This is a genomic window from Enterococcus sp. 1001283B150225_161107_E12, from assembly GCF_015556925.1.
GTDB lineage: Bacteria > Bacillota > Bacilli > Lactobacillales > Enterococcaceae > Enterococcus_B > Enterococcus_B mundtii.
In genome coordinates this window covers 1-57,671 of record NZ_JADNNI010000007.1, presented here as the reverse complement: position 1 = coordinate 57,671, position 57,671 = coordinate 1, and the positions used below count along the sequence as shown (strand labels likewise).

The 57,671-nt window shown below is 38.0% G+C and carries 51 protein-coding genes (1 of these 51 running past the window's edge); 9 read left to right on the top strand and 42 right to left on the bottom strand.

The window, feature by feature from the left end; all coding sequences use genetic code 11:
- A protein-coding gene (locus I2F89_RS07295; RefSeq protein ID WP_195514001.1) for an NADH:flavin oxidoreductase/NADH oxidase family protein crosses the window boundary here: on the top strand, positions 1–762 show its 3' portion. Its footprint begins 441 nt before the window's first position; 762 of the gene's 1,203 nt are visible here — the last part of the coding sequence; the start codon falls outside the window, past its left edge; the stop codon is at positions 760–762.
- A gap of 145 nt (positions 763–907) precedes the next feature.
- Here the strand turns inward: I2F89_RS07295 and I2F89_RS15750 are convergent, their stop codons facing one another.
- From I2F89_RS15750 to pfkB, 17 genes are all read right to left on the bottom strand, one after another.
- Positions 908–1,030, bottom strand: coding sequence for a hypothetical protein (locus I2F89_RS15750; protein WP_177187700.1), 123 nt, complete (start codon positions 1,028–1,030; stop codon positions 908–910).
- A gap of 57 nt (positions 1,031–1,087) precedes the next feature.
- The gene (locus I2F89_RS07285; protein WP_195513999.1) at positions 1,088–1,690 is read right to left on the bottom strand and encodes a hypothetical protein; all 603 of its coding nucleotides are present in this window, start codon (positions 1,688–1,690) and stop codon (positions 1,088–1,090) included.
- 618 nt (positions 1,691–2,308) lie between these two features.
- Positions 2,309–3,070, bottom strand: coding sequence for a tyrosine-protein phosphatase (locus tag I2F89_RS07280; protein ID WP_229078062.1), 762 nt, complete (start codon positions 3,068–3,070; stop codon positions 2,309–2,311).
- 45 nt (positions 3,071–3,115) lie between these two features.
- On the bottom strand, positions 3,116–4,084 hold the full coding sequence (locus I2F89_RS07275) for a dimethylarginine dimethylaminohydrolase family protein (protein ID WP_086334300.1): 969 nt from the start codon (positions 4,082–4,084) through the stop codon (positions 3,116–3,118).
- Positions 4,085–4,116: 32 nt separating this feature from the next.
- Positions 4,117–4,401, bottom strand: coding sequence for a hypothetical protein (locus I2F89_RS07270; protein WP_074801671.1), 285 nt, complete (start codon positions 4,399–4,401; stop codon positions 4,117–4,119).
- 281 nt (positions 4,402–4,682) lie between these two features.
- A complete protein-coding gene (locus I2F89_RS07265) occupies positions 4,683–6,113 on the bottom strand; it encodes a glycoside hydrolase family 1 protein (RefSeq protein WP_195513995.1) in 1,431 nt (476 codons plus the stop codon).
- Positions 6,114–6,288: 175 nt separating this feature from the next.
- Positions 6,289–6,690, bottom strand: coding sequence for a PTS sugar transporter subunit IIA (locus tag I2F89_RS07260; RefSeq protein ID WP_074801677.1), 402 nt, complete (start codon positions 6,688–6,690; stop codon positions 6,289–6,291).
- 13 nt (positions 6,691–6,703) lie between these two features.
- Entirely contained in the window at positions 6,704–7,513 is an 810-nt protein-coding gene (locus I2F89_RS07255; RefSeq protein ID WP_195513993.1) for a PTS system mannose/fructose/sorbose family transporter subunit IID, read from the bottom strand.
- Complete coding sequence (locus I2F89_RS07250; RefSeq protein ID WP_195513991.1) at positions 7,500–8,390, bottom strand: PTS mannose/fructose/sorbose/N-acetylgalactosamine transporter subunit IIC; 891 nt, start codon at positions 8,388–8,390, stop codon at positions 7,500–7,502. The genes I2F89_RS07255 and I2F89_RS07250 overlap by 14 nt, the downstream gene beginning before the upstream one ends.
- 13 nt (positions 8,391–8,403) lie before the next feature.
- Complete coding sequence (locus tag I2F89_RS07245) at positions 8,404–8,883, bottom strand: PTS system mannose/fructose/N-acetylgalactosamine-transporter subunit IIB (RefSeq protein WP_195513989.1); 480 nt, start codon at positions 8,881–8,883, stop codon at positions 8,404–8,406.
- A gap of 57 nt (positions 8,884–8,940) precedes the next feature.
- Positions 8,941–9,918: a tagatose-bisphosphate aldolase gene (lacD, locus tag I2F89_RS07240; protein ID WP_086334295.1), complete on the bottom strand. Its 978-nt coding sequence runs from the start codon at positions 9,916–9,918 to the stop codon at positions 8,941–8,943.
- Positions 9,919–9,938: 20 nt separating this feature from the next.
- Positions 9,939–11,117 carry an SIS domain-containing protein gene (locus I2F89_RS07235; RefSeq protein WP_195513987.1) on the bottom strand — a complete coding sequence of 393 codons (1,179 nt, stop codon included), beginning with the start codon at positions 11,115–11,117 and terminating at the stop codon, positions 9,939–9,941.
- A 1-nt stretch (position 11,118) separates the two neighbouring features.
- Positions 11,119–11,862, bottom strand: coding sequence for a GntR family transcriptional regulator (locus tag I2F89_RS07230; protein WP_195513978.1), 744 nt, complete (start codon positions 11,860–11,862; stop codon positions 11,119–11,121).
- Positions 11,863–12,238: 376 nt separating this feature from the next.
- Positions 12,239–13,222 carry a tagatose-bisphosphate aldolase gene (gene lacD / locus I2F89_RS07225; RefSeq protein ID WP_115357274.1) on the bottom strand — a complete coding sequence of 328 codons (984 nt, stop codon included), beginning with the start codon at positions 13,220–13,222 and terminating at the stop codon, positions 12,239–12,241.
- Positions 13,219–13,674 (bottom strand): fructose PTS transporter subunit IIA, encoded by a 456-nt coding sequence (locus tag I2F89_RS07220; protein ID WP_115357273.1) that lies wholly within the window; start codon positions 13,672–13,674, stop codon positions 13,219–13,221. The genes lacD (I2F89_RS07225) and I2F89_RS07220 overlap by 4 nt, the downstream gene beginning before the upstream one ends.
- A 19-nt stretch (positions 13,675–13,693) precedes the next feature.
- A complete protein-coding gene (locus I2F89_RS07215) occupies positions 13,694–15,085 on the bottom strand; it encodes a PTS fructose transporter subunit IIC (protein ID WP_195513976.1) in 1,392 nt (463 codons plus the stop codon).
- Positions 15,085–16,017, bottom strand: a complete 933-nt coding sequence (gene pfkB, locus I2F89_RS07210; RefSeq protein ID WP_115357271.1) for a 1-phosphofructokinase — start codon at positions 16,015–16,017, stop codon at positions 15,085–15,087. The genes I2F89_RS07215 and pfkB overlap by 1 nt, the downstream gene beginning before the upstream one ends.
- A 155-nt stretch (positions 16,018–16,172) precedes the next feature.
- Here pfkB and I2F89_RS07205 point away from each other — a divergent pair, with 155 nt between their 5' ends.
- Both I2F89_RS07205 and I2F89_RS07200 read left to right on the top strand, forming a co-directional pair.
- Positions 16,173–16,925, top strand: coding sequence for a MurR/RpiR family transcriptional regulator (locus tag I2F89_RS07205; RefSeq protein WP_108145938.1), 753 nt, complete (start codon positions 16,173–16,175; stop codon positions 16,923–16,925).
- Positions 16,926–17,331: 406 nt separating this feature from the next.
- The gene (locus tag I2F89_RS07200; protein ID WP_195513974.1) at positions 17,332–17,709 is read left to right on the top strand and encodes a DUF7006 family protein; all 378 of its coding nucleotides are present in this window, start codon (positions 17,332–17,334) and stop codon (positions 17,707–17,709) included.
- 95 nt (positions 17,710–17,804) lie between these two features.
- Here the strand turns inward: I2F89_RS07200 and I2F89_RS07195 are convergent, their stop codons facing one another.
- From I2F89_RS07195 to I2F89_RS07170, 6 genes are all read right to left on the bottom strand, one after another.
- On the bottom strand, positions 17,805–19,259 hold the full coding sequence (locus tag I2F89_RS07195; protein WP_115357269.1) for a helix-turn-helix domain-containing protein: 1,455 nt from the start codon (positions 19,257–19,259) through the stop codon (positions 17,805–17,807).
- Positions 19,260–19,896: 637 nt separating this feature from the next.
- Entirely contained in the window at positions 19,897–20,922 is a 1,026-nt protein-coding gene (locus I2F89_RS07190; RefSeq protein ID WP_229078061.1) for a DUF916 and DUF3324 domain-containing protein, read from the bottom strand.
- A gap of 420 nt (positions 20,923–21,342) precedes the next feature.
- The gene (locus I2F89_RS07185) at positions 21,343–22,662 is read right to left on the bottom strand and encodes a WxL domain-containing protein (RefSeq protein WP_195513972.1); all 1,320 of its coding nucleotides are present in this window, start codon (positions 22,660–22,662) and stop codon (positions 21,343–21,345) included.
- Between the two features lie 145 nt (positions 22,663–22,807).
- Positions 22,808–23,560, bottom strand: a complete 753-nt coding sequence (locus I2F89_RS07180) for a WxL domain-containing protein (protein WP_195513962.1) — start codon at positions 23,558–23,560, stop codon at positions 22,808–22,810.
- A gap of 581 nt (positions 23,561–24,141) precedes the next feature.
- Positions 24,142–25,656, bottom strand: coding sequence for a peptidoglycan DD-metalloendopeptidase family protein (locus tag I2F89_RS07175; RefSeq protein WP_195513954.1), 1,515 nt, complete (start codon positions 25,654–25,656; stop codon positions 24,142–24,144).
- A 169-nt stretch (positions 25,657–25,825) separates the two neighbouring features.
- Positions 25,826–28,567, bottom strand: coding sequence for a BspA family leucine-rich repeat surface protein (locus I2F89_RS07170; protein ID WP_195513952.1), 2,742 nt, complete (start codon positions 28,565–28,567; stop codon positions 25,826–25,828).
- 538 nt (positions 28,568–29,105) lie between these two features.
- On the opposite strand from I2F89_RS07170, the gene I2F89_RS07165 reads away from it, so the two are divergent.
- Positions 29,106–29,516, top strand: a complete 411-nt coding sequence (locus I2F89_RS07165; RefSeq protein ID WP_229078060.1) for a hypothetical protein — start codon at positions 29,106–29,108, stop codon at positions 29,514–29,516.
- Between the two features lie 300 nt (positions 29,517–29,816).
- On the opposite strand, the gene I2F89_RS07160 is transcribed toward I2F89_RS07165, so the two are convergent.
- From I2F89_RS07160 to I2F89_RS07075, 18 genes are all read right to left on the bottom strand, one after another.
- Complete coding sequence (locus tag I2F89_RS07160; RefSeq protein WP_195513948.1) at positions 29,817–30,452, bottom strand: RICIN domain-containing protein; 636 nt, start codon at positions 30,450–30,452, stop codon at positions 29,817–29,819.
- 481 nt (positions 30,453–30,933) lie between these two features.
- Positions 30,934–31,200, bottom strand: a complete 267-nt coding sequence (locus tag I2F89_RS07155; RefSeq protein ID WP_195513940.1) for a hypothetical protein — start codon at positions 31,198–31,200, stop codon at positions 30,934–30,936.
- A gap of 239 nt (positions 31,201–31,439) precedes the next feature.
- Entirely contained in the window at positions 31,440–31,721 is a 282-nt protein-coding gene (locus tag I2F89_RS07150) for a hypothetical protein (protein WP_074801715.1), read from the bottom strand.
- Between the two features lie 289 nt (positions 31,722–32,010).
- Positions 32,011–33,390 carry an FAD-dependent oxidoreductase gene (locus I2F89_RS07145; protein ID WP_195513938.1) on the bottom strand — a complete coding sequence of 460 codons (1,380 nt, stop codon included), beginning with the start codon at positions 33,388–33,390 and terminating at the stop codon, positions 32,011–32,013.
- Positions 33,391–33,510: 120 nt separating this feature from the next.
- Positions 33,511–34,683 carry a pyridoxal phosphate-dependent aminotransferase gene (locus tag I2F89_RS07140; RefSeq protein ID WP_142433651.1) on the bottom strand — a complete coding sequence of 391 codons (1,173 nt, stop codon included), beginning with the start codon at positions 34,681–34,683 and terminating at the stop codon, positions 33,511–33,513.
- Positions 34,684–34,718: 35 nt separating this feature from the next.
- A complete protein-coding gene (locus I2F89_RS07135; RefSeq protein WP_074801721.1) occupies positions 34,719–35,813 on the bottom strand; it encodes an amidohydrolase in 1,095 nt (364 codons plus the stop codon).
- Complete coding sequence (locus I2F89_RS07130) at positions 35,773–37,122, bottom strand: aspartate kinase (RefSeq protein WP_195513936.1); 1,350 nt, start codon at positions 37,120–37,122, stop codon at positions 35,773–35,775. The genes I2F89_RS07135 and I2F89_RS07130 overlap by 41 nt, the downstream gene beginning before the upstream one ends.
- Positions 37,119–38,114: an aspartate-semialdehyde dehydrogenase gene (locus tag I2F89_RS07125; protein ID WP_195513934.1), complete on the bottom strand. Its 996-nt coding sequence runs from the start codon at positions 38,112–38,114 to the stop codon at positions 37,119–37,121. Before I2F89_RS07125 ends, I2F89_RS07130 begins: the two co-directional genes overlap by 4 nt.
- Before the next feature lie 20 nt (positions 38,115–38,134).
- Positions 38,135–38,830 (bottom strand): 2,3,4,5-tetrahydropyridine-2,6-dicarboxylate N-acetyltransferase, encoded by a 696-nt coding sequence (dapD, locus tag I2F89_RS07120; protein WP_066026499.1) that lies wholly within the window; start codon positions 38,828–38,830, stop codon positions 38,135–38,137.
- 1 nt (position 38,831) lies between these two features.
- The gene (gene dapB, locus I2F89_RS07115; RefSeq protein WP_195513926.1) at positions 38,832–39,551 is read right to left on the bottom strand and encodes a 4-hydroxy-tetrahydrodipicolinate reductase; all 720 of its coding nucleotides are present in this window, start codon (positions 39,549–39,551) and stop codon (positions 38,832–38,834) included.
- On the bottom strand, positions 39,548–40,429 hold the full coding sequence (gene dapA, locus I2F89_RS07110; RefSeq protein WP_074801737.1) for a 4-hydroxy-tetrahydrodipicolinate synthase: 882 nt from the start codon (positions 40,427–40,429) through the stop codon (positions 39,548–39,550). Before dapA ends, dapB begins: the two co-directional genes overlap by 4 nt.
- Positions 40,426–41,232 carry a diaminopimelate epimerase gene (gene dapF, locus I2F89_RS07105; RefSeq protein WP_074801740.1) on the bottom strand — a complete coding sequence of 269 codons (807 nt, stop codon included), beginning with the start codon at positions 41,230–41,232 and terminating at the stop codon, positions 40,426–40,428. Before dapF ends, dapA begins: the two co-directional genes overlap by 4 nt.
- Positions 41,219–42,475: a diaminopimelate decarboxylase gene (gene lysA, locus I2F89_RS07100; RefSeq protein ID WP_074801743.1), complete on the bottom strand. Its 1,257-nt coding sequence runs from the start codon at positions 42,473–42,475 to the stop codon at positions 41,219–41,221. Before lysA ends, dapF begins: the two co-directional genes overlap by 14 nt.
- Positions 42,476–42,749: 274 nt before the next feature.
- Positions 42,750–43,391, bottom strand: coding sequence for a PAQR family membrane homeostasis protein TrhA (trhA, locus tag I2F89_RS07095; protein ID WP_010736330.1), 642 nt, complete (start codon positions 43,389–43,391; stop codon positions 42,750–42,752).
- Between the two features lie 91 nt (positions 43,392–43,482).
- Complete coding sequence (locus I2F89_RS07090) at positions 43,483–44,328, bottom strand: class C sortase (protein ID WP_195513924.1); 846 nt, start codon at positions 44,326–44,328, stop codon at positions 43,483–43,485.
- Positions 44,329–44,367: 39 nt separating this feature from the next.
- Positions 44,368–46,236: a SpaH/EbpB family LPXTG-anchored major pilin gene (locus tag I2F89_RS07085; protein ID WP_195513923.1), complete on the bottom strand. Its 1,869-nt coding sequence runs from the start codon at positions 46,234–46,236 to the stop codon at positions 44,368–44,370.
- Positions 46,233–47,585 (bottom strand): isopeptide-forming domain-containing fimbrial protein, encoded by a 1,353-nt coding sequence (locus tag I2F89_RS07080; protein ID WP_074801748.1) that lies wholly within the window; start codon positions 47,583–47,585, stop codon positions 46,233–46,235. Before I2F89_RS07080 ends, I2F89_RS07085 begins: the two co-directional genes overlap by 4 nt.
- Positions 47,582–51,028: a vWA domain-containing protein gene (locus I2F89_RS07075; protein WP_195513921.1), complete on the bottom strand. Its 3,447-nt coding sequence runs from the start codon at positions 51,026–51,028 to the stop codon at positions 47,582–47,584. The genes I2F89_RS07080 and I2F89_RS07075 overlap by 4 nt, the downstream gene beginning before the upstream one ends.
- 353 nt (positions 51,029–51,381) lie before the next feature.
- On the opposite strand from I2F89_RS07075, the gene I2F89_RS07070 reads away from it, so the two are divergent.
- A complete protein-coding gene (locus tag I2F89_RS07070; RefSeq protein WP_074801753.1) occupies positions 51,382–52,878 on the top strand; it encodes a helix-turn-helix domain-containing protein in 1,497 nt (498 codons plus the stop codon).
- Between the two features lie 62 nt (positions 52,879–52,940).
- On the opposite strand, the gene efp is transcribed toward I2F89_RS07070, so the two are convergent.
- Entirely contained in the window at positions 52,941–53,501 is a 561-nt protein-coding gene (gene efp / locus I2F89_RS07065) for an elongation factor P (RefSeq protein WP_074802096.1), read from the bottom strand.
- 376 nt (positions 53,502–53,877) lie between these two features.
- On the opposite strand from efp, the gene I2F89_RS07060 reads away from it, so the two are divergent.
- From I2F89_RS07060 to I2F89_RS07045, 4 genes are all read left to right on the top strand, one after another.
- Positions 53,878–54,795: a PLP-dependent cysteine synthase family protein gene (locus I2F89_RS07060; protein WP_161642613.1), complete on the top strand. Its 918-nt coding sequence runs from the start codon at positions 53,878–53,880 to the stop codon at positions 54,793–54,795.
- 47 nt (positions 54,796–54,842) lie between these two features.
- Complete coding sequence (locus tag I2F89_RS07055; protein WP_086334276.1) at positions 54,843–55,991, top strand: cystathionine gamma-synthase; 1,149 nt, start codon at positions 54,843–54,845, stop codon at positions 55,989–55,991.
- A gap of 152 nt (positions 55,992–56,143) precedes the next feature.
- Positions 56,144–56,602, top strand: a complete 459-nt coding sequence (locus I2F89_RS07050; RefSeq protein ID WP_010736339.1) for an S-ribosylhomocysteine lyase — start codon at positions 56,144–56,146, stop codon at positions 56,600–56,602.
- Positions 56,603–56,900: 298 nt separating this feature from the next.
- Positions 56,901–57,371, top strand: coding sequence for a glutathione peroxidase (locus I2F89_RS07045; RefSeq protein WP_074802092.1), 471 nt, complete (start codon positions 56,901–56,903; stop codon positions 57,369–57,371).
- The last annotated feature ends 300 nt before the right edge of the window (positions 57,372–57,671 follow it).

The following is a 57,671-nucleotide window of genomic DNA, read 5'->3' as shown; positions in this document are numbered from 1 at the left end:
CAATTTGTCACAGTTGGTAAAATAGCGGAAGAATCTGGTTTTTCTGGGGTACAGATCCATGGTGCACACGGCTATCTCATCAACCAATTTCTTTCTCCATCAGATAATCAGCGAACCGACCAATACGGTGGTTCTTTGGAAAATCGGATGTGTTTCCTTCTTGAGATCTACCAAGGGCTAAGAGAAGCCACTACACCGGAATTTATTGTTGGTTTAAAACTTAATTCCACAGATTTTACTGCTCAAGGGTTTAGTGAAGAAGACTCGCGTCAAGTTATTTTAAGAATGGCGGAACTAGGGATCGATTTTGTTGAGATTTCTGGTGGTAATTACGAAAAAACAAAATTCATGGAGGTTGAGAAAGGGGCATTTTTCCTTGATTTTGCTAAAGATATCCAACAACAAGTGACAACCCCAATCATTCTAACTGGTGGACTGACACAACCAGAAACAATGGAAGAAGTAATCACTAAAGAAAAAATTGCGATGGTTGGACTAGCACGAGCACTAGCAATGAATCCAGAGTTGCCAAATCAACTAGCAGAAGGACATGCTCAAGCCATTCAGTTACCACGTCTAACGACACATCTGAAAAATCTCGACAAAAAAGCTGGGAGCATTATTAGTCTTTCTTATTATGAACAACAAATGAATCGCTTAGCGACTGGTAAAGAAGCTAAATTTACAACCAACGCTTGGTCACCGCTTCTTGATGCAATGTTTAGACATGGTCTAAACAGTCTAAAACCAAGACGCAGATGATAGTTGCTAGTCAATTAACAAAAAGAAAATCCGTTCGACTTTCTGTTTCTTAGTCGAACGGATCTTTTTTTGATGTAACACAGAAGAGCTTGTTAGTTACCTCATAAACAGACTATCTGATCAATAAGAAGATGATATTTTTCAGCTATTCTTTTTGACCAGATAACATGAAAGAGCAAACCGATGAGATTCGATAAAACAGACTGTTCATATTCGTTACATTTCTTGTATCAAAATGACTCACATCTATTTCTCTTAAATTGCGCATCTGGGTAAACATACCTTCATATTTGTTACTTGACTCGTATCTAAATACTCCATTCCTTCAATTGTTTGGACATTTCGTAAATTTTCCAAAAAATCCTTGGTTATGTTCCCCCTGCTCAGCATTCGATAAGACACTATTTCTTGTTCCAATCAAACTTCCCCGTAATTCGATCCTGCCCGTGATAACGATGCTGTTGATCATTTCTTGATTCGCGGACGTATGATTAAAATAATCCATCGCTCCATATCGACCACCAACATTATTTTCCTCATCGAAGATGCCAGAACCTAGAGTCAGTGTCCCAGAAGCATCGACTGTCCATGGAATCGTTCCTAGTTGACCAGATTCAACGGCTGCAGGATCAAACCTTTCAGTCTCATTAACAAACGCTTCTACATCGCTTTGTTCAATAGTCCACTCAGGCGCTTCTATAAGTTCAGTACTTATCTCCGCTCCCTCATAGAGCCTATCATTTTCAATTTCTTCAAATTGAGAAAACTCTTCTGTCCCGTTTTCTTGCGGAATATTATTAAAATGGAACACATCGTCTTTTAAAACCAATTCGTCATTGCTATGTGCTTCTGGTGATTCCTTCGATTCTACGTGAATCGCAATTACTTGCCCAACTGGCAAAAGCATCATCACAACATTGAAAATCAAAAGTTGTTTTTTTCACAAACCTTTCTTTCTCATGTAGCCACCCACCCTAACTCTATATAAGTGAAAGAATTTGTCATTAATAGCTTATAGCCTACTCAAAAAAACAATATATCTTAATCATGTATCTAATCTCTCAGCTATTAATAAAAAAGCTCTCTTTTTTTCAACAATATATCACCTCATTTAATCTTAATTCATTTATTGTTTTTTTCTAATGTAGAAAAATTACTGTACTAACGCTTACTTCCCTAATATAAAAGAATGATTAAGTAAAAATAAAATAACATTCGAAAGAAAATATAAAAACAGCTCAAATCCTTACTTAGAATAAACTAAAAGCAAAAATTACATTATACTAAAAATCACATCTTTATAACCCTTAAGACAATGTGATGCACAACCTGAGATCCACTTCAATTCCCCTAAAAAAAAGATATTTATTCCTCAAAATAAACCGAATCCCTTTTCAACTGTTCTTTTGATTATCGGAAAACAAAAAAACTGACCTAATTTCTTAGATCAGCAAGTCTATCAATACAGTTGATTATAGATGATTGGTTTCTTACATTTTTTTGAAAAATCAATGTTTTAACTTTCGGAGTAATGAAAAATAGCAACTCAACCTTTAAGAAATTGATTATTCATTGCCTGTAAACTTAATTGGTCGATAGCCAGGGCTTGTTTCAAATAGGTTTGGATCGACCCGTATTCCTGTTCTACCACTTGATAAAAACGGTCCAAGTAACTGCTGTCCACATTCAACGCAACATCTAAAGCAGCTAGATTCCCCTCATTCAAGTGGACTTTTTTTGCTTGCGCCAAAATCATCGCATTTTCTTTTTTACGTAGTTCATTCGTACGTAGATAATCGACATAGATTGCCTTGCGAGGAACATCCAATGATTCTAATAATAGCAAGGCTGCGATTCCCGTTCGATCTTTCCCAGCAAAACAATGAAATAAAAGACTTTCCTCTTGATCCAAAGTGAGTACTTCTTGGAAGAAACGAGCATACCCTTTCTGCGAAGTCGGATTCAAGGCGATATCTTCATATATTTTTGTCATATAGTTCGCGGCATTTTCAGGTGAGCCGATTTTCACAAAATCTTCCAGCCCAGCGCCTTCGTCTGCCACATCTTTCATGATGTCGATATGGATATATTTCGTCTGTGGAACCGTTTTGTCTGGTCGAGCTTGGATTTCATCTTCGCCACGTAGATCAACGATTTTACTTAAACGATAGGTGGTTTCTAAATGTCTAGCATCTGCTTCTGTCAAACTAGATAGTTCACCTGAACGCAAGAAAACATTTGTTAAAACTTCTTTGCCATTTCTATTTTTGATGCCACCGATATCGCGAAAATTTGTGATTTTTACCATTTCTGCAATGACCTTCCTTTTCCCATATTTTAGGATCGTTTCCACTTAGTTTCTCAGAAGCGGTTGCGTACTGCATCTGAAAGAACCACCAAAAATCCTTGTCAGTTTATAGTCAATATACTCGACTGTGATTCCTCGTTTCTCTAATTCTTCACCAATAAAAGTAAATTCTGGATCTGTGATATACGTTGTCTCGTTGATCGGCAGTCCGTTCGTCGCCAATCGAGAGGCTTGTGCTAAAGACACCTCTACCCGATCCCAATGGCTTAACTGTTCTGGGATACCATTTAGGAACGCTTCTTCACACACGATCATCAATCCATCTTTGACAAGGCTTAATGCGCAGTCTAAATGCAAGATCGTCGGATGAAGTGGCACTTCGATCACTTTGTAGCCAAATCGTTTGACTAGATTTCTTAACCATTCAATACCATGAGTATTGGATGCTAACCCTGAGTTACCTGCAAAAATCGTTTTTCCTAATACTAAAACATCTCCACCTTCTAAGAAAGGCCCTTGTTCTGAATCGATACCTTGCGAAATATCTGGCTTAGGAATAGAAAAATACAAGCAGTCATTCTCATTCGATTCATTCATGAGTATCTCACGAATCGGTAGAATCTCATTTCTGCGGTGTGGGAGCTTTAATGAACCTTCAATCAATAGATCCCCAATCGTAAAAAAGGGGTCTCTGGTGAAAAAGTTACTGTAGCCATACTCTAGCCCTAGTTCTTTTTCAAAAGAGGTCAACTTTCTTGGTAAAAGGACTTCTACCCCATATTTTTCTAGTACTTTTTGTAAATTCTTCCGTTCGACTTCCCAAGCTTTTTGTTGTTCTGGGAAAACTTCACTAAAGTCTTTGCCTATCACTTCAGGCCCACTAAATAACTCATGGTTTTCTTCTGTCAAGAAATCGACACCGGTTAATTCTTTCGTAGGAAAGCCAAATTCAGACTGTGCTAAAACAACCCGCTTTAGTGGTGCAAACTCGCTTTTCACAAAAATATGATCCATCGTTTCTGCTCCTCCTCGATTTGTTCGAATTTTTATAGGAAATAACAGGCAAGACCAACCAAAAATACTAAAACAATCAAAGCAACCATTGGTTCGACCCATGTTTTTTTCGAAGAAAGAAAGACATTTTCCTTATTTTTAACAAATCCCCAACCATACTTTCTAGGGAGTTGCACTTCTAATATCGTCCCGCCTGATAAAGGTAAGAGTGCCACTTTATATCTGGATTTTGCAAATAAAAACAACGACATAAAATAAAGACCGAACTGGATGATTTTGATCAATCGAATGATTTGGATATTTTTGATTTTTCTCACTATTTCTCTCCTTCTATCCTAGCGGTTATCGTCTAACAATAACACCCTTTCTCTTTTTCTTAGGATATTTTTTAATTATTTGGTTAAAAGAGCGTCCTATTCCGTTACCTCTGCTCCCCAACCCCCACTATCTGCCAGAAGCAACTTTTTTTACTATAACATGAGTTGACTTCGTCTAGATCAAACCGATCATAATCGTTGGTTTTGGACTCATAACCTACAAAATCTCTCACTAAATAGCCCACATCCAGTCGATTGGAGGTGGGCTATTTTCTACCGAATTATTTCATTTCTACGCTTTCACCATTTGTCGCAATCACTTTTTGATACCAGTAAAATGATTTTTTAGGCGAGCGAGCCAACGTTCCGTTACCCTCGTCATCTCGGTCGACATAGATAAAGCCGTATCGTTTACTCATTTCACCAGTTCCTGCACTGATCAAATCAATACAGCCCCAAGAAGTATAACCAATCAAGTTCACGCCATCATCGATTGCTTTCCCCATTTCTTGGACATGTTGGGCGAGATAATCGATCCGGTAGTCATCATGGATCGAGCCATCTGGTTCAATTTTATCGACAGCCCCAAGTCCATTTTCTACGACCATCAATGGGATTTCGTAGCGCGAATAAATCTGATTCAACGTGTACCTTAGACCAACTGCATCAACTTGCCAGCCCCATTCGCTTGTTTCAAGATACTCATTAGCCACCCCACCAAATAAATTGCCGCCACTTTTATCTGACCGAGTATTTAGATCATCTGCAATACACGTACTCATGTAATAACTAAACGTATAATAATCGACAACGCCTTCCTTCAAGAGTGCCAAATCCTCTTCTGTGATGTCAACTTCGATTTTTTCTTTTTCAAAGTAGCGTTTCATGTAATAAGGATAGGCTCCTTTGACTTGGACATCGCCACAGAAATAATTTAACCGGTCATTCATTTGTTGCGTCTTCAATACATCTAATGGATGACATGTTTTAGGATACATCGTGATATACGCCAACATACAGCCGATCTGAAAATCAGGATTGATTTTATGTCCAGCAATCACCGCTCGAGCAGAAGCAAGGAAGACATTGTGTAAAGCTTGATATTTTTCTGTTTCCGTATAAGTTCGATTGAATAATCCATTGATTTGTTTGCCATGTTCTAAGACACCAAAATTGATTTCATTGAAGGTCAACCAGTATTTCACTTTGTTTTTGTAACGTTCAAAAAGTGTCGTTGCATAGCGTTCGTAACAGTCGATCGTTCGTTTGTCTAAAAATCCGTCATATGTTTTTCCCAAATGAAACGGCAACTCAAAATGTGAGATCGTCACGATCGGTTCGATCCCATATTTATGTAGCTCATCAAACACTGCATCATAAAATTTCAAGCCTTCTTCATTTGGCTGTGCCTCATCCCCATTAGGAAAAATCCGTGTCCACGCAATCGATAAACGATAAGCTTTAAAGCCCATTTCCGCAAATAATGCGATATCTTCTTTGTAGTGATGATAAAAATCAATCGCTGTATGGCTCGGATAGTAATACTTGGTTTCATCGATCACCAAATCAAATGTGCGCCGTTCCCCCATCTCCCGATTTCCTGCACGATTGTGATCGCTGATCGAATCTCCTTTACCATTGACATCCCATGCTCCTTCACATTGATTCGCCGCTGTTGCGCCACCCCATAAAAAATTCTTTGGAAAACTCATCAGTCATTGCCCCTTTTCAGTTTGGTATGATAGTCTTACAGTTATTTTATTATTGAGTATAAAAAAAGACCCAATCAACCACCTAAAAAGGCCGTTGATCAGGTCTAGCTTAACTGAATAATCACTATCCTATCTAAAAAGATACTATTTTTTGTAAACGTTGTCAAACATTGATTTATTCGTCCTCTTCAGCCAATGCAGCAATTACTTGGTTCACATTCAGAATATTCTCTGCACCAGAACGAACATATTCCGGCGATGTTCCGACCATTTGACTATTGATAAACTCGATGACCATTGGCATATTCATGCCCGCATATAATTCGATCGCTTCGCCTTCCATGATCAATTGGACAATAGTATTGGCTGGAGTACCACCCATCAAGTCACAAAAAACAACATAGTCTTCCAACGAAGAAACCACCGCAAGAAATTTTTCTTTGAAATCCTCTGTTCCTTCTTCCGGCAATAAAGGCACTGTATGAATATGAGCTTGCGGTCCCATGATCATTTCGGTACTTGCCTTTAGTCCTTCACAAAGTTGTCCATGACTGACAAGAACTAACTGTTTGCTCATTTTCAACACTCTCCTATTTTGAGATCACACCTAAAGCGGATAAAACGACACAGATGATCAAGACGATAAAAATTGCTCTGGTGGAGGTCATATTCTTTTTGCCTAATAACCAATAGACACCGCCAACGATCGCGGCTGGTAATAATTTAGGTAGGATCATATCAATATTATTTTGCATGTTCATCGTCACATCACCAATGCTCGGCGCCCAGGAAACTTTCACATTCACCATTGTAGCAACTAATGCACCGACCATAAACACCCCTAACAAGGTTGCGGCATCTGTGAGCGCTGTTAATCGTGATTGCATCGTGGTCACTAAAGAAATCCCTTCTTTGTAAGCAAATTGCAATTGTTTCCAACGAAAAACCATGACTACGATTTGGGCAACGATCCAGATAAAAATACCTGCGGGGTTCCCATTGATCGCCATATTGGCGGCTAATGCCCCAAAAATGGTCGGAATCAATGCGGCGAAAATGGAATCGCCAATCGCGGCGAAAGGTCCCATCAATCCAGCTTTCATCCCAGAGACAGTTTCTTTTGAGGCAATACCTTCTTTTTCTTCAATCGCTAAATCGATCCCAGTAATGATCGTGTTGAAAAAGTTAGAGGTATTAAAAAATTGTGTATGAGTCTTCATTATTTCTTTTAATTCCGGCGTATCATCTCCGTAGATTTTTCGCAATTGTGGCAGGATCGTATAGAGATAGCCTGAACCTTGCATCCGCTCATAATTCCAGCCTAATTGGAAGGTCAACAAGCTTCGGCGGTTGATTTGTGTAAAGTCTTCTTTCGTTAACTTGTAATTAGATTTCGTCATCTTCGATTTCTCCTTCCTCAGAGGTTGTATGGGGACTTGCTACTTGCTGGTTTTCTGTTCGTTGATTGTTTTTATAGCTGATCGCTGCTAAAGAGAAACCGATCATTGCTACTGCCAGCATCGGTAATGAATTGAAGGTTGCCGGCAACTCTTTGACGACACTTGCGACACTCGTGCCAAGCAACTGGACATTTGAGAACAACGTTGCTAATAAGGCAGTGATCGTAAAACCTAAAATCAGATAAGGAAAATGTTTCTTGACTGGTAAATAGCGTAGTAAAATAGCAAAACCGACTGCTGGTAATACCGCTCCTGCGACAGATAAGCCATCTCCTAACCATTTCAAATCGCCATTTAGCACAGCGACGACGTTTTCGACTAATCCGCCACCAAATGCTAAGGCTAAAAAGACGGGGATCAAACGTGACAAGGACCAAGGAAGAGCACCTAATAAATAATTGCGTTCAATTGCTTTATAATTCATTGTTTCAACATGTTGGTCGATACGATGAGCGAAGTACGTATTCGCAAATCGAGCTAAAATATCCAATTGGATCATTAAACTAGCGACAGGAACTGCAATAGCCGCAATTGCCTGTTCTGGATTCATCCCTAATGAGATGGAAAAAGCAGTTGCTAGTATCGTTCCGGAGTTTGCATCGATCCTTGAAGCACCGCCAAATGTCCCAACACCTAGAACGGTCAATTGCATACTACCACCGATAATTAAACCAGCTTGTAAATCCCCCATGACTAATCCGGTGAACAAACCGGCAAAAACGGGGGCACTCATTGAGGAATAAATTTGTAGTTCATCTAAAATCTGATAACCTGCATATAAAGATAATAATAAGATTTGCCACCATTGAATGGACATTTACTTAACCCCCTTATTTATTCAAAAGACTCATAAAATCTTCTGACTTATCACTTGGTACCATTTGTGCGTTCAAATGGACCCCACGCGCATTTAACTGTTTGAAATCCTCAATATCCTTTTCCACCACATTGATCGATTTGGTGATTGATCTGGTTTCATTTGTCTGAGACATATTCCCTACATTGACTTCCTTGATCGGCACGCCTCGTTCAACAAGTCTCAACAATCGATCAGGTTTTTTTGCGACGATCAGTAAACGTTGGGAATCGTACTTGCCAGCAAGAATATTCTCTGCGGCTTTTTCAATCGTTAAGACACTTAACTTTACTCCTGCTGGTGTGGCTAATTTCAAGCCACTTTTTTCTACTGTATTCATTGCGACCTCATCATCTACAACTAATATCCGAGTAATCGACAACTTCGTTACCCAAAGATTCGCGACTTGTCCATGGATCAAACGTCCATCGATTCTTACACCAATAATTGCCATTGTTCATTCTCCTTTACAAATAAATTGTTCATTCTAAAAATAAAGGTAACGCTTACATTATTCGCCTGTTTTTTGATACCAAGGTGTCGCTGTCTGATTGATTACTTGATTCAAGTTCTCAATATTCTGTCTACCTTGTGTCCGTAACCATTTGACGGCTCCTTCTTTCCCAGCATCTACATAAGCTTTGACGCCATCTTTCCAAGTCGCTCTTCCGCACAAGACCCCATTGAAGGTGGAACCTGACGCATGAGCAAAGACTAGCGTTTGTTGGAATAATTCAGAAGATACACCCGCACTCAAGAAAATGAATGGCAAGTGAGTCGCCTCGCTTTGCGCCTTGAAAAAGTCAGCTGCTTCTTTTTGGCTATAGACGATTTCCTTGTCACCAAAACCTTCGACAAAGTTCATATTGACTGGTACTTCGACTTTCAAAACATCTACTTGGTAACGAGGCTTTGAAAATTCTCTCATCATTTCAATCACTTTATGGGGTTTAACCTTTGCATACTCCTGTGAAGCGCTATCATTGGATTTGGCATCATAAGAGAGCAGTTCTAAATAAAACGGCCGATCCTCTCCTGCACATTCACTTCCTAGACGTTCAATAAAGACGTGTTTCAAATGATTGATTTTTGGATCTTCATCCACATCATAATAAAGTAAAAATTTCACTGCATCTGCTTGTTCTTCTTTTAATCTCAAGGAAGACCAGTCTCCTAATAGATCCGGTAACCGTCCAGGAGTCGATACGTCATATCCCGTTTTTTCATACGCCAAGAGCAAACCAGCGGATTGATCACGTACTTTGGCAGCGGGCAAACCATATTCAGGATCTAATAAAATAGCTGAAGCATAGGGCGTCAACTCACTAGAAACCAACGCTTTGAACTCAATCAATTGTTCATCTGTGGGTGTTTCTCCTAAAGCCGACAGCATTTTCTTCAATGCCCCCCGCTGATCGATTGCTAATGCACTGATGATGCCGTCTTTTGTTGCTAATTGTTCCATCGCTTTTTTCTTATTTGGTGTCATCGTTTTTATTGACCTCCTTTTTATTCATTTTGGTACTCATGGATCGTCACACCTTTGACTACTCGATTCACCGTTCCTGTCGGTGAAGGTGTGTCCGGCGTATTACCAACTTTGATCGACATCTGAAGAGCAATGATTTGTGCGGTCAAAATCATCACTACGGATAGATAGGCATCAGGTAATTCTAGCGCGGCTGGTTCTAGGAAAAAGTTTGCTCCAGAAAAGTCTCTTTGCGTCGATTGAGCAATGGCTAACACCTTTGCAGCAATAGCATTGCCATTGATTTCTTCCAAAATATCTAAATCATAGTTGCGTGTGTACGCTTGATTCGTCACAAACCCGATCACTAAAGTTTGCTCATTGACAAAGGATTTTGGTCCATGACGAAAGCCCATCGAAGAATCAAAGATTGTCGCAATTTTTCCAGCAGTCAACTCTAAGATTTTCAGCTGTGCTTCCCTTGTGGCACCAGCCAAGCTACCTGAGCCAAGGTATGCGACCCGATTGAATGGTACTGCTAACACTTGGATCAGTTCTTGCTCTCTTTTCAGAACATCTTTGCCGATATGACTCAAGGAAGTGACATACTTTTGTTTTGTTTCTTGGTTCGTTTGATCAAACAGCCAAAGGGCACTCAATAACATACATGTAAAGCTACCTGTCATGGCAAAGCCAGCGTCATTTGCTTTTTTTGGCATCAACAACAAGAAATGTTGCGATTGTTCACGTGCGACTTGTGCTAATTTTCCTTCTTCTGCACAAGTAATCGCTAAATGGAACAACGTATCCACAACTTGATCGGCGATTTTGACTGCCGCCAGACTTTCCGGACTATTGCCACTTCTAGCAAACGAAATCAATAACGTGGGTTGATCAGGAAACAAATACTCTCTTGGAGAAGCAACAATATCGGTCGTACCAAAACTATGAAAAGCAAACCGTTTGGTGTCTCCATGCTCATTCAAGTAAGGAACAAGCGTATCGCCTACATATTGAGAAGAGCCTGCACCGGTAAAGATGACTTGGATTTGTTGCTCGTTTGCCTGTTTTTCAAGTGCATCAAAGAAAAGGGCTAATTCATTTTTCTTCTCTTCTAAGATTTCCACAACCTCTTCCCACAGATCTGGTTGTTGTTTGATTTCTTCTGTAGTGATCCTTGCACCTATTTTTTCTAATTCATCCTTCGACAGTTCAAACATGTTATTTTCCTCCTAGATTACTCCGAACATGACGGATCTTATAATGGAATTGGTCTGCTCTTGCGACACTATCTGTATATTCGATGATCTCGTTTTTGCTATTGAAGGTCGTCCGTTTCAAATGTAAAATCGGTGCTCCATCGCATATATGCAGTAATTCAGCATCATTTGCGTAAACAATACTGGCGTAGAATTCCTCTTCTGCCACTTGGACATGTTGATCAAAATCTTCCAGAAAAACATCATACAAAGGCTTGCTTTCCAAAATTGGCAAATCAAGGCCAAGAAACAGTTTTGCTGGTAAATAAGACCGTTCAACCATCAAAGGGACATCATCCGCTAAACGTAGCCGCTTGATTTTGAAGATTGCTTCTCCTAGATTGAGATTCAAGCGTTCAGCCAACTGCTTTGTCGCTGCTTGTTTTTCAAAAGCTAAAATAATCGTTTTCGGTGTACGCCCCAATGCCAACATTTCTTCTGTGAAGCTGTAAGCACCAGCTAGACTTGCTGCTTGATGCGATAAGTCACTGACAAACGTTCCTTTTCCATGTTTTCTATAAATATAGCCAAGTGTTTCTAATTCTTGCAATGCCAATCGAACCGTCGTCCGACTCACACCATAGTACAGACATAACTCCCTCTCAGACAGCAATTTATCATGCGGGATCATTTCTGCCTCAATTCGTTTCTTTAGTACATCAACTAGTTGATAATATAACGGTTTCCCTTTACGAGAATTTTCCATTTCTTTACCCCTTCCAACTGGTTATAACCACAAGACAATCGTAAAGTAATAATAACTACCTGTCAACATAAAAATTGCTTAAAAACCGCTATATAACAACGTTTTAATCAACTATATATAAAAACATTTTAAATACCTCGAAAATACCACTTAAAATAAAAAAACAGCATAAACCTCATAAAAAGCAGCATAAGGCTTGTCCTTAAAAAGCTTGTTTATCCTAGAAATTTTATAAAATAATGAAGAAATCCAACGGTTCTTTTTCTTGCATTTCGCTAAATTCCAATGAAAAATAACAAAAAAAAAGAAACACTTCATTTCCCACGTCTAGGTGCTCAAAGTGTTTCTCTTTTGCTATTTCAAGATGACTAACCAACTAGCGACTAATCTTATTTTTCCAAGGCGAAGCTGTCTTCATCAAGACTCCATTTAATTCCTCAATGTTGTTTCTCCCTTGTTCAGCAAGCCATTTTTTTGCCGCCTGTCTCCCTTGATCCGCAAAAGGTGCCACACCATCTGCCCATGTAGCTCGCCCACATAAAACACCATTGAACGAAGACCCAGCGTTTTTGGCAAAGTACAACGTTTCTTGGAATCCTTCGGCACTGACACCTGCACTAAGAAAAATGAACGGTAAGTCAGTCGCTTGGCTTTGCTCGATGAACAAAGCGGATGCTTCTTGCTTGGAATAAATGATTTCTTTTCCAAAACCTTCAACATAAGTCATATTGACAGGTACTTCTACCTTCAAGACATCTACGTTGAACCTCGGCTCTGAGAAAATCTTCATCATTTCAATGACTTTTTTCGGTTTGATCTTGGCATATTCCTTGGAGGTCGTATCTGGGATCGTTGCATCATAAGATAGCAATTCTAAAAAGAAAGGAAGATCTTCCGCCAGACATTCTGAACCAATTCTTTCTACATATGCCTGTTTCCGTTCATTGACTTCTTCGCTTTCGTCTACATCATAGTAAAGCAAGAATTTGCAGCCATCTGCTCCAGCTTCCTTTAGTCTTTTGGCTGACCAAAAAGCTAAGGTATCTGGCAAACGTCCAGGTATCGTTGTATCATATCCTGTTTTCTCATAAGCCAACAATAGTCCAGCTGTCTTGGCGCGTTTTTCGGCAGCGGGCAACCCATATTCTGGATCTAAAAGAATCGAAGAAGCAAAAGGTGTCAATTCTTCGGACACAAGTTCTTTGAAATGGATCAAATCATCCACTTTGACCTCCTCTTGATGTCTCGCCATCATTTTTTTCAATGCGCCTCTTTGATCAATCGCTAAAGCCCCGATGATCCCGTCTGGATTACTCATGTTTACCAATGCTTGGTATTTCCCCTCTGATACTTTCCTCATTTTTTCAACATCCCTTCTAACTTAGAATCAATCAACCCAACAATTTCTTCTTGAGTGGAAGCAGTGATAAATGCTTGTTTAAAGCCTTCATCCATCAACATTCGTGCCATTTGCGAAAGAAGCGCCAAATGACTGGTTCCTGCTTCTGCAGCTGGAATAAACAACGCAATCACATACTTGATCGGTTGACCGTCTAAACTATCCCAGGCGACTGCATTCGTTAATTTCAAAATAATGATCGTTGGTTCTTCTATACTTTCACTTTTCGCATGAGGAATCGCAAAGCCATCCATCATACCAGTCGTGCCTTCTGCTTCGCGTTGTTTCAAGCCGATTTTGACCGCCTGTTCATTGGTCGCTTTTCCTACCTCAACGATTTTTGTTGAAAGAAACGCAAATACCGCGTCACGAGTATTCGCCGCCACATTGGTATAAACAAATAAATTTTCCATCAAATGAATCCTCTCCCTTTCACACACTCAGTGACTTTCTTTTTTGAACCAAGCCTAGTAATACTCCGCCTGCAATAGAACCAGCAAGAATCGCAAGAACCCACAATAAGCCATGCGTCACTACTGGTAAAACGAGAAATCCGCCATGGGGTGCTGGTACTTGCACGCGAAAGAAATAGGTCAATACAGCGGCGATCGACGAACCAAGCATCATGATTGGCAAGACACGAAGCGGATCTTTTGCCGCAAAAGGAATCGCACCTTCCGTAATATGTGTTGAACCTAGAATGAAATTCACTAGACCAGCATTCTTTTCGTTTGGCTCGAAGTATTTCCCAAAAAGCAAGACCGCAAAGCCAGTAATCAACGGTGGAGCAATGCAGGCTGCAGAAACTCCCGCCATAAAGCTAGTATTTCCTTGTGCTAACAGGGCAGTTCCAGTAACGTAGGCTGCTTTATTGATCGGCCCCCCCATATCGAATGCGCACATACAACCGACGATCACCCCTAATACTAAAGGACTTGAGTTTTCAAACCCTGCTAGAAAATCCATCATTCCTTCATTGATACTAGCCATCGGTCCTGAAATGACTGTCATGATCAATCCAGTAATCAACACCCCTAGTACGGGATATAAGAAAATTGCCTTTAAACCATCTAGTGTTTTAGGCAAAGATTTTAACGCTTTTATTAATCCCAATACCACATACCCTGCCAAGAAACCTGAGATAATCCCACCTAAAAAACCTGTACCACCATCTGAGGCAATCAATCCACCGACAAAACCAACAACCAGTCCAGGACGCTTTGCAATTCCTTCAGCAATAAAAGCGGAAAGGACCGGCACCATCATACTCATCGCAAAACCGCCGATTCGATTCAAATTCGCAGCAAATTCATTGTATTGCGCATTGGCAGGATCAGCAGAATAAATCCCCCATAAAAAAGAAATGGCGATCAAGACTCCTCCACTGACAACAAAAGGCAACATGTGGGAAACACCATTCATCAAGTTCTTATAGATGCTGTGACCAATACTCTGTTGTGCATGTTGTTTTTCCTTATCTCCTTCCGCCATTTCGACTTTTTCAGAAATCACTCCTTCACCGTTTAAAGCCGCAGCAATCAATTGATCGGCTTCTTTGATCCCTTTCGAAACAGAAACATCAATGATCCTTTTCCCGGCAAATCTTTCAGGCTGGACATCTTTATCCGCCGCAATAATCACTGCTTCCGCTTCAATGATTTCCTGATCTGTCAAACGATTTTCTACCCCTACTTGACCATGGGTCTCCACCTTGATCGAAATGCCTTTTTTCTTCGCTGCCTGTTCCAGTGCTTCTTGTGCCATATACGTGTGGGCAATACCTGTGGGACAACCAGTTGCTGCAATTAATCGATACTTAGCCATTATCTGAATTCCTCCTTATGAATAGTGATTTCTTTTTTCAACTCTGCGACATCTGTAAAATCAGTCAATCCTTTTTGAAACGCAGTCGAGCTACCCGCAGCTAAACTGTCCTTGAAACAATCCGCACTATTTTCTTCTTTGATCAAGCCTGCCAGAAAAGTGGCTAGGAGTGTATCCCCGGCACAAGCGGTATTGACGACTTTTCCTTGCGGGGCATTTCCTGTCAAACAATAATTTTCGTTCACATAGATCCCGCCCGCTCCACCTAATGACAGCAATACATTTTGAGCGCCTGCGGCTAATAGTTTCTTGCAATAGTTCACATATTCCGTTTCCGCTATTTCTTCATCAAACCATTCTGCCAATTCCTGCTCATTCGGTTTCAGTAAAAATGGTTGATACTTTAGACATCGTTTAACGATTTTAGCACTCGTATCTAAGATCAAGCGCACTTGATTCTCATGGCAAATTTTACTGATCATTACTAAGATTTCTTCTGGTACCCCTCTTGGCAGGCTCCCAGAAACACAAAGATAATCTCCAGCTGACAAATGACTGATTGTCTCAAGCAATTCTTCCATCGCTAACTGGTCGATTTCTGGTCCACGATTGACCAACTTGTATTCACTTGATTCCTCATTCACTTGTGTAAATACGTTGATGCGAGTCATTCCAGGTATAGAAACAAAATGAGCGTTGATTCCTTCCTTCGTCAAACATTCCTCAATATAAGCCCCAGTAAATCCTCCGCTAAAGCCCAACGCAGTATTTGGTATCCCGAGTTTTTTTAAAATCAATGAAACATTGACACCTTTCCCATTTGCTTGGATGTCATCATCGATTGAGCGGTTCACGACATTCGGTTTGAGTCGTTCCACTTCAATAAACAGATCAATCGCCAGATTCATCGTACATGTATATACGTTAGCCACCTGTATCCCTCCTCACTTTATCTACAGTATGACCTGTTTTTGGATGTACATGTTTTCTAAATAAGCAAAATTTTAGGTAAATGTTTACAAAATAAAACTCATCTGAGTAAGGGTTTACATCAGTGGTAGAATAAAAAGAAAAGGGGGAGGAGTAAATGGAACCTAAATTGAGCGAGGCAGAACATTTTTTATGGGAGTATATGATGAATCACATCCAAGAAATCCCAAATCTATCAATTATCAAACTAAGCGAACGAGCCAACGTATCCACCACGACCATCGTTCGTACCATGAAGAAAAAAGGGTACGAAGGCTATACTTCTTTTAAGCATCATTTAAAGGAAAAGAAGAATACCACCATCAATTTTGCTACGGTCGATAAAGTAGATGAAGAAATAAAAACTTCCATTCTAAAAAACGAACAGGAAGTCGTGCGTACCATCAATCTATTGGATACAGGAGTAATCGAAGATGCGATTCAAAAAATCTGGAGTTCACAAAGAATCATTATCTTTGCCAGAGGATTTTCAGAAATGATTGGGGAAGAAATACAAACAAAATTCCAACTACTCGATAAGTATTGTGTCCTTCATACCGATCCAAATATCATCAAAACCGTTAGTCGCAAATTGCACAAAAAAGATGTCGTTCTTTTTATTTCCTTAAACGGTGAAACAGAAGAACTCGTAGCAGCAGCGGAGAATTGCTACCGCGAGGAAATCAGTTCGATCCTGATCACCGCCTCACGGGAAAGCCGTTTGAATCACTTAGCAGAATTATCCTTGATCGGATTCAAATCCGAAATCTCTTTTTTCCCTGAATATGAAGTCCGCTCTCGCCTGCCACTTTCTGTGATTGCGCGGATCTTGCTGGATTCGTATGCGATACGGGTGAAGAAGGGGGATTGAGAAATGTGTAAGAAGCACCAATAGCCGAAAACATGAAACAGATTTCGGCTATTGGTGCTTCTTACACTTGTTTTTTTTTGCTAATAATCCGATAAATCATTGCAGAATTTCTTGAAAACGCAAGTAGCTTGTTCATTAAGAGCTATAAATTTGATATAAAAAGATTCTTTCATTTTTAAGAATATAGCTAGTTACTCACTATTATCCATTTTTCAGTCCTATTCAGTTACCTTCTTTGATATTATCAAAAGAATAGGTTTCCTTTATTTTCAATGATTTCAATGGAAGCATTATTTATTATCACTAATTTATTTCGTCCTCTTAACAAAATAAATAAAATAAAATTTATAAATAAGTTATAATGTATTTAATAAAACAAGATCTATCTAGAAGGGAGAATCCGCACATGACTTTGCAAGATTTTTCTAAACTAAACAAACATGAAATAGAATTTATCGAACGTTGTGCACATTTAAAACACGTAGCAAAACAAAGCAATGACATGACTGTGTTTGAATACATCAAAGAATTAGAAAGAAATTTAGAATTCTTACTATGTAAGTTGTCTTCTGAAACCTTTTGGGAGTTATTTCCAAAAATTCTCGGAATTGATGCAAAACTCACACTCTTAGAGAATTTTTTATATTCTGATTTAACAACGTCTATCAACGGTACCTCCTTGATTACTTTAGTAGAACAAGATTACAAAACCATCAATCAAGAAAATTATGATTATACTGTCAATGATACAGTTCCGGCTTCTTTTATTTTTTGTGTGGATTAATTGCTCAATCGAACATCTGTCACACCATTCTTTAAATACATACTAAAAAGCCACCTTCCCAAGCAGAAGATGGCTTTTAGTATTCAAATATTCAATCATTGCCAATTATAAATGTACAAAAAAATATTTTTGATATCTTCAAATAAAGTACTTTTAGAAATTGCAAATAAATTTAAACTTTGTTCCTCATTCCGTGTGACCAATGCTCGCTCACAGACTATGATATGTGGCCATTCTTCTGCATAGATTGGCACATCTTCGACAGAATAATACATCGTATTATCAATAACATGATAATCCATATTCAACCAACGAGTGATATTCTCTCGATAGATCACATGGGATAGCTCATCTTCAGCAACAATGATAATTGCAAACTTATCTTTTCTTTTTTTCACCAAACTCGATTCGATTTCAGAACATAATTTTTCTAATGCTGTGTCATTGAATCTAATTTCATAATACGAATCAAGTTCATCAATCCATTGGGTCAATATTTCCTTGAGCTTATAAAATAATTCTAATTGAGAGTCACTAAGATAGTAATGTCTTTCAACATTATAGGTTTGGATGTTATACCACATAGTGCTTAAAAAATTCATAAAAGGTTTTTCAAACAATATATTATTACTTAAACTTACATCAAAATTATCTTCTAGCAGTTTGATTAATTTCTTGACCGTATCCGGCCGGCTTTCTATAAAGATATCACGTCTTTTCCGATAATTCATATTAACAATCAAATAGCTATCCGTGTTCAAATCGATTGAACGATAAATCGACACAAAATACGCAACTTCCTGGTCTGATATGGTTGAATCACTTAAAACAAGAGATGCGATATCTCTAATTTGGTTAAAAATGATCGATCCCTTTAAATAGGAGAATTCATTTTCAGAATAGTTTAAAACACTCTTATCTTTACGTACCAAAGATAAATACGCCGAAAATACTAAAAACTGATATTCTCGTTTATTAATTTCATAATTATTTGCTAAACGATGCAATACTTGATCGACAAAAATACCTGCGCGTTTAAATAACTGTTTATCTATCACTTGATCCAGCATATCACATCGCATCCAAATCGATAACATCACAAATCGATAGGCTAATTCGTTATCAATGATATTCCCATCTACATCCATGATATTCGCATCTCTAAAATAGGCTTCCACAGCTTTCTTTATTTTGAATGCTTTTGCCACCGATACAAATTCTTCTTCAACAATTGTCAAATAACTTGTATCTCCCATCAAATACCAAGAACAAACTCTTAAGAAACGTGACTCCTTGTAAAGTTCTTTTATCAAATCATACCTGGAGATCGCCGTATAAAAAGAGATTTCAATAGTCGTACTACTTGTTTCATGATAGTCGATATAGTCTTCTAAAATGATATTGATTTTAGCAAAATCTCGTTTCACTGTATTAAATGTGACGTTTAATCGTTTTGCTACATCTTTTACAGAGAGTGTTTTCAATTCATAAAGATATTCTGTTAACTTGACTTGTCGCACGATATCTTTTTCAATAAAATTTTCGATCATGTTGTTCTCCTATCATTTTTGTATTTTTCACATATTTTTCAGCTGACCTCAAACCATCAGGAACATAAAATCAGCCTAGAAATATATGGAGGATCAATTTAGGTTAAACCTACTTTTCGCAAATAAAAAATAAAAGTGAAAAACTTTAACGTATAAATGAATAGTTTCATCACACATTTTAATCAGCTTGCTTTTGTATTTTCGGATTACAGTGTTAACCACTTAAATACATAAAATATAGAGAGAAACTACTCTTATTTTACCATGATTCCATCAACAGTATAAAATTATATCCTTTACGGTTAACTATGAGTAGAATCCATAGTAAGGTGTCCATAGAAATGGTTGTATTCACTTAAAAAATTAAACACATAGAAAAATCGCTAGAAATTCGATTCCTAGCGATTCCCTAAATACCAATTATTTATAGTTGTGCATGTACGATAAAGATATATGCAATTCCTACAATTGTTAAAGAGAAAGCGGACAGCAAGGTCAAACCATTAATGATGTATGTTATCGTGTTACCTTTATTTTCTATCAAGTGTTTTTTATAATTTCCTAACATCAAGTACCCATTGAATACAACTAAAATCAACCCAAAAACAATTAGAAAAATCCCTGTATTATACATTGTCTATTCTCCTTTATATTTTTTGATTGTTAGATAAATTGTACCGATAACACTGATTGCTACTAGAATCACCATCAACAAGGTTAGCCACTGTGGAATATGCACATGGAAGACAGACTCTTTGTTGATCTCTTTAGCTTTATCTGCTTCAATTGTAAACTCTTGTTCAAGCGGCCATTTCTTTTCTCCACTAGTGACTGTTGCTTTAAAGACATATGTTCCAGGTTCTAAGTCTTTCTTTCCCCAATCAAAATGGAACGGTAAAGTTGATTGTGGTGCAATTGATACATCTGACATTTCTTGTTCGATAATCGCTTTGTCTGAACCTTTTTTCACGATTTTCCCAGAAACATTGGCTTCAGAGAAGATATAAGGTTCTGGATTTAAAATATTCGCGCTGACGATCTTTCTTCCATCAAACAATTCCGCCTTCACACCGTCTGACGAAACTGTTTCATTTCGATAAAGATCGACTTCATTTTCATTTGTTACAGCTACCCCCAAAGTATATGCATAGGTATTCCCAACAGTGATTGTTCCTTTTTTCTGTTTGCCACTTTGTTCTTCGACTTTTTCTGAAACATTGATCCCACCTAAAATGACCCCGTTTGTTTGTTTAGCAGGCATCTTCAATTTTAATTTTGTCACGACCTCTGAGTTAGCAGGTACTTTTACTTCATTGCTTTCTGGTGTTAAGATCGTTGATAGTGGTGTCTTTAACGCTGAATGATTCTCTAAATCCCCACTATAGTCAATGATCCCATTGGAATTCGTATTGGCATCAGTCACTCGCACATTCAACGTGATTTCTTTGTTTGAGGCATTCATCAGCTTCACTTCCAGTGTATCCTCTGCGGAAGGATCTTCATGCAGGTAAAAGTAACTGATATTCTCATCAATTTGATGCGTATTTGTGACCCCTTCGATCGTAAAACCTCCTGTTTCTTCCGCTTGTGCACGAACGGGAATCAATGACATTCCCACAAATAAAATAGTCAGCAATAATGCTAAATGTTTAATTGATTTCATGTGATTTCATCCCCCTAATTTTTTTTACACATAGAGCATACCTCTTTTTTTAAAATTATTTTTTTTTTATTTTCATGTAAATCTGGAATCAGTGACATAGATGAAAAAGTTAAGTGGATTTTTTTCTCTATCTGTTTAATATAGGTTGCTAAACTAAAGATCAAGCTCATTTTAATATGTTTAATTATTAATAATCTAAATTTTTATTACCAAGATAGGTAACGTTTATTAATAAAAAACTTTTTGTTTTGTAACTTATGTAATGTACAAATAAAGGATTTTTCACAAGAATTACAAAAAAGACAAAGTACTTTTCTTAGTACTCTGCCTTTTGATTATTACAATTATATGTTTTTCTAATATATATATCACTTTAAAAATAGGTTATCCTTATAACTATTAGTTTTATGCAAACATTATTTACTGAGATAAAGTTTGTAAATCAAGGTTATCATCAACCTTATATTTTATGGTAAACCCTTTTTGATTTTCAACTCCACCATTTTTATATTCTGTTGGATAAACACTAAGTCTGCTACCTTTACCTTCTGCATGGAAGATTTCTATGATGTCTCCTGGTTGAAGTTCAACTGATTTTGTTTCAATTAAATGGTCATCACCTTTGATATGTTCATCTAGTAATATTTGAGTACCTCGTTTTACAGTAACAACCATATAATCTTTCCCGTCCCAGTAGCTATGTGGAGTATACCACTCTAAATTATGCATATACAGTTCCACTTTATTGTTAGTAGAATTTTTGTAAAAATTCACTCTAGCAACAGATATATCACCTGACCCTTTGTAATAAATCCCTCTTCCATACCATTCAACAAATTGTTCTTCTACATAATCTTTAAAATAGGATTCATTGTATGCTTTTTGTTTTTCATCCTTAATAGTTTGAATTGATTGCTTAGCTGCTTTAACATTTTCACTAGTAATAGTGTTTTTCAATTCTTTGCAGTTTCCGTCTTTAAATAAATTTCTAATATCTTGAGTCAAGTAACTTTGTTTCATTGGTGTATTAGAGAGTGTCCATTCTACAGTTCCATTAATTGTCTGTGCAGGTACTTTGCTAGCATCTGGGATGTTCAAAGTTACATTTCCTAATTCCAAATCATAAACACCGTTCACAAACTGTCCGCCAGTAGTATGCATGATCGTATTATCTGTAGATGTAACATTGATTTTATCGACTTCAGCTTTTTGCACCTCATCTTGATCATATTTTTTTACTTGGTCTGTTAATTCATTCTCTTGAAAAGGGGATTTTCCATCATTGATATTTCTTTTAACCTCTCCATTTATAGGAACAGTCAAAGTAACTCCTCGATACCCATTATCAATAGACAAATTATGCTTTACGTTTAAACTCCATTGTTGAGTGTCTTCTCTTCGTTTATCCTTTACCCCAACATTATAAGTTTTTTCCCCATTTTTTGTCTCCACTGTTTGTTCTTGAACATTATCTGTCAATTTTGTAGTACCAAAGTCAAAGGTTTTTGGAATATAAGAAATACCTAAATAACTATTATTAATCTCTGTTTTTTTATTTAAGTCACTTGGAGGATTAGGATCATATCCGCCATTTTCTGATAAACCTAAGTTTCCTGACAATGGTGTTTTTACTTCAGCAGGATTACCGTGTTCTAATTCAGAAGCACACGCATAATTAGAGCCTAAAACTAATAAGCAGCTCAGTGACACCATTTTAAATAAAGAATGTTTAAATTTCATAGTTTTCTCCTTTCATAAAATGAACGTTTTAATATTAATAGAATAGATCAGGTGACTTTTAGTTGATGAGTACATTCCTGATCTATTCTTATTAATTATGGAAAGTACCGTGAATTCAAATTATTAGATTAACGTTACTTGAATATTATTGTGCAGCATTTGTTAATGTCCAAGTAACATTTGTACTCAATGATTGAGCTTTTACTTTACTTGCATCTGGGATGTGTAATTCTACTTGTGGTAACTCTAAATCGTATGCTCCGTTAACAAATTTACCTTGTAGTGCTTTCATAACTTCTACATTTTCTGTAGTGATTTCTAAATTTTCTGGATTTGTTACTTCGATATTCGTATTGTCTTTTTTTACTTGTTCAATTAAATGTTTACTATCAAAAACATCAGTTCCATTATTAATATTACGTTTCACTGAATTTTTCACTGTTGCTGATTTTATAGAAATACCCAAATTTTTTTCATCAATTGGATTAGCTAATTTTGCATTTAATGTCCAGCCACGATTTGTCAATCTGTTTTTATCCTTCACTGCAATATGAAACGTTTGGTTATTATCTTCACTAGTTGTTTGTCCTTGCATTACAACATTTTGTTCTTCATTTGTATCAGCTAGCTTCACTTCGTTTCCGATATTAAACGTTTTTGGTTTATAAGCAATCCCAAAATAAGAATTAGAAATATCAGTTTTTTCATTTAGCTCACCTGATGGTGGATTAGGATTAAAACCACCATTGTCTGACAATTGCAATTCTCCAGTAACTTCAGTGGTTGCACTTTGAGGAGTAGCTTCATTTGAAGCCGATTCCTCCGCCAACACCCCAGTTCCACCTAATAATGATCCTAATAATAAAGTTGTTCCAAATAGTGCGATGTGTTTTTTCATTTTCCATTTTCCTTTCTATTTTTTATTTTTTTCTCTTAACAGTGCAATCTATTTCGTGCACCTCTTACGGTTTACACTATAACCGATTGTCTACTACTTTTTTTTTTTGAAATTTATTTCTTTCTTTTCTTTTTTTCCATAACTTATAAAATAAGGGAATGCTTATAAAACTTAGTAAGAACAGGAATACATCGTATTTTATATCAAAATTTAGTGTGCTTTTTTCCAAGAATGGTTGTGTCAGATAGATTTTTATTGCTGTGATTTTCTACTTTTTTTCTTGTTTTCCTTGTTTAGAAAAAAGACTATTGAAAGATTTCAAAAAAAATTTCTAACATGACATACTAAAAAACTTGATACTGACTATTTTCTTGAGATTAGAAGTGATATTTATCTTACTCATGTTCACAAATTAGTTTACCTAACATGGATTAAAGAATGGACTATTTTCTTATCTGCAAATAATACCGAGACGAACTTATGATGTGATGGTAAAAAGGTGTTGACCTCGAATTATATATAATGAAAGATCACTACGAAAAATTATCTCCCGCAGTGATCTTTCGTTACTCTCGAAGAATTTATTTGAGAATCAATAAAGGATCAACTAATTTGTCTTTGCTTAAGCTAGTGTCTTGGCATACTTCTAAGTGCAAGTGCGGTCCTGTACTGTTTCCTGTTGAACCGACATAACCGATCAATTGACCTTGTTTGACTTCTTCTCCGACTTTAGTTAAAAGTTTTGCCTGATGTGCATATAAAGTGATATAGCCATCTTTATGCTCGATGACAGTATGATTCCCCCAAGAATCATGATATTCGGACTTTCTGACGATTCCATCATGTGCTGCATAGATTGGTGTGCCTTGTGGTGCTGCTAAATCGATTCCTCGGTGGAAATCACCACCTCTGTCTCCAAAGGAACTAGTCAGTGTATAGTCCTCCAAAGGGCAAGTGAATGTTCCAGTCTTTGCTTCTTTCAATGATGGATGGTCATATTCTGTCAATTCATAGGTCACGATCAAATCATTTAATTTTTTGTGGTAGTTTGTATCTGTTGCATATTTGCCGGTCAAAAATTTTGTTGCCTCTTGATACTTGGAGGTTTTCGATTTCCAAGCGCCAGAATAGAAATCTTTATCTCCAGTAATCCCTTCTTTTAGTAATTTCGCATAATCCTTCAATGACTCTTTATATGTCTCATATTTTCTAAATTTAGCTTCAACTGTATACAGTTGCCCATTGCCATTATCTTCTTGCGTAAGAAATGTCACACTCTTTCCTTGATACGCCCCTTTCATACCAAAAAGGTTGTAATTTGGTTCTTGACTTAACAAGCTTTGTCCTGAAGCTGATTCTAAAATCGCTTGAGCAATCATCACTGAGGCGTATAAATCATTTTCTTCGGCTACTTTTCGAGCATCTTCTCCGATTTTTATGATAAATGATTCAGTCACTTTGTTTTTTTTCCCTTTTGTGCCTTCTTCGATCGATGAATCATCATGCACACTTACTGATTGATTCCCGTTAGTAACTGGCAAAGAAGCTGAAGATTCTACTGTATATGGAACCTTATTGACTGCTACTTTCGCTGTTTGCTCCCTTGTTTGTTTTGTAGATTGAGTGTTGATAGTTGGTGTAACACTTTGATTCGTTTTTTCTGAGCTGTCTTCTGTAACAATCTCCTTATTAATTGTATCTTGTGTATCTTCTTTCACTGGTTGTTCTTTTTCCGATTCGTGACTACTTTCATCTTTAGTTGGCTTCTCCAAATTACTCTCTTCGTTGCTTGGTCTAGTGATTTCTTCACTATCCTCTGTTTTGTCTTGATCCTCCGCTTTATTCGGAACTTCAATACTTGGTTCTTCCTTATCTTGATCCGTTTCGTCTTTATTTTCTCCACTATCTACTGTAGCGTCTGATTGATCTACCGCATCGGTCGAATCTTGATTTTCAGGAACCAATTGTTCTGAACTAGTAGTCACTTGAGTTTCATTTTCTAAATGGGAGGAAGCTTCAACAGGAATACTTCCCAATAATCCTAAAACTTGTGTGCCAATCAATAATGATGAGAGTATTTTTTTTGAGTATTTCATGTTTATTCCCCTTTCCATTTTTCTGTCATCCTATATGTAACACGTTTATTAAAAATAATTTTTTATATTATTTCTTAAGATCTTCAAGTACATAAAAAAAAGGAAAATCTAACTTATTGGGTGATGAATAAGTCAGATTTTCCTGTATCAACAAGTAATTTCTAGTAGTTTATTGAGGGGCATTTGTAAGATTCCATACAACATTTGCTTGGTATTTGCCATCTTTAACTCTTTCTGTTTCTGGAATGACTAGCATTGCTTCCCCTAAATCATAGTCATAGATATCGTCGTGTGTTTTTTCTTGATTGGCTTCTAAAATTTTAGTCGGTATTTCTGCTGTGACCTTGATTTTTCCATTTTCAGCAGAGGGAATACGCACTTCATCCTCAGCAGCGACTAAATCAGTTTTTGCGTTGTATTCAGCTTCATTATCATTTTTATTCTTCTTAATGTTCTCACTAGTTCCTTCAAATTGTAGATAGGCATCATCGATTTCATCTTCGCCCCATTTCAATTGGCTAGTGAGGTACCAAGAACTTTGACTTTTTGAAATATCTCTGATACCGACATTCAGGGATTCTGTCTTGGTAAAAGGAATGGTTTGTTCCCCACCGTCTAAAAGATCCCTATAGGGCAGTGAAAATTTTTTAGGTAAATAAGCTAAGCCTATTTCACCTGATGTATCCAGTTTTTTGTTATCTACAGAAGTATTACATGTCATATTTTTCCAAATAGCTGTATAAGTTGTAGTTAATAAATCAATACTTGCATCTTTTTGCTTGTTTTCTGGCGTATGCCACCCTCTAAAGATTGCATTTGTTTTGATTGGTACTAGTTGATTCTTGAATTGTTCAAATGTTCTTTCTGTTAATTTCTCTGGTGTGACCGCACAAGTTGTAAAATAAAATTTCAATAGTTTTTGATCCTCAAATGTTCCTCCTTGTGCATCAAATGTGACTGCTTGTAACGGTGTTTTTTGATCTTGTTCATAGGGATAATTAAGTAAATGATCATCATTTGTCACAATCAATACTTCCTGCTTTTCACCATCAAACATGTCGATCGCATTCGTTACCTGATCCATATCGAATTGTGTGAGATCAAGAATCTTAGGTAATTTTGCTCCTTGGAACATACGGTCTGTATTGACTAGGCTAGGCGTGTTGAAAGAACTTAAATCAAGTGATTTTAGTTCTTGCTTAACGAAACATTTATAGAACATTTCTTCCATCGTTTGGACCGCTGTAGTATCAAATCCAGTCAAATCCATCTGCTCTAGTTCATTACAATTGTAAAACATGCGAGCCATGTCTGTGACTGATTGGCTATTTACGTTCGCTAAATCCACATCACTCAATTGTACACAGCCATAAAACATGCTATTAAAACTTTGGGCTTTTGACATATTTAAACCTGACAGATTTACTTTCTTCAATTGGTTGCACTCTTTGAAGAATTCACTAAAATCTGTCACTTGGCTCACATCTAATCCTCGTAAATCTACTTCAGTCAATACTTGGTTACGATAGAAAGCCTGTTTTAAATCAGTGTCTTTGATTTTTACCTTTTCACCGTTTTTTTCCACTGCTACAAATTTTGTGATAGTTTGTGGAATGACTGTTGGATTGATATCTTCTAAAATGACTTGTTTGCCATTGATTTCTCCAGGAATTTCGATTTCAGTGGCAGAACCCTTATAACCAGTCAACAAAATCTCTGTTTCTGTTTCTGTAAACGTCCAATCGCTATCTTGCCATTCCGCTGTATAAGTGGTGCCTAGTAGATCCAAGACGTTTTCAACGTCTGTTTTTTGTGTGCGATTTTCTTTCCATTCTGTAAATTCTTTTGCAAATCCTGTTCTCGTTGGAATTAGCTTGGATTTATAGTCAGCAAATGTTTCAAGTGCAATTTTATTTGGTCGATCTACACATTGATCAAAATATTCGATTTGTTGTTGATTGTTTGAAAAGCTACCACCATTGGCTTTGAAAGTGATACCTGACAAAGGAGTACGGTTGGCTTGTTTTTCCAAGTCTAACGCTAAAATTTTTGCATCCTCAGTCAAAACTAGCAGTTCTGAAGGGTTTTCTGTTGTAAACATCTGATCGATCTCTGTATCTTCTTTTGTAGTGAAACTGCTTAAATCGATCACATGGAGTTGTTCACAACCATAAAACATTTCTTGCATATCATCGACTACAGAAGTGTTGAAATTTTCCAAGTCGACTTCTGTCAAATTTTCACAATTTTTGAACATCTGACGCATCGTCGTCACTTTTTCTGTGTGCCATTTTGCTAAATCTACTTGTTTTAGTTTCTCACAATTTTCAAACATACTTGAAAAATCAGTGACATTTGCTGTATCCAGTCCACGTAAATCTACTGTTTCTAACTGTTGGAAATCCTTGAATGCTTGGCTTAATGACGTATCTTCAAGTAACACCCGCTCATCATCAGAGGCATTGATGACTAATCGTGTGACATCTCTTGGAATAGCCTGCTCGTTAAGTGCTTTTAAGACAACTTGTTTGCCATTGATTTTGCTTGCTAACGAAATTTCTTTTGATTGCCCAATGTATTTTGTTAATACGATTTGATTGGGCGTCTCTTCATATCGCCAGTTTTTATCTAAATAAGAAGGTTCATTCGTTTCCGCCGTCTTTTGAACAGAGTCTACAGTTCTAGCAGATGATTGACTCTCTGTCTCTTGCACCTTTGCATGTGACATTATTGTTGCTGAACGTTCTTTAGTTGTATTCTCAGTTACTGTGTTAGAATCTGAAAGTAATTCCTCTAAATCTACGTTATTCGTTGTAGAAAGCTGGTTTTCTGTATATCCAGGTACAGGAGTAGTCATTAATTTAAGTGCTAAGGCTGCTATGAATGTACCTGTCAGATATTTGTATTTCATGATCTTTCCTCCCCTATTACTTTATCTTGCTTATCTTCTGGAACATTCCTATGATTTTATCAACTAAAGATTAGCATCACCTATACATTTCGTTTTATTTTTTTTTTATAGTTTCATGCCATTATTTTACATAAAATAAATCCAGTTATTTTTTATAGAGAAGGTCCTTGTAAACGATGCTTTTCTTCTCTTTGCGCTTCAACTGTTTTATTCTAAAAATGCTCTGTTGCTGTTATTGGTTCGTAGAAGGTAGTGTGACGCCGAAAAATAGCCTCTTTATGTATCGATTTTAGGAAATTGAATAGAATCAACTAAAAATAATTTTTTTCTATAAAAAGGATCATTGTGTGCATTTTATAATATTAATTGATGAAAATGACTTTTCATCAAACAAGCAACTATAAAATATAGATGATTTCATGTTGAACATTCCCCTATTCTACAACTATATTTTATAGCTGCTCTTTTTTATCATTCTCCCATTCTAAATATTTTAAACTGTGGATGATAAATAAAATCATAGAAAGGAATGGAAAGATTGAGCAATAAATTTTATTGGGAACTTGATCCTGTAAAATTGGTTGAAAAAAATGAAAACTTTCTATTCAATCTTTTTTGTAGCTCATGTTACCAACAAGTGTATACACAAATCAGCACGTTAGCTGAAATCTATAGAATTGAATCGAAATCTATCAAGGATTTGATTCAAGAAATCAATGCCGAGAACTTCTACATGACGATCCGCTCCATTTTTGAAAAAGAAGCACTGTTATCTGAGATTTATTTTTATTTGATGGAATATGATTGGGATTGTAGTAAAGAAGATTTTACTGAAGATATTCTACAAGTAGTGAAAAGAGATTATTTATCCGACTATTGTTGGAAAATAGAAAATACATCAGAAACAGATTATCCTAAATTATTGATTGAAACGATTCTACAAAAATAATAACTATATTTGTCATACAAACGATACTAGAGTCTCATTCTCAAATAGCTTCTGATATCAAAAAAACGACCACAAAATCTTTTTTTATTTTGTGGTCGTTTTTCTTAGATACTCATTTCTATAGTAGTCAGGCACAGTTGATTTTTGATGCCTGTCTTTTTTTGACGGATGTTGTGCTATATCGTAGCAGTTTTTCCAAATTTTAAGAGAAAAAGATTTCACCCCCCCTTTATTATAAGGGGTAGTGAAATCCTTTTTTAAAACCATTATAAAATATGCCTTTTTATTTTTCACTAAGATTTAACGTGTTAAATAGAAGCTATGAATAACATTTGAGCTTTGTGGCGAGTATTCTTTACAAATCAAACGTAATTTAGTACCTAATTCGCCAGCATCCCACATGTGAACAGATAAGTAACGTCCAGTTGCCATGTTACGGATGCGATATGCTTTTGATCCTGGAACAGGAATCACTTGCCATCTAGTACTTAGATGGTTTTGTTTTGGTCGTTGGCCTAATACATAGTATCTTTGTTCAGGAGCATATGCAGAGTCTGGATAACGGACAAACGGTTTTGATTCATCTACATAGAAGTAGTTACCTGGTAATTGGATGTTGTATACACCAGGTTCATTTGTTGGTAAAAAGATTACTTTCATTTTGGAAGTTGGGTCTTTAGGATAGAAAAAGTTGTCCGACCGTAACGGCGCCAATAAACCTCCTCTTTTAGTGTCTGAAGTGCACTGTTTATCTGTCCATAAATAGTACTTTGTTTTAGGTTGCAAGTCGACAAATTGATTTTTCATATCATCATAATATTTAAATCCAGCTGCTTCTGCTTTGTGAGTACCTGCAAAAACCATTGGAACAAAGGCTACCAGCACAAACAAAAGTTTAATAAATACACTTTTTCTAAAAGAATGTGATGCTAACATACTAATTATTCTCCTTTTATTTACTACTAATTTCATATGCACAATCCACTATCGATTTGTAAATGTAGAAAAAGATTGTGGTTATCTTCTATGAAAAATTTTTCGCTACATGCGTTCTTTATCCAATATCAGCGTTATTGAACTGGTATTTCTTTCCTCCTTCCACTTATTAGTCATCGATAAGTTATAGATAAAGATTGATGCTACGAATTAATCGATTGTATTGCTTGCGAAAAAATATCAAATGGCTCAAACACTTTTTCACCATAAAATAGACGTTCGTCTTTTATCATTCATCTGATATCTCTTAGGCAATACATGTTCTTTCATAGAGGTGCAGTTTGGATTATAAAGAATAAAAGAAAGTAATTTTTTTTTATTTTTCAAATTAAATCCTATAGATTTTTATTTTGAAAAATTTCTTTTTAATTATGTATAAATAAAAGAATCAAGCTGAAAAATTCGCCATTCAGGCTCTTAATCACCACGCCAAAACAAAACAAATAATCGAAACTACAACCGTCAAAACAAATTCAACCTTCACTTCCGTTCCATAGGTTTGATTCGGTAGATAGATTGCCTTTCGTTTCGATTGATAAGGAATTTTAGGACGGTTGGGTTGGGCATATGCGATAAGTATCGATAATAAAATCAGTGTGAAGTAAATAGTATTTTGCTGGGCCGCAAAATAGATGCTTGAAGCTAATAAAATTAAACTAGTCCCTTTGAGTATTCTAGCGTAGGTCATTATTATCTCTCCATTCTATTCTTCTTTTATTTGTAGATTTTCTGTCCTGTTTTCTAACTATTTTCTATTATTTTTATACCTCCACATGACAATCAATAGAATCGTCATCACTAGATAGGAGGTGAAAACAATTATTTGGCTCACTCGGTTCACCTTCTCTAAAATTCTCATACGATCGATACTTTTATGTATTCATTTTTATTACTAATAAATAGATGTGGTTCAAATTATTCCTGTTACTAAAAATGATACAATTCTAATTCTAAAATGGAGCAAATCATAAGAACTAAAATCGTGGGAATCAGCGCAAACATCACTTCCGTTCTAGATGTTTGATTCGGTAGATAGATTGAATTTTTTCCCGATTTGTAAGGAGTTTTAGGTTGCTCGGATTGGGTATATTCAATAAATAGTGATAGCATAATCAGTATGGTATAGATCGTATTTTTCATCGCAGCAAAATAGATGCTTAGCGCCAATAAAACCAGTTGGATTATTTTGATTATTCGAACGTAGGTCATCTTTCATCTCTCCATTCTATGTATAAATAGTAACCGATTCCTCTCTACAAATATATATACGTAACGTACTAAAATATTACTTTAACAAATTAAAATAACTTCCACCTTAATCATATCAAAAAATATCAAAAAAAATTATTACATTCCTAAAAAGCTGTTTTAACAGCATAATCGTCAATATTTCCCTTCAGCCCAAACAACTCTTACGAATAAATAAAAAAACGGAACAACAGGCAGAATGTTTCCATCCACCTGTTATTCCGTATTTACTATTACATAAATGTAGTTTTTACTCCACAAATGGCTCTTCACCTAGTGCTTGTTGTGCGGCTAAGTTTAGTAGGCTCCATTGACGGTCGTGTCCTGGTTGGAAGAAGAAATCTGCTTCTGCCAAGTCTTCGATCGTTAATTTTTGTTGGATGGCTAAAGCCAAAACATTTCCTTGAGGAGTAATGTCTTTTGTTGATAATACTGCTCCACCTAGCAATTGATGCGTAAATGGATCATAGGCTAATTGTACAGCTGCTTTTCCGTTCCCAAATTCTTCTGGTACGAATTTTGGACGGATCGTATCTTCATAGAAGGCTGTTTTGATGGCTACGCCAGCGCGATCAGCTGTGAAGCTGTTCAAGCCACTTGCAGCAAAATGATAGTCAAACACACGTAACGCAGATGAGCCGACTAAGCCACCAAATGGTTTGCTTGGTGTTTGTTCAAATAAGTGTTGAACGACATAGCGTGCTTCTCGACGTGCAACTGTTGCTAATGCGATCGGCACTTTTTTGCCTGCTGGGATCGAATAAGCAAGTGTTGCATCTCCTACTGCATAAACATCAGGTAAGTTTGTTTGTAGGTATTCATCTGTGATGATCCAGCCACGTTCATCTAAATCAACGATGCCTTTCAACCATTCGGTATTCGGTTTGACACCGGCAGCTTGGATGATCAAATCTGTTTCGATCGTGCCACTGTCTGTTTCAATAGCGGCGACTTTACCGTCACCTGTGAAGGCTTTGATATTCACGCCAGTTTTGATGTTCATACCTTTTTCTTTTAAGTGCGCTTCTAAGATATCTGTCATTTCCTTATCTAAGTAAGTACCTAAAGGACGATCGATCATATCTAATAACGTTACTTCTTTCCCTGCATTCAAGAAAACTTCTGCTGCTTCGATTCCGATGTAACCTGAACCGATCACGGCTACTTTTTTCACTGCTGGGTCTGTCATGCGTTCTTTGATTTTCGTTGCCCAATTATAGCCACGCATCAAATATACATTTTCTAAGTCTGTTCCTGGAATAGGTAAGGAGTTTGGTTTCACACCTGAACTCAAAATCAATTTATCGTAAGCATACTCTTCTGTATGTCCATCTTCTTTACGTGTAACTGTTACTGTTTTTTTATCTGCATTGATTGTCTTAACTTCGTGGTTATTTAAAATCCCCACATTTGGTTGTGGAAAGTTTTCCGGTCTGAAATTACGGACATCATTCACACTAGTGACTCGATCCTCTAAATATAATTCCATGCCGCATGACATAAATGAAACATAGTCGCCTGCTTCAAACAAGGTGATATCCACATTTTCTCCGTATCTAGATAGTAATTCTAAAATGGATTGATGCCCTCCATGTGATGCACCGACAATAATTACTTTCGTTTTTTCCATTGACAAAACCCTCCTCATAACAATTGTTTAGAATCATTCTAAACAATTTTACGATATCATTCTACGAATAATAATGCAAATGAAAAGGCTTGCCTAAAAATTTTATTCGTTATTTTAATATTATTGTTTTAATTGTGCTAAAAATGTGCCGATACGTTTACACGCTTCTTGTAGGTCATCCATCCCACTTGCATAAGAGATTCGGATAAATCCTTCGCCTTCCGGTCCAAAAGCTGAGCCAGGGATACAGGCAACCTTACCTTGTTCTGCGAGTGCTAAACAAAAATCCCACGAATTCATCTGGATCGTTTCTGGTAAGCGACAGAACAAATAAAATGCACCATCAGGTTGAGAGATTTGAAAGCCTAATTCCGTAAGTTGCGGCAATAGATAATCTCGGCGTTCGACGTAGCGGGCCTTCATTTTTTTTCCTTCGTCCATACTCGTTGTCAAGGCTTCGACCGCAGCTTTTTGAGAAATCGTTGTGGCAGAAGTAACTAAATATTGGTGGACCTTGATCAATTCATCGATCACTGGTTTTTGGGCAAAAAGAAAGCCAATGCGCCAGCCAGTCATGGCATGGGATTTAGAGAGTCCATTCACGACGATCGTTTGTTCAGGTAAGTACGTAGCCATCGAGACATGATCCCCCACGTAATTCAACTCCGCGTAAACTTCGTCACTGATGACAAAGACTGGATGTTGGCTTAAAACTTCTGCAAGTTTGCTCATTTGCTCCGCAGATAATAATGTTCCAGTTGGATTACTTGGATAATTCAAAATCACTGCTTTGATTTCGTCTCCGTATTTGGCAAACGCCTCTTCTAGTTGTTCTGGCTGACAAATAAAGCCAGTGTCTGATGTATCGATCGTGATCAATTCGGCGCCTGCTAGATCAACGATTGGTTGATAGCCGGGATATGCAGGTGCTGGGATCAATACTTTATCCCCTTCTTCTAAGACCGCTAATAAAGCTGTCGCGATTGCTTCTGTGGCACCGATCGTTGTCAGTACTTCCGTTTGCGGATCATAAGAAAGACCGTAACGTTCTTTTTGGAAGAAACACGCTGCCTCACATAATTCTGGTAACCCTCTCATCCCGGTATAATGAGAATAGTTTTCTTTGATGGCTGTGATCCCTGCTTCTTTGACTGCTTCAGGTGTTGAAAAATCTGGCTCACCTAATGTCAATTTGATGATACCCGGAATACTTGAGATTTGCTGATCGAACATACGGATCTGCGAGACTTCGATTTTAGCCAGCCTTGGATTAAAACGATGGTGTAGATTCATAGACTTCTCCCCTTTTGGTTACTATCCTTATTTTTTCAGAAAAGTTCCTTGGTGTAAAGGATTGTTTGGTACCATTCCAATCCTTTTTCTAAAACGGCCATGTCGAAATCAAAGGTTGCATCATGCAGGGCTGGTGTATCCCCTACACCTAAGAAGAAAAAGACACAAGGATAGTGTTCCGTATAAACACCAAAATCTTCTGCTTGTAAGACAGGCTCAGCCAACTCATGTAACAACTCTGAGTGGGCAAGTGCTGCATACAACTGTTCATCGTTACGTACAGCAGGATACCCATCGTTATAACGAAATGAGATTTTCGCTGGGGAAGTTTGTTGGAATTCTTCTGCTAGTCGTGCTAGTTGCATCTTTAAGTCCGTTTGGGTCTTACGACTGTATGACCGAATGCTGCCTGAGATCACGACTTCATTGGCTAAGACATTGCGGATCGTCCCACCTGTGATCTGACCAAATTTCAAGAGATGTTCAAGGTTTTCTGGCAGAGATTTATCAAAGTCATAGACTTGTTTCATAAAACGCACAGCTGCTTCTAAACTATCGATGCCTTGACTACTTGAGGCGATATGCGCAGATCTGCCTTGGACGATGATATCTGTTTCACTACTTTGGGCCATCAACGCACCTGGTCGTGAAAATACTTTCCCTTCTGGTAAGCCTGGCCATAAATGAAAACCAAAGATTGCCTGTACCTTGTAATGTTCCAACCACCCAGAACGGATCACACTTTCTGCCCCACCAGCGATTTCTTCTGAGGGTTGAAAAATCAAGACGATATTGTGCTGCATCTCTTGACGGTGCGTGGCAATATAATCGGTCAATCCTAAGAGCATCGCCATATGACCATCATGTCCGCAGGCGTGCATGAATCCTGGATGTGTAGACGCAAAAGGTAACCCTGTGGCTTCAGTGATGGGCAACGCGTCGATATCTGTCCGAAAAGCAATCGTTGTGTCTTGTTGCTGATCAAAATAAACCAACAAGCCTGTCTCATCGATTTCATGGATCACGCCACCACAGTTTTTGATTTGTTCGTAAAGGTATTCTTTCGTTTTAAATTCATGAAAGCCAAGTTCAGGAATTTGATGTAACGCCATTCGGTGTGTTGCCAACATGTCGCCTCACCATCCCTTCATAGATTCCTTTTACCACGGTTTCATATTGTGTATTGGGTACGCCGATGATTAAATTCAACTCTTGCGCACCTTGCGATAAAATCGAGGTCCTGATTTCTAACTCATTCAAAATCGATAATACTTTTCCAGAAAGTCCAATTGGTTCCTTATGTGGACCGCCTACAACAGAAATCAAAGCCAAGTCTTCGATGATTTCGATTTCCTCTACGCCTAATTCCTCACGTAATTCTTTCGTGATCAAAAACAATTTATCCATGATCAATTCCGCCGAAACGACGACACCGATATTATCGATGCCAGAGGGGATATGCTCGATCGAGATGCCATGTTTGGCAAAAATACTCATGGCTTTCCAAATAAAACCGATCTCGTCTGACATATGTCGTTTGAACAAGGTGATTGAAAGAAAGTCTTTTCTTCCTGCAATCCCCGTCAACCCATTTTCTTTTTCGACTTCATGATTTGAGATTTTTGTTCCATGATCATTCGGTCGATTCGTATTTTTGATTTGGATCGGGATATCAGCTTCTTGTACAGGAAAAACCGCAGATTCGTGTAACACATTAGCACCCATATAAGCCATTTCTCGTAATTCACGGAAAGAGATCTCTTCAATGACTTTCGGTGAGTCAATGATTCTTGGGTCTGCCATCATGATACCTGAAACATCCGTCCAATTTTCATAAAGATCTGCCTGTAAGGCACTTGCTAAAACGGAGCCGGTAATATCACTGCCCCCACGACCAAGTAATTTTTCTTTTCCTGCTGGATTGGCACCATAAAATCCTGGGACGATCAACTTTTGGTGTTTCTGGTACATCTCGCGTACTGCTTGCTCTGTACGCGGAAAGTCGATGCCTCCTTCATAATCAAAGTAGATCAGCTCACTTGCGTCTGCAAAGGTATACCCTAAATATTCCGCCATCAATTGCGCAGTCAGATACTCCCCACGACTGACTAAATAATCGATCGTCACTTTTTCCTGTTTTAGTTGTGTTTCGATCGTGGTTAATTCTTTTTCAATCGGAAAGTCGAGTGACAGAAGATCTCTTACTTGAATAAAACGTTGTGTGATCCGTTCCCATAGTGGCGTCCAATCAACCTTATGTTGAAGATACGCATGGATCAAATAGAGTAAATCTGTCACTTTATCGTCTTCATCCGTTCTTTTTCCTAAAGCGGAAACGACAACGACTTCTCGACTAGGATCAGCTAGCACGATCTCACGGACTTTACGGAACTGTTCTTCATGAGACATCGAGCTTCCACCAAATTTTGCGACTTTCATGAAAGGACCTCCTCTTGAAGAAGTGCCAAAGCAATTTGCACCGCGTTAGCCGCAGCGCCTTTGCGAATATTGTCAGCTACAGTATAAAAGAGTAAGCCATTTTCAACAGAGAGGTCGCGACGAATACGCCCCACGTATACTTGGTCTGTGCCTCTTGCTAATGTACTTGTGGGATATTGGTGTTCTGCTAAGTTATCGACAACCAAAATCCCTGGAAACTGACTGAAACAAGCACGGATTTGTTCCAATGAAAATTCCTTTTCTAACTCGACAGCAATCGAGACACCATGGCCATTTTCGATGGGAACACGCACACAAGTCGCAGAAACAGGCAAATCTGGTTGATGCAAGATTTTTTTTGTTTCATTGATCATTTTTTGTTCTTCTTTGGTATACCCATTTTCCATTGGGCGATCGATTTCTGGAATGACCGTTTGACTGATGTCATGAGGATAAAAAGTTGCTGGTTCACCATTTTTTGTCGCCTGTAAATCAGCGATTCCTTGTTGCCCTGAACCTGAAACAGCTTGATATGTCGTGTAATTGACACGCTTCACACCAAAGGTATTCTGTAGTGCTTTCAGTGGTAAGACGGATTGGATCGTCGAACAATTTGGATTCGCAATCAATGGATCTAACGTATGATCTTCTAGATTTACTTCAGGGACGATCAACGGGATCGTAGGATCTTCTCGCCACGCTGAAGAATTATCGATGACTACTAAGCCGGCTTGACGTGCAATTGGGCCAAATGTTTGAGACACGGATGCTCCAGCTGAAAAAAGCGCCAAATCATACCCAGAAAAAGAAGTCTCAGTCAGTTCTTCGACAACATACTCTTTTCCCTTAAACACAGACAGACTCCCCGCAGAGCGTTTGGATGCTAAAAGCTTGAGTTTTCCTACTGGAAAATCGTACTCCTCTAATACTCTTAACATAGTTTGACCGACTAAACCCGTCGCTCCGACAATACAGGTATCTATTTCGCGCATGTTTTTCATCCTTTCTTTGTCTACAATTCTCTTAGTGCTGCAATCAATGCGGTATTTTCTTTGGTTTGATCATCTTTTATTTTTAATACACGTGCCGGTGTACCACCAACGACCGTCTCAGGGGCAACGTCTTCTAAAACGACTGCACCTGCTGCGACGACTGCATTCTTTCCAACACGAACACCTTCAACGATCACTGCATTCGCACCAACTAATACACCATCTTCGATCACTACTGGTTGAGCGGAAGCTGGCTCGATGACCCCTGCTAGCACAGCGCCGGCGCCGATATGACAATTCTTGCCGACAGTCGCACGTCCGCCTAGGATTGCTCCCATATCGATCATGCTATGATCCCCGATCTCAGCACCGATATTGATCACAGCACCCATCATGATCACTGCTTGATCTCCGATGGTTACTTGGTCACGAATGACAGCGCCTGGTTCGATCCGAGCGTTGATGTCTTTGATATCCAGTAAAGGAACTGCACTGTTTCTAGCTGTCTGTTCTAGTTCGATCGCTAAGATTTTCTCCGCTTCTTTTTCTAGTACCGGCGCAATGTCTTTGTAATCCCCAAAAACAATTGGACTGTGCGCTTCGCCAAATACTTTTGCGTTTGGAAACTCAATAGGTTCAGAAACATTTAAGTAAACTTTGACTGGGGTCTTTTTTTCTGCTGTTTGAATAAAACGAATGATTTCTTGTGCGTTCAATTTAGGCTCCTCCTCTAGGTCCAAATAGATCTTCTAATTGATAAAAACCGGCTGACTGTTCGGCCAACCAGATACTTGCTTGAACTGCCCCTTCTGCAAAAATTCGATTTGAAAAGGCTTCGTGCTTCACTGAAAGAACTTCATCTTTGGTCGCAAAAAGGACTTCATGTTCTCCTGGAAAAGAGCCTGCACGTAGGCTATGGACACCGATTTGTTGGTCTTTTCGAGGTTCGTCTGCCCATTGATAGACAGGCGTCAGCTCTCGAACGGATTGTAGTGTTTCCACTAAGCGCTTGGCTGTGCCAGAAGGTGCGTCTTTTTTTTGGCTGTGGTGTTTTTCGATCAATTCAATCTGCCAGCTGGCTAAGTCTTGAGCTGCTTGTTTGATCAAGCGATTCATCACCATGATCCCTAATGAAAAATTAGCACTGTAGAGTACAGGGATCGTTTGAGCTGCTTGGGAGATTTCAGCAAATTGCTCTTCGGTATAGCCAGTTGTGCCAATCACCAGTGGGACTTGGTGAGCTTGGCTGTATCGCAAGATTTTATCCAAACTAGCTGGATGAGAAAAATCGATCATGACCGCTGGTGTCTGAGCAAATGATAATTCATCTGTTAATTGCAGGGATTCGGTCAACATCAATGGTTGATGTTGATATTCTTCGGTAACTTCTGCAATTCGCTTGCCCATTTTTCCACTTCCGATAATCCCGATATTCATATGCTTGCCCCTCCGTTTTCTGCTAACAGTGCAATCAGTTGTTGCTTTTTCTCCTCGCCTAATTCAATCAGTGGTAGTCTTAATGGTCCAGCAGGTAAACCTAAATGATTCATTGCTGCTTTCACTGGAATTGGATTGGTTTCACTGAACAAGGCATTGATCAACGCTAAATGAGTCAATTGTTTTTCTTTTGCTGAATGGCTATTTCCATCCAAGTAATCATGGACTAATCCATGGACTACTTTTGGTTGGATATTCGCCCAAACACTGATCACACCGATGCCACCAATACTCAAGATGGGTAAAATCAAATCATCATTGCCACTGTAAAGCGCAAATGATTCATCAATCAGTTGTGCGACTTCCATTGTGTAGGACATATCACCAGAAGCCTCTTTGATGCCGATGATTCGTGGATGCTTCGCTAGTTCCGTTAATACAGGTAATGAAATCGTCATGCCTGTTCGTGACGGTACGTTATATAAGATGATTGGTAGAGAGGACGCGTCTGCGATCGCTTTAAAATGAGCCAGTAAGCCTGCATCGCTCGTTTTATTATAGTAAGGCGTGATCACTAATAATTGGTCTGCCCCTAGTTCTGCAAAACGCTGGACTTTCTTGATCGTTTTCGCCGTCGCATTCGATCCTGCGCCAGCTATCACTGGGATACGCCCATTGGCTTTTTCAACGGTGAATCGTACGATCTCTTCCTCTTCCTCCTCAGATAGTGTTGGTGATTCCCCAGTTGTTCCTAGGACAAGTAATCCGTCTGTTTGTTCTTTCAGATGAAAAGCAATCAGCTGCTCCAATCCTAAATAATCCACTGCACCTGTTTCCGTCATCGGAGTCACTAATGCAACAATCGATCCTTTGATCATCCTTCTACCTCCAAATTTTTGTGCCATTCATAACTGGCTGGTCCTGCCATCGTGATCGTTTCATCACCAGAAATCAGTAAATCACCTTGCTCTAAATGGATCGTAGCTTGTAAGCCGGAGAGATATCCTTGATCTTTGGCGACGACATACGCTGCACAACAGCCTGTGCCACAAGCTAATGTCCAACCGACCCCACGTTCATACGTGCGGACGATCAATTCTTCTTCATTGACATATTGGACAAAATTGACGTTTGTTTTCTCTTTGAATAAGGGATGATGGCAGAGTTTTTCTCCTGTCTCCTTGGTTAATTCAGCCAACGCATCTTCAACAAAAACAACTGTATGGATCGTCCCCATGAATAAACTAGTCAGCTCTACCTTTTGCTCATCAATCGTCAGCGCTTGTTTGATGATCGGTGTTGCTTGCGCTACGCCTACTTTCTCTGGTCGGTAGTCTGGCGAACCCATGTCGACCGTGCAATAAAAAGGTTCTCGTGAATGGATCGTCACATGGATCATCCCAGCAAGCGTTTTGACTGCAAATTGTGGCTCTTCATGTAATTGTTGATCGCTGACATAATTGGCAAAACAACGGATACCATTGCCACACATCGGTGCACGACTGCCATCTTTATTGTAGTAGATCATTTCCAATGGATCGGTTTTAACAGCAATCAATCCATCCGTATCATAAGCAGTTGGTGCGCACAAGCTTTGAGCCAAACGACTATAGTCGATCGTTTCATCGTAATCTAAGAGAATAAAATCATTGCCACAACCGTTATATTTATAAATCTGCATAGACTTCTCCTCTCAATAGATCCGCATAAGTTTGCCGACGCACGACTTCTCTCGACACGCCATCTTTGACAAAAACAACTGCTGGTCGAAGTGCACGATTGTAATTGCTACTCATCGAATATCCGTAGGCTCCTGTGGCATACACTGCCAGAAGATCACCTGGCTCTGCAGGAGGCAACTGTGTTTCTTGGATCACCACGTCTCCTGATTCACACATTTTCCCCGCAACCGTCACTTTTTCTGTTTTTTCAATGTCTAGTTTATTTGCTAAATCACAGGTGTATTCTGCTTGATAAAGTGCCGGTCGAATATTATCTGTCATCCCACCATCCACAAAATAATATTTCTTGTGAGGTGTTTCTTTGATATAGCCGACTGTATAAAGTGTTGTTCCGGCTTCACCAACGATACTTCTCCCAGGTTCAATCAATAAGCGATCGATCGTTAAGTTTCTGTCAGCTAGTACCTGCTCTGTATGTGTAACCAGATGTTTGACTGATTCTGCAATCGGTAAAGGTGTGTCCGCTTCGGTATAACGAATACCAAAGCCTCCTCCTAGATTTAAAGAAAGCGGTTGTTGAAAATCTTCAAGGTAGGTAACCAACTGGTCGATCTCAGCCAACCAAGCCGTCATATCAAAGATTTGTGAGCCGATGTGGGCATGAAAGCCTTCCAATCTAAGAAACTCACTTTGTTGGATACGTGTAATCGCTTGTTGGCAAACATCGCTATCGTAAAGCATACCGAATTTTGAATCGATATGTGCGGTGACGATGTATTCATGGGTATGCGCTTCGATCCCTACATTCAATCGCAACATGATCTGTAGCTTTTTCTGATATTCTCGGCTTAATTCTTCCAAGACTTCGACTTCCATCCCATTATCTGCAACGAAATGGTGTATATCGTTTTCAATCGCGTATCTTAATTCATCGACCGTTTTATTGTTGCCATGGAAATAAATATCTTCTACAGGAAATCCAGCTTGTAACGCGGTATAAATTTCTCCACCACTTACGACATCTAGACCTAACCCTTGTTCAGCGATCAAACGGAGTAATTCTACTGTTTGAAAGGCTTTAGACGCATACAAGATCTTTGTTTGAAAATAATCAGAATCAAAGTTCAGCTTAAACGACTTTATCGTTTCTTCCATCTTTTTTTCATCATACACATATAGGGGTGTTTGATATTCATTTGCTAGTTGACTCACTGGAATTTCGCCGATCGTTAATTCTGTCATTCTCTTTTCCCTCTTTTCAAAAAATTATTTTCTCATCAAATTGAAATATCCTTAGATTATAATTTGAATTTTATTTGAATAATATTAAACAAAATTGTTTGAATTGTCTAGTTTAAATCGCTATTTTCAGCAAAAATGTTTAATTTTTCAATTTTATTGCATACAGAAAACAAAAAATAAAAAACCACTATTTATTTTCACATAATTATCTTAGAAATAGACAAAAAAACTGACCAATTTCTTGGTCAGCTTTTTAAAGTGAAATTTCCTTAAATTAATTACTTACATAGATTGCTAAAAACATCAACGCTGCACCTAACATGACAAATAGATGCCAGATCACATGGGTGAATCGTCTGCTTTTCATGCTATAAAATAGTGATCCCACAGAATAAGCGATTCCTCCGCCAACTAGCAGTAGCAAGCCAGTCAAATCGATATTCTGATAGAGCTTAGGTAGCACAACGATGATTGCCCACCCCATCACATTGTAAATGATCGTTGAAACTTTTGATACCTTGTTTGTCTTTGTTAAAGTCAAACATTTATATATGATACCGATCACTGCTGTCGCCCAAATAACACTTAGCAAAACTAGTCCTGTCGTTCCTTGCACGACTAGCAGACAAAATGGCGTGTAGGTTCCAGCAATCAAAAGGTAGATCGAACAATGATCAAATACCTGAAATACTTTTTTTGCTTTCGTAAAAATCAAACTATGAAATAACGTAGAAGAAAAGAATAGCAGAAAAAGAGAACTACCATAAATCGCAAAAGCGACATAATCTAAGGTTGTATGGGCGCGATCCATCAGCAAATTGAAGCAAAGCAGACTTAACAAAGCTGCAATCCCATGGGTCACCGCATTTAATACTTCATTGACGATTTGGTACTTTCGGCTAAATTCTATCTCCATCTTGATCCACTCCATTTCGTTTGTTCAATTTCATTATACATGAAGGATGTTCTGTTTACAAAAACTTTAACATCTAGTTTCCAAAACTATATCATTTTTTAATAACTTTTGTAAAATATTTTATCATCATGATAAGAAATAGCAACAAAAACACACTGATCAAGCCATTTACGAGTAAAAATGCAGTACGCTTCGATTGTTTCACTTTTTCTAACGCTTCTTTTATTTCTTCTGGTTCAACAGCGACCCTGTGCCCGCGTACTAATAAACGGTGACTATTGACCATATACGGAGTACAAGTAACCAGTGTGACTAAATCTTGATTTTCTTGGATTTGCAGCGCTTCTGTTTCTGTCGGTGCTACGGTTTTGATCTGATCGACTTGATACGCAAGATACTGTCCATTGATTTCAATATAAAAGTGATCTTCTATTTTTAATTGAGGTAAATCTGTAAACAATTTTGCTTGCGGCAAGCCTCGGTGGCTGGAAAGTACCGCATGTGTCGATTTTCCTCCGATCGGGTATGAGGTGCCCTCGAGCAGACAAGCGCCTTTTTCCAATAGTTTCGTCGTTGTTTGATCAAAAATCGGTAAGCTGACATTGATTTTGGGGATCGTCAAAACACCAACGGTATGTGATTCGATATACGATTTCTGAGATTTTTGATCAGTCTTTTTTTTCTTGGAAAATGGGTCTGCTTCTGGCATCGCTTCGTTTGATGCCAGTTGTTCATTTTTTTTGATCATCCGCTTTTGTAATTCAGCAAGTTCTGTCGCATGTTCAGACTTTGCCTTTTTTTGATAATTTTTGATGATCTGCTGGTCGAGATAATCATTCAACGTATCACTGACAAAAGGATACGCCAAGCTGAGGACACCGATAAAAAATACCGAGAACATGATTAGATCTAACAGACGCCATTTTTTTTGTTTCATTTTATTCTCCTCAGCGAGTCACTTGTTCTTCATTTGATACTATTTAACTTTTGGTCGTTTTAGCCAGTACGCACCCACGATTGTCAGTAAAACCACACCTAAGAAAATGTACAATGAAATGCCTTTGCCACCAGTTGCTGGTAATGTCCCTTTGTGTTTGTTTGGTACTTTCTCTGGTGCAACCAATTCACCTGCAACAGCATAAGATTGCTGATCGACCTTGAACGCCATTCGTTCAGTTAGTTTCACATAATTGTTTGGTGCTTTTGTTTCTTCTAAATAATACGTGCCATAAGACAAGCCTGTGATATCCACTAATCCATCACTTGTTGTCGTGAAAATCGTTGCTTCTTCCTGTGAAGTCGTCCACGTTACTGCTTTTGTTACTGGATCGATGATCAAATATTTCGCTGTTGCTTCATCTTGATCACGTACCACAAACGAAGCGTCTGCTAATGGTTTGATATCAGCTACTGCTCCATCTACTTTAATGAATCGTTTCCCACCTGTCAGTACTTCCACAGTTGGTGGTGTTTGATCTGTCGTATGTCCAGTATCAACATTTGCTTCGTTGTTATAGCCTTGGGTTGGTTCTGCTAACTGATTCAAATGCATGTAATAAACAAAACGCAACGTACCACCTGGAGTCAATGAAGGAATATAAGTTGGTTCAATCGTTACTGTGAAGCCGTTTGTTTGTTCAGTTACGTGGTAATTTATTGAATCAATGATCGTTTCACCATCGTAAAGTGCATAACCTGTTTCTCCAGTTGATTGGTTCATGAATGTTAAAGCTGGATCATGTGTATCAATCAATTTGAAGGTGGTATATTTATTGTTTGATCCTTCTTTATCCGCGATCCCAAGAGGAATATTGACGCTGATCTCATAATTGATCGGTTCTCCGATTGCTACGTCTTGCCCATCTAATTGCGGCGTTTCTTTTTCTACTTTCGTCGTATCATTTTTCACTGTAAGTTCAACTGGCGTTTGGTTGCCAGTAACAATTGTGAATGGTGTCTTCGTTTGCTCAGTGATCATCGCTGCATTTTCAGGTGCTTTTACTTCTTCTAACACATATTCGCCAACTTCTAATCCAGTAATGAGCATTTGACCTTTCTCTGCTTCATTTTCAGCAACGGCCTCTTCACCGATTTCATAGCTTTTGCCAGTCACAAAGTGTTTTGCTTTAGATTTATCAGTTGTCCATGTATACATTCCTTGTGCCACACTATGCAAATATTTGGCAACACCTGCATCTTCTTTCACAATGACAAATTCCGCACCGTTTAGTGCTTCGCCTTCTGCTGAACCTACTTTTTTGACCTTCAGCGTTCCTTCATTTTCCACGACATTTTTAGGATATAAATGAACTACGTCTAGTTCTTCTGTCCCATATTGATATGAACCGTCGGATTGTTTGATCAGTTCATATACTGGAAATGCCACAACCATATTTGCAGCAGCTGTTACTCCTGATTTTGCTTCTTCTTCAATCACATAAACTGCATCTTTTCCAGCTTGTTTTTTTGGCAATGCTAAAGAAAGATCCCCCTGAGCGTCTGTGGTACCAGAAAGAAGAGCTGTGCCAGAAGTCTGTGATTGGACGATCGCTTTTGCTTCTTCAATCGTCGCGCCATTTTTTCTTGCTTCAGCAAATGATTCGGTGACATCATACACATGGAACGTCACATCTGCCAACCCTTGATAGTTGTTGAATTCAGTCATTTCTTTCCCTGTATTTTGGATCTCTTGTTGTGGGAAATCTAACATTTTCTTTTTGTGGATCACCAATTGTGCATCCGTTCCTTCAGCAAACACTTGTGGATTAGGAAGTAATGCCACCAGTGTAAGTAGTGATGAAATAAGACATAGTAATACTTTTTTGAAATTTTTTCTATTCTTCATTCTTCTTTACTCCTGTTCTTTTGATAAATAATGAAACTACCTATGATCGATAGGCCACCAATCATACCAACACTTATTTTTTCGTCAGTTGTTTTTGGAAAAAGAAAACTCGTTTCTTGTTTCTGATTAGTGATTTTCAGAGGTTCACTAGGTTGTCCATTGATGGCATATGACATACTTTTTACGACAAACGAGACAGCATAAGGATTTCTTTTATACCCTTTTGGTGCTTTGATTTCTTCAAGTAAATATTCTCCGTCTGCTAAGCCATTGATGGAAAATAAGCCATTTCGATCAGAAGTCAGCGTTATTGCATCTCTTGCTCGTTTTTTCCAGCAATATTTTCCATCTTTCAAATGCAGGTATTCTTCCTGTTGGTTTTTGATCATAAACATTGCATCTTCTAGCACCTGTTGTTCCTTATCTGTTGTAACTTTTTGAAACCACTTCCCTCCTGTTCGAATACGTGTACTTCGTGACAATGATGCTGTTCCGATATCTAATGACGCTTGATTGATGATCGATTGATCAGCGATTGCATCTTGTCGTAAACGCATCTGATAGTTGATCCTCACTGTTTTACCTGCCAGATCTTGCAAGTCTTGACCGTTAAACGCAATACTGAATCCTTGACTATGGCTATGAAACGTCAGATTTTCCAAGCGTTTTTCTTCACTGTGGACTTTGAGCGATTCAGTTAGCAACTCCAATTCTTTCGTCGCACTGTCAGTGACTACGCATGTTTCTTCACTGGCTATCCCATTTGGAAACTGGATATCCAATTGATAGTAGATCTTTTCACCAATCGAATAAGTGTTTTTTTCCTCTACAAGCTTTTTTTCAAAGACGATCGCAGATGGCTCTTGGTTCATTTTAGGATAGAGATGGATTGCCTTTTGTGGGTGATCATATGAATCATAAAGAGGCAAAACCACGACTACATTTTGTGATCCTACAAACGCATCTGCTATGGGAGTGGTTTCGTTCACTAAATAAACGTTACCTATTTGATTCGTTGACTCACGTAGATCAAAGATTGCTACATCTTCTCCATCATTGTTCGACTTCACCAGTTTTTCCATTAGAAAAGAACCTGCTGAAGTACCTTGTCGCGCAATGATTTGTTGTGTTTCTTCGACAGTAAATCCTTTTTTACGTAATTGATAAAATGATTTTGTCACATCGTAAACCGCAAAACTCGCTTTATGAGATTCCGTTTGTTTATCTGATGAGGGCTGCGTAGTATGGACAATCAACTGGACCATCTCTTGTGTTTGGGCAATACACGTTTTGGCACCACCAACTAACAGAAAAGGCAACAACAGCAAGAACCAATAATACTTGGTCAACTTGAAATGCCTCCTCGTTTCATCCCCCTTGAATAAACGACAAATGAAACAATCGCAAGGATACTTAATAATAGGAAGCCAAGTCGGCCAGATCCTCCCGTTTCAGGCAGTGGGATCAATGCCTGATTGGTGATGACCAAATGGATTTGGTTGTTCGTATGATCATTTTTTAACTGAACTTCTGTTAGTTCACCATCTACAGTTACTTTTCCATCCGTTTGGATAACAATCTGCACGGGTTGCTCTAATCCCAGATAACCTTCTGGTGTTTTGATTTCCTCCAACGTGTACTCACCCGGTTTTAGGTTCTCAAAAACAAATGTATCAGTTGCTTTATCGTCGTTTGGTAATTCAACCTGTCCATCTGGACCGGATAGTCGGAAGACTGCCCCTTTTAACGCCTGTCCTGTATCCGTTTGCTTTAGGACTGTTAAATCAAAAGGTTTGATTTGATTCATATGCGTCAATGTCCAAATGGTATCTTCCTCTACATTTTCTCCGTCATAGAGAATCGTACCGTAAGGGTCAACTTTAAATTCATAGTTTCCTGGAATCGTATCGTAGCCAAGCGGTCCTGCTGTTTCTACTAAGCGATATTCACCCGCTTTTTGTATCACGAATTCTGCCAATCCTGATGATGCGGTAACTTCCTCTTTCAGTGTATGATAGGTTCCTGTTTCTCCTTTTATTTGTAAAGCAAAAGTTGCTCCTGCCAGATTGATTTTTTGTTTGTCCTTTTCGGTATATTTTCTTATAGCTATCGGAAGGTCTGCAAATGGATTCTCAATCGTCAATTGGATCACTTGATCAGTAACTGTAGCTTGTTGTTTGTCCACTGTTACTTCCCCATTTTCAGAAATAGCAATTTCCCACGCCTGCTTTTCCGATTTTTCATGTCCAGCAGGTGCACTGATTTCTGTCAATGTATAAGATTTTCCTTTTTCAAGGCGTGTACCCTCTGGCAATGAATAGGTACCATCCTCATGGTCGATCAGCTGAATCTCCTGACCTTCAATCGTTAGTTGAAACACTGCTCCTTTTAAAAGATGGTCAGCTGACGAAGTTTTCTTGGTTATTTTTAAATCTAAAGGAACAAATTGTTTTTTATTTTTCCAAGTCGTTGCGTTGACTTTTTCTGATTGATATCCTGGTACATCCAACTCATTCACCGCTTCATAGTGAAATTCTTGCCCTTGATTGTTGTATTTTGGCAAGCTGAGGGTTTCACGAGACGCTTCACTGGACGCTAGAAGTTTGGTGATATTGGTTCGCTCCCAGACATTGGTGTTCTCATCTTCTGGTTTACTTAATTGGACATAGCCACTTTCCCAACTAGATGTTTCAGTGATTCCTGTTCGCTTGATTTCGTAAATCACTTTCTCTGGTCGAGTCGTCGTATCTTGATCAAATTCTTCCCATTCTTTGAAAAAATCAAGAGATACACCTGGTGCTTTGGCTGACGGCACACCGAATTTAGCAAGAACATCTGGGTTGCTCGTTGGTTGGAAGATTGTTTGCCCATTCATTTGATACCAAGTATCAGTCTCGAACATTTCGCTTTCTGTTTGGAGTCTCACTTGATAATGTAGTTGGATTTCCTGCCCTTTTTCTAAATAGATTTTATCGACGTTGATCGTTTGCCCATCAATAGAGAGAAGTGGGTCAATCGATAGAGGGGTCGTCCCGACACTTGTAACAGAAGCGCTGTCTGGTTGATAAACAAATGGATCAATGATTGGATCAGTGATTTTTCCATCAACGACTGTTCCGGAAAGCTGCACAGCTTTTTTGGCTAGATAATCAGCAATATCTGTAGACTCATTGGCAGATTCATAATATGCCGTACCGTCTTCGCCAGTGGAAACCATCTTACGCATTCGACGTTCCACTTCCTCTTTCGTGATGCCTTCAGTTTCATCTCCTTGCAACTGTATACCCAAGCCATGGATCTCGATACCTCGTTGTTTCAATGCCATTGCTTCACCAATCGTTGCTGTGAATGTTGAATTGATCCAACGCCACTGTAAATCTTGATCTTTAACTGGTACGAGATAAGGTGGGGAAATTTTTGAAGTATAGTCAGGGTGATCAACACGATTGGTAAAAGTCGCGCCATAATAACTACCATCTTCTTCAGTCACCACACTGGCTACTTGATAGGAACTTGTTGGCACACCATCTGTTAGTAAAACGATCACTTTTTTATGATCATTTTGTTCCGATAACATTTCACCTGCTTGACGTAATCCATTTTGAGTGAACGTCCCACCACTTGTTGAATCAGGTGTCGCTGCTTGGATTTCTTCCTTTACAGAATCAAATCCCGCGATCGGAATCCTGCGATTGGCGTAGCCTTCACTAGAAAAACCAACATAACCTAAATTGATTTTTTCCGTTACACCACTTTCTGATAAGGTATCGACAAAGCGATCGATCCCCTTTTTCACCTCAACAATCCGATTTTCCTCATTCATACTGCCAGACCAGTCGACAACTAGAACGACATCTAAAGGAGTGATATTTTTCTGGGTATTTCCTCGAACATTCAGATACAAGTCAAACAATCCAGGAGTCGCTGTCTCTTTGGCAAATTTTCGGATGGCATAATCGGCATCCTCTTTTTCCCCACCATATTCAATATAAGAATGGTTGCGATTGCTTGGATTGCCATCCCAACCCTTCAGCCCGTCCCATTGCTGTTGCCCTTGGCGATTGCCTTGATGATTACGCACATATTGACTATTATCTGGTTGCCACATTGCCTTAGGGTATGTTCCTTGCTCCTCTGTGATATATTCTGGTTCAATCGTAGCTAACCCTTTAGGTTTCAACTGTTCATTGAATAATTGTGGTTGTTCAAACGGACGATATTCGTTTTTGGCTACCGATGAATCATCCGACACCTCACTGTTTTCAGAAGAAGTCGTGGTTTCAGTCGTTGGTTCACTCGTTTGTGCAGTTTCCTGATTCTCGTTATCTATAGAAAATGAAAAGGAAGCTGGTTCAGATAAAAGTAACTGACCCGTTTTTTCTTCTATCTGAATATTGAGTTGAAATTCTTTGCTCGTACTCGGTAATTCAATGGTCCATTCTTTTTCTTCAATGGTTTGAGAAAAATCACCTGCTAGCCATTTTCGTTGTTGTTCATCTGTGTATTCTTGATATTCCTGAGAAACATAAGAGGAAAGCAGATTCGTTTCAGGTGCATCTTTTGGATGTAACTGGAATAAAAATCGGTTTTCTTGTGCTTGCTCATTTAATCGATACACGACCGTTAGCTTACGATCTATTTTCCTAATACTTACTTTGCCATATTCATTATTTAAGACTTCAATGGTTGCTTCTTCATTAGCTGCCACAGTCTTTCCTTTTTGGAAGTAGAAATAGGTGACGAAAAATAGAGAAAATAGACAGAAAACGATGAAATAATTTCGCTTCTTCATTTATGGATACCTCCTTAGAAAAACTTTAAAATTCAATTAGATAATATAAAAAAAAGAAAAAATTCACTAATCTTTCTAGTTCTCTTCTCTTTTGTCTCTAACTATTAAATTATAGTTATTTTAAGGAGCTTTAAATTGATATAGTAAAACGAATACATTGAACGTTTCGTTATTTAAAACCGATTTATTATTCTTTTCTCTCACAAAATATACTCATTGAGCGATAATTTTGAGACAAATTTTAAAAGAATATTTCTAAATCCGGTAGAGTTTTTTTAGAAAATTGAGACAAGTATTTACAAGGAAAAATAAATACGGTATTAATAATAAAAATATAAAAAGAAGGTGAAGAATTGATTGAAAAAATTTTATTAGATGACCATGCAAGAATGAAATTAAGTGTGTATGGAAAGGTAATGACCTTATGGCCGGGGGAATATAGTTTAGATCATGTACGAGAAAACTTAGATTTCTATTTCAGTGCGACTCGTTTCAAAAAAATCCTATGTGCTATACAAGATGATTTAGAACAATTTACTGATATTAAACTGTTACATACTAAAAACAAGTTATCCATTCCTGAACAACTTGTTCAATATACCCAATACCAACATTACCTATCAACAGAAAGTGTTCCTTATAAACTATTGATCAGTCTTCTGACTGAACAAGATGAAGATCTTGCAGCTTTTTGCAACCGCCATTTTATCAGCCGCTCAACATGTTTTCGACAAACAAAAAAATTGGCTGAATATTTGAAGGAGTACAATATCAATTTGAATTTATCGAATCTTACCCTATCTGGTTCTGAAACGCTGATTCGTATCATTTTTTTCAATTTCTTTTGGTTTGTTTCATTAGGAGAAAGTCTGGATAGTATTCCTTACAACCAAGAAGTTCGCGCATTGATTTATAAGCACGAAGGTCCACAGCTCAAAAATAAGTTTGACTTAGGAAAAAAACAAGCCAGTCTCCATTGTCTGATTTGTTTGCTGAGGATCGAAAATGATCATTTTACGGATATCTATCGATTATCGAGAGACTCCTTTATTCCCAGTAAAACAAACATTGACTTTTTTTATGACTTCTTCAAAATTGCGGATCTTCGTTTAGATATCTTAGAAGTAAACTCTTTGTTTTATTTGTTCTATTATTGGCCGTTCCTTACCTCTAATCAAGATATTCGTGTGCCGATCGTTCACCATTCCTATCAACAACCGAGCAATGAAATCAAAGCTATTTTAGAAGAATTTCAGGCACATTGTCAGACATTTATTGGTACATTCCATTTTGAAAAAGAGCCCGCTTTGCTTTTGAATCTTTATCTTTCAATTGGAAATTTTAGCATGTTCAAACAAAAAATTCCTTTGACCACACTATTTATCTCTTCTTATATTCAAGATAAATATCCACTTTTACGTATCTTGACAATCAAAATCGAAGGATTTTGGAAAAAGGCCGCACAACGAAAAAACTACACATGGCTGAAATCATGCGTAAGTGAATTAGCCTTTCTACAAGCCAGTTTACTTTATCCGTATTATTCAGAAATCGATGAAAACTATAAATTGAAAGTTGGGTTTGTCAACGTCTCTGAGCATCTGATTTCCGCAGAGATCATGAATTTAGGCAAGAAGATCCCCTTTGTAGATATCGAGCGACTCACACTTCCCATCACTGAAGAATATGATTTTTTCATCTTGGGTTCCCCCTTATTGATCCCTGCTGGTCTTGATTCTTCTAAATATACAGTTCTTGATCTTTGTCATTATAGAGACTTTGAAACAAAGCTGTATCAGCGGCTGTTAGAAGTCCACCATTTAAAGTTACAGACATTGTTTGCTAGTTGACTGAACAATATAAAAAAAACTTTTAAGCAAGATGCTTAAAAGCTTTTTTTGACTACACTCGATTATTTTGCACGTTTTACGTATGAACCTTCTGCCGTATTGATTTCTAATAATTCATCCGTTTCAATGAAGTCAGGAACATTGACTACTAAACCTGTTTCCATTGTTGCAGGTTTACCAGAGCCAGTCACTGTCGCACCTTTGATCGATGGTTGTGTTTCAACGACACGTAAGACAACTGTTGTTGGTAATTGGACACCAATCACTTCGCTACCGAAGAATTGGATTTTTACTTCCATGTTTTCTAAGATAAATTTCATTTCTTCAGCTACAGTTTCTACAGGGATCTCATATTGTTCGTATGTTTCTAGATCCATAAAGAATGCTGTATCATCCATTGTGTATAAGTATTGAACTGGTTTTGTATCGATGTGTGCTTTTTCAAATTTTTCGTCTGGTCTTAGTGTCGTATCATAAGTAGCACCAGTACGAACATCTTTTAGCTTCATACGCATCACAGTATTTCCTTTACCAGGTTTGTGATGGCTTGCATCAATTACTTTGATCAATTTTCCGTCTTGGACAAATGTCATTCCGGCTTTTAAATCGCTTGCTGAGATCATTATTTTTTGCTCCTTTTTTTCTTAATCATAATCACCCTTATTGTATCAGACAAACGTCTATAAAACTAGGAAATTATTGCTTTTCAAATGATAGTCTTTGACTTTCTTATTTTTTCATGCTATTTTTAATTAAATCATTATTGGAGGGATAAACATGGCAATCAATTACTTAAAACAATTGAAGTGTTGTTGTTGTATGGTGTATAAAAACAGCATACTGTTTGCCATGTCTATTAATTGCCCTTCATAGTTGAATGAAAGATCTCTTTCTGTAGTGAAAGTGTTTTCTTTCTTAGTCTTTTCAATTTATGATCTTACGAGGAGCTGATTAAATAGTCAGCTCCTTTTTATTTTACTTTTTTGGAGGTTTGGATTCGTGATCATTTCATCAATTACTGAAGCAATCGGGCATACACCCGTCTATAAATTTACTGCGAAAGATTTTCCTATGCCAAAAGATTCCGTGATCTATGCAAAACTGGAATACTTGAATCCAGGAGGTAGTATCAAAGACCGTTTAGGTTTGTATTTATTGACTTCCGGTCTTGAGAGCGGAAAAATCGATCAAGAAACAACGATCATTGAGCCAACTGCTGGTAACACAGGGATTGGTTTAGGTCTGGCAGCTTTGAAATTCAATTTAAAAACAATTTTTGTCGTACCAGAAAAATTTAGTATAGAAAAACAAAAAATCATGCAGGCCCTAGGCGCAAAAATCGTACACACTCCTACAGAAGATGGAATCGTTGGTGCGATCGAAAAAAGTAAACAATTAGCTTCTGAGATCCCAAATAGTTATGTTCCCTTGCAGTTTGAAAACCCAGACAATCCAGCCACTTATTACCAAACATTGGGGCCTGAATTGTTTCAAGAATTGGAAGGGTCAATCAATAGTTTTGTTGCCGGTATTGGAAGTGGTGGTACGTTTGCTGGAACCGCAAAATTTCTAAAAGAACGTTTACCTGAACTTCGCTTGATTGGTGTTGAGCCCGAAGGATCGATTTTGAATGGTGGTCCTTCACATGGGCACGAAATTGAAGGCATCGGCGTTGAATTTGTCCCCCCTTTTCTTAGTGAGTTGACAATTGATCAATTTGAAACGATTTCTGATGCTGAAGGATTTGCTTATACACGTCAACTAGCAAAAGAACACGGATTATTAGTAGGCAGCTCGAGCGGAGCCGCTTTTGCCGCAGCTTTAAAAGAAGCGCAACGTTTACCGAACGGACAGTCTATCCTGACCATATTTCCAGATACGTCCGATCGTTACTTATCAAAAAATATTTATCTGTAAGCAACAGACGAAACGATAAACTCAATGAAGAAATTGGAGGAATAATTATGCATATTCAAACAAAATTGATCCATGGTGGTATTAGTGAAGATCCGACAACAGGGGCAGTTAGCGTACCGATCTATCAAACATCGACTTACCGCCAAAATGCAGTTGGACAACCGAAAGAATACGAATATTCACGTTCAGGTAATCCAACACGTTTTGCTTTAGAAGAATTGATTGCAGACTTAGAAGGTGGCGTTCGTGGCTTTGCCTTTGCCTCAGGTCTCGCAGGAATCCATGCCGTCTTTTCCTTATTCCAATCTGGGGATCACATTCTCTTAGGCGATGATGTCTATGGAGGGACTTTCCGTTTATTTGATAATGTTCTTACAAAAAATGGCTTAGAGTATACGATCGTCGACACAAGTAATCTTGCACAGATTGAAGAAGCAATTCAAGACAATACAAAAGCTTTGTATCTAGAAACACCAAGTAACCCTCTACTTAAAATCACCGATTTGAAAGCAGGGGCAGCCATTGCAAAAAATCATAACTTGTTAACAATCGTGGATAACACATTTGCTACACCATACTTTCAAAAGCCTTTAGAATTAGGCGCTGATATTGTTTTACACAGTGGTACAAAATATCTAGGCGGTCATAGTGATGTCGTTGCTGGATTAGTTACGACAAACAACCAAGAGTTGGCGGATCAAATCGGTTACTATCAAAATGCCATCGGTAGCGTATTAGGTCCACAAGATAGTTGGTTGATGCAACGTGGGATCAAGACTCTTAGTGTGCGCATGGAAGAACATCAAAAAAATGCCTATGCTGTAGCTGAATTATTAGTGAACCATCCTGAAGTTGAAGCAGTCTATTATCCTGGTCTAACAACTCATAATAATCATGAAATTGCGAAACAACAGATGTCCGGCTATAGCGGAATGGTTTCCTTTACCTTGAAAAACGACGCAGATGCAATTCCTTTTGTAGAAGCTTTGCAACTATTTATCCTCGCTGAAAGCTTGGGTGGTGTCGAAAGTTTAGTGGAAATTCCTTCTGTGATGACTCATGCCTCTGTACCTAAAGAAAAACGCGAAAAAGCTGGAATCAAAGACGGATTGATTCGTTTATCAGTAGGAATCGAGTACGCCCAAGATCTTTTAGATGATTTGAACCAAGCCTTTACTCAATTGGAAAATCACTGATCCATTTTATCTATAAAGAATTGAAAAAAATCAGTCAGTTTTCTACACCTGACCTGCAATAAGTGTTAGAATTTAGATAAATCGACCCAATCTTTTTAGAGGATTTTCATTCCTCCTAAAAAGAATCATCAGATAGTTAGGAGTAATTCAATATGAAAATGAATGTCGAAAGTTTTAATTTAGACCACCGTAAAGTAAAAGCCCCTTATGTTCGTGTAGCTGATCGTAAAAAAGGAGAACATGGCGATTTGATCATCAAATATGATGTCCGTTTCAAACAGCCAAACAAAGAACACATGGATATGGCAGGTTTGCATTCTTTAGAACATTTAACTGCCGAAAACATCCGCAATCATGCAGATTATATTGTAGACTGGTCACCAATGGGATGCCAAACAGGCTTCTATCTTACTGTCATCAACCATGAAAATTATGATGATATTTTAGATGTTTTAGAAAAAACGATGGAAGATGTGCTACAAGCGACAGAAGTTCCAGCAAGTAACGAAATCCAATGTGGCTGGGCTGCAAACCATACGTTAGAAGGCGCACAAGCTTTAGCGCGTGAATTTTTAGCAAAACGAGATGAATGGTCAGACGTCGGAGTATAAGCAGACCATACATTTATTTAAGCATAATAGAGATTGAGGAAAGTGACCTCCATCTCATAGTCATAAGCCGTAAAAGACAAAAGAACATGCCAAATCTTTGTCTTTTATGGCTTGTTTTGGTAAGTTATGAGAAAGACAATTTGGCGTGAACATTAAGAGAAAACTCAAATAATATCTCTTAATTTTCCATTTTGGCTGATGTTCGAAGGCGTTGACTTTCGCTCATTATGTATTTCAGTTTAGGGGACAACATCAGCAAGCCCTTTATTATACATCAACAAATAGGAGGAAAAAACGAATGGATATCTATGATTTTAACGTCACATTAGAAAATGGGACAACTTACTCATTGGACAAATACAAGGGCCACCCTATGATCATCGTTAATACTGCAACAAAATGTGGTTTGGCGCCACAATTTGAACAGTTGGAAGAGCTTTACCAGACGTATCAGGAAAAAGGGTTAGTAGTATTGGGTTTCCCATCGAATCAATTCAAGCAAGAAGTAGCTTCTGCAAATGATGCTGCGGAAGCCTGCCGAACAACGTATGGTGTTACGTTTCCCATGCACCAACTAACGGTGATCAATGGCGGGGATGCTGATCCTCTATTTGATTATTTAAAAGAACAAGCACCAGGTACTTTGACATCTGCAATCAAATGGAATTTTACAAAATTCCTTATTGATAAAGACGGTCAAGTAATTGAACGTTTTGCGCCAAAAACTTCACCATTAAAAATGAAAGAAGCAATCGAAGCCATTCTTTAGTCAAGATGCAATAATTGGACAATCAACATTTTAGATTATTGGTCAAATGAAATTCACTTCTATTTAGAGAAAAAGCTTAGATCGACTTTAGAAAAGTACATGACCTTGAAAAAATTTTTTTCAAGATCATGTATTTTTTTGTCTAGAATACTGATAATAATTTTTACTATTTCAAAAAAGCAAACAAAAAAACAGCTGAACTTTCGTTCAACTGTTTTCATTTGCGTGGCGGCGTCCTACTCTCACAAGGGGCAACCCCTCACTACAATCGGCGCTAAGAAGCTTAACTTCTGTGTTCGG

Excerpts from the sequence above, each read along its gene's own strand:
- I2F89_RS15750 (WP_177187700.1), bottom strand. The coding sequence starts at position 1,030 with ATGCGCAATTTAAGAGAAATAGATGTGAGTCATTTTGATACAAGAAAT.
- I2F89_RS07280 (WP_229078062.1), bottom strand. The coding sequence starts at position 3,070 with ATGGTAAAAATCACAAATTTTCGCGATATCGGTGGCATCAAAAATAGA.
- I2F89_RS07275 (WP_086334300.1), bottom strand. The coding sequence starts at position 4,084 with ATGGATCATATTTTTGTGAAAAGCGAGTTTGCACCACTAAAGCGGGTT.
- I2F89_RS07265 (WP_195513995.1), bottom strand. The coding sequence starts at position 6,113 with ATGAGTTTTCCAAAGAATTTTTTATGGGGTGGCGCAACAGCGGCGAAT.
- I2F89_RS07260 (WP_074801677.1), bottom strand. The coding sequence starts at position 6,690 with ATGAGCAAACAGTTAGTTCTTGTCAGTCATGGACAACTTTGTGAAGGA.
- I2F89_RS07255 (WP_195513993.1), bottom strand. The coding sequence starts at position 7,513 with ATGACGAAATCTAATTACAAGTTAACGAAAGAAGACTTTACACAAATC.
- I2F89_RS07250 (WP_195513991.1), bottom strand. The coding sequence starts at position 8,390 with ATGTCCATTCAATGGTGGCAAATCTTATTATTATCTTTATATGCAGGT.
- I2F89_RS07245 (WP_195513989.1), bottom strand. The coding sequence starts at position 8,883 with ATGGCAATTATTGGTGTAAGAATCGATGGACGTTTGATCCATGGACAA.
- lacD (WP_086334295.1), bottom strand. The coding sequence starts at position 9,918 with ATGACACCAAATAAGAAAAAAGCGATGGAACAATTAGCAACAAAAGAC.
- I2F89_RS07235 (WP_195513987.1), bottom strand. The coding sequence starts at position 11,117 with ATGTTTGAACTGTCGAAGGATGAATTAGAAAAAATAGGTGCAAGGATC.
- I2F89_RS07230 (WP_195513978.1), bottom strand. The coding sequence starts at position 11,862 with ATGGAAAATTCTCGTAAAGGGAAACCGTTATATTATCAACTAGTTGAT.
- lacD (WP_115357274.1), bottom strand. The coding sequence starts at position 13,222 with ATGAGGAAAGTATCAGAGGGGAAATACCAAGCATTGGTAAACATGAGT.
- I2F89_RS07220 (WP_115357273.1), bottom strand. The coding sequence starts at position 13,674 with ATGGAAAATTTATTTGTTTATACCAATGTGGCGGCGAATACTCGTGAC.
- I2F89_RS07215 (WP_195513976.1), bottom strand. The coding sequence starts at position 15,085 with ATGGCTAAGTATCGATTAATTGCAGCAACTGGTTGTCCCACAGGTATT.
- I2F89_RS07205 (WP_108145938.1), top strand. The coding sequence starts at position 16,173 with ATGGAACCTAAATTGAGCGAGGCAGAACATTTTTTATGGGAGTATATG.
- I2F89_RS07200 (WP_195513974.1), top strand. The coding sequence starts at position 17,332 with ATGACTTTGCAAGATTTTTCTAAACTAAACAAACATGAAATAGAATTT.
- I2F89_RS07195 (WP_115357269.1), bottom strand. The coding sequence starts at position 19,259 with ATGATCGAAAATTTTATTGAAAAAGATATCGTGCGACAAGTCAAGTTA.
- I2F89_RS07190 (WP_229078061.1), bottom strand. The coding sequence starts at position 20,922 with ATGAAATCAATTAAACATTTAGCATTATTGCTGACTATTTTATTTGTG.
- I2F89_RS07185 (WP_195513972.1), bottom strand. The coding sequence starts at position 22,662 with ATGAAATTTAAACATTCTTTATTTAAAATGGTGTCACTGAGCTGCTTA.
- I2F89_RS07180 (WP_195513962.1), bottom strand. The coding sequence starts at position 23,560 with ATGAAAAAACACATCGCACTATTTGGAACAACTTTATTATTAGGATCA.
- I2F89_RS07175 (WP_195513954.1), bottom strand. The coding sequence starts at position 25,656 with ATGAAATACTCAAAAAAAATACTCTCATCATTATTGATTGGCACACAA.
- I2F89_RS07170 (WP_195513952.1), bottom strand. The coding sequence starts at position 28,567 with ATGAAATACAAATATCTGACAGGTACATTCATAGCAGCCTTAGCACTT.
- I2F89_RS07160 (WP_195513948.1), bottom strand. The coding sequence starts at position 30,452 with ATGTTAGCATCACATTCTTTTAGAAAAAGTGTATTTATTAAACTTTTG.
- I2F89_RS07155 (WP_195513940.1), bottom strand. The coding sequence starts at position 31,200 with ATGACCTACGCTAGAATACTCAAAGGGACTAGTTTAATTTTATTAGCT.
- I2F89_RS07150 (WP_074801715.1), bottom strand. The coding sequence starts at position 31,721 with ATGACCTACGTTCGAATAATCAAAATAATCCAACTGGTTTTATTGGCG.
- I2F89_RS07145 (WP_195513938.1), bottom strand. The coding sequence starts at position 33,390 with ATGGAAAAAACGAAAGTAATTATTGTCGGTGCATCACATGGAGGGCAT.
- I2F89_RS07140 (WP_142433651.1), bottom strand. The coding sequence starts at position 34,683 with ATGAATCTACACCATCGTTTTAATCCAAGGCTGGCTAAAATCGAAGTC.
- I2F89_RS07135 (WP_074801721.1), bottom strand. The coding sequence starts at position 35,813 with ATGTTGGCAACACACCGAATGGCGTTACATCAAATTCCTGAACTTGGC.
- I2F89_RS07130 (WP_195513936.1), bottom strand. The coding sequence starts at position 37,122 with ATGAAAGTCGCAAAATTTGGTGGAAGCTCGATGTCTCATGAAGAACAG.
- I2F89_RS07125 (WP_195513934.1), bottom strand. The coding sequence starts at position 38,114 with ATGCGCGAAATAGATACCTGTATTGTCGGAGCGACGGGTTTAGTCGGT.
- dapB (WP_195513926.1), bottom strand. The coding sequence starts at position 39,551 with ATGAATATCGGGATTATCGGAAGTGGAAAAATGGGCAAGCGAATTGCA.
- dapA (WP_074801737.1), bottom strand. The coding sequence starts at position 40,429 with ATGATCAAAGGATCGATTGTTGCATTAGTGACTCCGATGACGGAAACA.
- dapF (WP_074801740.1), bottom strand. The coding sequence starts at position 41,232 with ATGCAGATTTATAAATATAACGGTTGTGGCAATGATTTTATTCTCTTA.
- lysA (WP_074801743.1), bottom strand. The coding sequence starts at position 42,475 with ATGACAGAATTAACGATCGGCGAAATTCCAGTGAGTCAACTAGCAAAT.
- trhA (WP_010736330.1), bottom strand. The coding sequence starts at position 43,391 with ATGGAGATAGAATTTAGCCGAAAGTACCAAATCGTCAATGAAGTATTA.
- I2F89_RS07090 (WP_195513924.1), bottom strand. The coding sequence starts at position 44,328 with ATGAAACAAAAAAAATGGCGTCTGTTAGATCTAATCATGTTCTCGGTA.
- I2F89_RS07085 (WP_195513923.1), bottom strand. The coding sequence starts at position 46,236 with ATGAAGAATAGAAAAAATTTCAAAAAAGTATTACTATGTCTTATTTCA.
- I2F89_RS07075 (WP_195513921.1), bottom strand. The coding sequence starts at position 51,028 with ATGAAGAAGCGAAATTATTTCATCGTTTTCTGTCTATTTTCTCTATTT.
- efp (WP_074802096.1), bottom strand. The coding sequence starts at position 53,501 with ATGATCTCAGCAAGCGATTTAAAAGCCGGAATGACATTTGTCCAAGAC.
- I2F89_RS07055 (WP_086334276.1), top strand. The coding sequence starts at position 54,843 with ATGCATATTCAAACAAAATTGATCCATGGTGGTATTAGTGAAGATCCG.
- I2F89_RS07050 (WP_010736339.1), top strand. The coding sequence starts at position 56,144 with ATGAAAATGAATGTCGAAAGTTTTAATTTAGACCACCGTAAAGTAAAA.
- I2F89_RS07045 (WP_074802092.1), top strand. The coding sequence starts at position 56,901 with ATGGATATCTATGATTTTAACGTCACATTAGAAAATGGGACAACTTAC.